Annotated in this window: 50 protein-coding genes and 1 tRNA gene (1 of these 51 running past the window's edge); 31 read left to right on the top strand and 20 right to left on the bottom strand. The window is 71.9% G+C overall.

The genetic code is table 11. The features are described from left to right. The 5 genes from WN71_RS04510 to WN71_RS04495 form a co-directional block, all read left to right on the top strand. Positions 1 to 543: the 3' portion of a nucleotidyltransferase domain-containing protein gene (locus WN71_RS04510; RefSeq protein ID WP_046584708.1), read on the top strand. Its footprint begins 213 nt before the window's first position; the window shows 543 of its 756 coding nt (coding positions 214–756); its start codon lies off the left edge, out of view; it ends in the stop codon at positions 541 to 543. 102 nt (positions 544 to 645) lie between these two features. Beyond that, a complete protein-coding gene (locus WN71_RS04505) occupies positions 646 to 1,377 on the top strand; it encodes a DUF7873 family protein (protein WP_046584665.1) in 732 nt (243 codons plus the stop codon). Positions 1,378 to 1,521: 144 nt separating this feature from the next. Then, positions 1,522 to 1,662: transfer RNA gene (locus WN71_RS41745), tRNA-Arg, on the top strand. A gap of 410 nt (positions 1,663 to 2,072) precedes the next feature. After that, positions 2,073 to 4,061: an FUSC family protein gene (locus WN71_RS04500; RefSeq protein WP_079177644.1), complete on the top strand. Its 1,989-nt coding sequence runs from the start codon at positions 2,073 to 2,075 to the stop codon at positions 4,059 to 4,061. Between the two features lie 251 nt (positions 4,062 to 4,312). Further along, a complete protein-coding gene (locus WN71_RS04495) occupies positions 4,313 to 4,504 on the top strand; it encodes a hypothetical protein (RefSeq protein WP_046584666.1) in 192 nt (63 codons plus the stop codon). Positions 4,505 to 4,560: 56 nt separating this feature from the next. Here WN71_RS04495 and WN71_RS04490 read toward each other — a convergent pair whose 3' ends face one another. From WN71_RS04490 to WN71_RS04480, 3 genes are all read right to left on the bottom strand, one after another. Beyond that, positions 4,561 to 6,498 (bottom strand): ABC transporter ATP-binding protein, encoded by a 1,938-nt coding sequence (locus tag WN71_RS04490; RefSeq protein WP_079177655.1) that lies wholly within the window; start codon positions 6,496 to 6,498, stop codon positions 4,561 to 4,563. 564 nt (positions 6,499 to 7,062) lie between these two features. After that, the gene (locus tag WN71_RS04485; RefSeq protein WP_079177643.1) at positions 7,063 to 7,512 is read right to left on the bottom strand and encodes a hypothetical protein; all 450 of its coding nucleotides are present in this window, start codon (positions 7,510 to 7,512) and stop codon (positions 7,063 to 7,065) included. Further along, positions 7,503 to 8,261: an ATP-binding protein gene (locus WN71_RS04480; protein WP_079177642.1), complete on the bottom strand. Its 759-nt coding sequence runs from the start codon at positions 8,259 to 8,261 to the stop codon at positions 7,503 to 7,505. Before WN71_RS04480 ends, WN71_RS04485 begins: the two co-directional genes overlap by 10 nt. A gap of 225 nt (positions 8,262 to 8,486) precedes the next feature. On the opposite strand from WN71_RS04480, the gene WN71_RS04475 reads away from it, so the two are divergent. Beyond that, positions 8,487 to 9,347: a helix-turn-helix domain-containing protein gene (locus WN71_RS04475; protein WP_046584668.1), complete on the top strand. Its 861-nt coding sequence runs from the start codon at positions 8,487 to 8,489 to the stop codon at positions 9,345 to 9,347. Continuing rightward, complete coding sequence (locus WN71_RS04470; RefSeq protein WP_046584669.1) at positions 9,348 to 9,602, top strand: DUF397 domain-containing protein; 255 nt, start codon at positions 9,348 to 9,350, stop codon at positions 9,600 to 9,602. A 141-nt stretch (positions 9,603 to 9,743) separates the two neighbouring features. Here the strand turns inward: WN71_RS04470 and WN71_RS04465 are convergent, their stop codons facing one another. From WN71_RS04465 to WN71_RS04455, 3 genes are all read right to left on the bottom strand, one after another. Then, complete coding sequence (locus WN71_RS04465; RefSeq protein ID WP_046584670.1) at positions 9,744 to 11,231, bottom strand: glutamate synthase subunit beta; 1,488 nt, start codon at positions 11,229 to 11,231, stop codon at positions 9,744 to 9,746. A gap of 159 nt (positions 11,232 to 11,390) precedes the next feature. Continuing rightward, complete coding sequence (locus tag WN71_RS04460; RefSeq protein WP_046584671.1) at positions 11,391 to 11,939, bottom strand: anthrone oxygenase family protein; 549 nt, start codon at positions 11,937 to 11,939, stop codon at positions 11,391 to 11,393. 2 nt (positions 11,940 to 11,941) lie between these two features. Further along, positions 11,942 to 12,757: a DUF2293 domain-containing protein gene (locus WN71_RS04455; RefSeq protein ID WP_079177641.1), complete on the bottom strand. Its 816-nt coding sequence runs from the start codon at positions 12,755 to 12,757 to the stop codon at positions 11,942 to 11,944. Positions 12,758 to 12,944: 187 nt separating this feature from the next. Here WN71_RS04455 and WN71_RS04450 point away from each other — a divergent pair, with 187 nt between their 5' ends. Further along, on the top strand, positions 12,945 to 13,592 hold the full coding sequence (locus WN71_RS04450) for a nucleoside/nucleotide kinase family protein (protein ID WP_046584672.1): 648 nt from the start codon (positions 12,945 to 12,947) through the stop codon (positions 13,590 to 13,592). Between the two features lie 97 nt (positions 13,593 to 13,689). After that, entirely contained in the window at positions 13,690 to 14,121 is a 432-nt protein-coding gene (locus WN71_RS04445; protein WP_046584673.1) for a CBS domain-containing protein, read from the top strand. A 37-nt stretch (positions 14,122 to 14,158) separates the two neighbouring features. Here the strand turns inward: WN71_RS04445 and WN71_RS04440 are convergent, their stop codons facing one another. Next, a complete protein-coding gene (locus WN71_RS04440) occupies positions 14,159 to 15,286 on the bottom strand; it encodes a magnesium and cobalt transport protein CorA (RefSeq protein ID WP_046584674.1) in 1,128 nt (375 codons plus the stop codon). Between the two features lie 197 nt (positions 15,287 to 15,483). On the opposite strand from WN71_RS04440, the gene WN71_RS04435 reads away from it, so the two are divergent. After that, positions 15,484 to 16,278 carry a methyltransferase gene (locus WN71_RS04435; protein WP_046584675.1) on the top strand — a complete coding sequence of 265 codons (795 nt, stop codon included), beginning with the start codon at positions 15,484 to 15,486 and terminating at the stop codon, positions 16,276 to 16,278. 133 nt (positions 16,279 to 16,411) lie between these two features. On the opposite strand, the gene WN71_RS04430 is transcribed toward WN71_RS04435, so the two are convergent. Further along, positions 16,412 to 17,302: a carbohydrate kinase family protein gene (locus tag WN71_RS04430; protein WP_046584676.1), complete on the bottom strand. Its 891-nt coding sequence runs from the start codon at positions 17,300 to 17,302 to the stop codon at positions 16,412 to 16,414. A 200-nt stretch (positions 17,303 to 17,502) separates the two neighbouring features. After that, positions 17,503 to 18,411, bottom strand: coding sequence for a pseudouridine-5'-phosphate glycosidase (locus WN71_RS04425; protein WP_046584677.1), 909 nt, complete (start codon positions 18,409 to 18,411; stop codon positions 17,503 to 17,505). 99 nt (positions 18,412 to 18,510) lie between these two features. Here WN71_RS04425 and WN71_RS04420 point away from each other — a divergent pair, with 99 nt between their 5' ends. Beyond that, a complete protein-coding gene (locus WN71_RS04420) occupies positions 18,511 to 18,939 on the top strand; it encodes a VOC family protein (protein WP_206300013.1) in 429 nt (142 codons plus the stop codon). A gap of 3 nt (positions 18,940 to 18,942) precedes the next feature. Here the strand turns inward: WN71_RS04420 and WN71_RS04415 are convergent, their stop codons facing one another. Further along, positions 18,943 to 19,518 carry a methylated-DNA--[protein]-cysteine S-methyltransferase gene (locus WN71_RS04415; RefSeq protein WP_046584679.1) on the bottom strand — a complete coding sequence of 192 codons (576 nt, stop codon included), beginning with the start codon at positions 19,516 to 19,518 and terminating at the stop codon, positions 18,943 to 18,945. A gap of 40 nt (positions 19,519 to 19,558) precedes the next feature. Beyond that, positions 19,559 to 20,431, bottom strand: a complete 873-nt coding sequence (locus tag WN71_RS04410) for a glycerophosphodiester phosphodiesterase (protein ID WP_046584680.1) — start codon at positions 20,429 to 20,431, stop codon at positions 19,559 to 19,561. A gap of 278 nt (positions 20,432 to 20,709) precedes the next feature. Here WN71_RS04410 and WN71_RS04405 point away from each other — a divergent pair, with 278 nt between their 5' ends. The 6 genes from WN71_RS04405 to WN71_RS04380 all read left to right on the top strand — a co-directional run bounded on the left by WN71_RS04405 (position 20,710) and on the right by WN71_RS04380 (position 29,060). After that, on the top strand, positions 20,710 to 21,576 hold the full coding sequence (locus tag WN71_RS04405) for an MHYT domain-containing protein (RefSeq protein ID WP_046584681.1): 867 nt from the start codon (positions 20,710 to 20,712) through the stop codon (positions 21,574 to 21,576). A gap of 40 nt (positions 21,577 to 21,616) precedes the next feature. Then, positions 21,617 to 23,776 (top strand): excinuclease ABC subunit UvrB, encoded by a 2,160-nt coding sequence (uvrB, locus tag WN71_RS04400; protein WP_046584682.1) that lies wholly within the window; start codon positions 21,617 to 21,619, stop codon positions 23,774 to 23,776. 151 nt (positions 23,777 to 23,927) lie between these two features. Then, the gene (locus WN71_RS04395) at positions 23,928 to 24,506 is read left to right on the top strand and encodes a TerD family protein (RefSeq protein ID WP_046584683.1); all 579 of its coding nucleotides are present in this window, start codon (positions 23,928 to 23,930) and stop codon (positions 24,504 to 24,506) included. A 144-nt stretch (positions 24,507 to 24,650) separates the two neighbouring features. Beyond that, positions 24,651 to 26,687, top strand: a complete 2,037-nt coding sequence (locus WN71_RS04390; protein WP_046584684.1) for a TerD family protein — start codon at positions 24,651 to 24,653, stop codon at positions 26,685 to 26,687. A 183-nt stretch (positions 26,688 to 26,870) separates the two neighbouring features. Next, complete coding sequence (locus WN71_RS04385; RefSeq protein WP_046584685.1) at positions 26,871 to 27,881, top strand: TerC/Alx family metal homeostasis membrane protein; 1,011 nt, start codon at positions 26,871 to 26,873, stop codon at positions 27,879 to 27,881. Between the two features lie 78 nt (positions 27,882 to 27,959). Then, positions 27,960 to 29,060, top strand: a complete 1,101-nt coding sequence (locus WN71_RS04380; protein ID WP_046584686.1) for a calcium:cation antiporter — start codon at positions 27,960 to 27,962, stop codon at positions 29,058 to 29,060. A gap of 15 nt (positions 29,061 to 29,075) precedes the next feature. Here the strand turns inward: WN71_RS04380 and WN71_RS04375 are convergent, their stop codons facing one another. Continuing rightward, on the bottom strand, positions 29,076 to 30,119 hold the full coding sequence (locus WN71_RS04375) for a S66 family peptidase (protein ID WP_046584687.1): 1,044 nt from the start codon (positions 30,117 to 30,119) through the stop codon (positions 29,076 to 29,078). A 101-nt stretch (positions 30,120 to 30,220) separates the two neighbouring features. Between WN71_RS04375 and aroQ the strand changes: the two genes are divergently transcribed. Beyond that, a complete protein-coding gene (gene aroQ / locus WN71_RS04370; protein ID WP_046584688.1) occupies positions 30,221 to 30,694 on the top strand; it encodes a type II 3-dehydroquinate dehydratase in 474 nt (157 codons plus the stop codon). Between the two features lie 22 nt (positions 30,695 to 30,716). Here aroQ and WN71_RS04365 read toward each other — a convergent pair whose 3' ends face one another. From WN71_RS04365 to WN71_RS04345, 5 genes are all read right to left on the bottom strand, one after another. Further along, complete coding sequence (locus tag WN71_RS04365) at positions 30,717 to 31,445, bottom strand: amino acid ABC transporter ATP-binding protein (RefSeq protein WP_046584713.1); 729 nt, start codon at positions 31,443 to 31,445, stop codon at positions 30,717 to 30,719. Positions 31,446 to 31,522: 77 nt separating this feature from the next. Further along, on the bottom strand, positions 31,523 to 32,386 hold the full coding sequence (locus WN71_RS04360) for an amino acid ABC transporter permease (protein WP_420856450.1): 864 nt from the start codon (positions 32,384 to 32,386) through the stop codon (positions 31,523 to 31,525). Between the two features lie 50 nt (positions 32,387 to 32,436). Further along, positions 32,437 to 33,327 (bottom strand): ABC transporter substrate-binding protein, encoded by an 891-nt coding sequence (locus WN71_RS04355; RefSeq protein WP_046584690.1) that lies wholly within the window; start codon positions 33,325 to 33,327, stop codon positions 32,437 to 32,439. 471 nt (positions 33,328 to 33,798) lie between these two features. Further along, positions 33,799 to 34,455, bottom strand: a complete 657-nt coding sequence (locus tag WN71_RS04350; RefSeq protein ID WP_046584691.1) for an MBL fold metallo-hydrolase — start codon at positions 34,453 to 34,455, stop codon at positions 33,799 to 33,801. Between the two features lie 10 nt (positions 34,456 to 34,465). Further along, positions 34,466 to 35,152, bottom strand: a complete 687-nt coding sequence (locus WN71_RS04345; protein WP_046584692.1) for a maleylpyruvate isomerase family mycothiol-dependent enzyme — start codon at positions 35,150 to 35,152, stop codon at positions 34,466 to 34,468. A 243-nt stretch (positions 35,153 to 35,395) separates the two neighbouring features. On the opposite strand from WN71_RS04345, the gene uvrA reads away from it, so the two are divergent. Continuing rightward, the gene (uvrA, locus tag WN71_RS04340) at positions 35,396 to 38,494 is read left to right on the top strand and encodes an excinuclease ABC subunit UvrA (protein ID WP_046584693.1); all 3,099 of its coding nucleotides are present in this window, start codon (positions 35,396 to 35,398) and stop codon (positions 38,492 to 38,494) included. Positions 38,495 to 38,602: 108 nt separating this feature from the next. On the opposite strand, the gene WN71_RS04335 is transcribed toward uvrA, so the two are convergent. Then, on the bottom strand, positions 38,603 to 39,514 hold the full coding sequence (locus tag WN71_RS04335; protein WP_046584694.1) for a carbohydrate kinase family protein: 912 nt from the start codon (positions 39,512 to 39,514) through the stop codon (positions 38,603 to 38,605). A 95-nt stretch (positions 39,515 to 39,609) separates the two neighbouring features. Next, entirely contained in the window at positions 39,610 to 40,776 is a 1,167-nt protein-coding gene (locus tag WN71_RS04330; RefSeq protein WP_046584695.1) for a LacI family DNA-binding transcriptional regulator, read from the bottom strand. Between the two features lie 239 nt (positions 40,777 to 41,015). Between WN71_RS04330 and WN71_RS04325 the strand changes: the two genes are divergently transcribed. Continuing rightward, positions 41,016 to 41,441, top strand: coding sequence for a Rieske (2Fe-2S) protein (locus WN71_RS04325; protein ID WP_046584696.1), 426 nt, complete (start codon positions 41,016 to 41,018; stop codon positions 41,439 to 41,441). A gap of 3 nt (positions 41,442 to 41,444) precedes the next feature. Here WN71_RS04325 and WN71_RS04320 read toward each other — a convergent pair whose 3' ends face one another. After that, positions 41,445 to 42,392 (bottom strand): hypothetical protein, encoded by a 948-nt coding sequence (locus tag WN71_RS04320; RefSeq protein ID WP_046584697.1) that lies wholly within the window; start codon positions 42,390 to 42,392, stop codon positions 41,445 to 41,447. Between the two features lie 415 nt (positions 42,393 to 42,807). Between WN71_RS04320 and uvrC the strand changes: the two genes are divergently transcribed. From uvrC to pgi, 11 genes are all read left to right on the top strand, one after another. Continuing rightward, a complete protein-coding gene (uvrC, locus tag WN71_RS04315) occupies positions 42,808 to 44,997 on the top strand; it encodes an excinuclease ABC subunit UvrC (RefSeq protein ID WP_046584698.1) in 2,190 nt (729 codons plus the stop codon). Beyond that, a complete protein-coding gene (rapZ, locus tag WN71_RS04310; protein ID WP_046584699.1) occupies positions 44,994 to 46,040 on the top strand; it encodes an RNase adapter RapZ in 1,047 nt (348 codons plus the stop codon). Before uvrC ends, rapZ begins: the two co-directional genes overlap by 4 nt. Next, positions 46,037 to 47,131, top strand: coding sequence for a gluconeogenesis factor YvcK family protein (locus WN71_RS04305; protein ID WP_046584700.1), 1,095 nt, complete (start codon positions 46,037 to 46,039; stop codon positions 47,129 to 47,131). Before rapZ ends, WN71_RS04305 begins: the two co-directional genes overlap by 4 nt. After that, on the top strand, positions 47,122 to 48,111 hold the full coding sequence (gene whiA / locus WN71_RS04300) for a DNA-binding protein WhiA (RefSeq protein WP_046584701.1): 990 nt from the start codon (positions 47,122 to 47,124) through the stop codon (positions 48,109 to 48,111). Before WN71_RS04305 ends, whiA begins: the two co-directional genes overlap by 10 nt. 530 nt (positions 48,112 to 48,641) lie before the next feature. Continuing rightward, the gene (locus WN71_RS04295; RefSeq protein ID WP_046584702.1) at positions 48,642 to 51,596 is read left to right on the top strand and encodes a M14 family metallopeptidase; all 2,955 of its coding nucleotides are present in this window, start codon (positions 48,642 to 48,644) and stop codon (positions 51,594 to 51,596) included. Positions 51,597 to 51,847: 251 nt separating this feature from the next. Next, positions 51,848 to 52,858, top strand: a complete 1,011-nt coding sequence (gene gap, locus WN71_RS04290) for a type I glyceraldehyde-3-phosphate dehydrogenase (RefSeq protein ID WP_046584703.1) — start codon at positions 51,848 to 51,850, stop codon at positions 52,856 to 52,858. Between the two features lie 127 nt (positions 52,859 to 52,985). Beyond that, complete coding sequence (locus WN71_RS04285; RefSeq protein WP_046584704.1) at positions 52,986 to 54,197, top strand: phosphoglycerate kinase; 1,212 nt, start codon at positions 52,986 to 52,988, stop codon at positions 54,195 to 54,197. Positions 54,198 to 54,202: 5 nt separating this feature from the next. Next, entirely contained in the window at positions 54,203 to 54,979 is a 777-nt protein-coding gene (gene tpiA, locus WN71_RS04280; RefSeq protein WP_046584705.1) for a triose-phosphate isomerase, read from the top strand. Between the two features lie 129 nt (positions 54,980 to 55,108). Continuing rightward, positions 55,109 to 55,339 carry a preprotein translocase subunit SecG gene (gene secG / locus WN71_RS04275; protein WP_476756011.1) on the top strand — a complete coding sequence of 77 codons (231 nt, stop codon included), beginning with the start codon at positions 55,109 to 55,111 and terminating at the stop codon, positions 55,337 to 55,339. Positions 55,340 to 55,549: 210 nt separating this feature from the next. Next, positions 55,550 to 55,885, top strand: coding sequence for an RNA polymerase-binding protein RbpA (locus WN71_RS04270; protein ID WP_003976875.1), 336 nt, complete (start codon positions 55,550 to 55,552; stop codon positions 55,883 to 55,885). 296 nt (positions 55,886 to 56,181) lie between these two features. Then, on the top strand, positions 56,182 to 57,671 hold a 1,490-nt coding region (gene pgi, locus WN71_RS04265), incomplete at its 3' end, for a glucose-6-phosphate isomerase (RefSeq protein WP_046584707.1).

The raw sequence follows: 57,671 nt of genomic DNA, 5'->3' as shown, positions 1-57,671 counted from the left end.
GGCGCCTGGCTGACGATCGACGGGCGCCGGGTCGACGTGCACTACCGCGATCTGGACGTCGTCGAGCACGAACTGGCCGAGGCGCGGCAGGGGCGGTTCCGCGTGGAGCCGCTGCTGTTCCATCTCGCGGGCATCCCCACCTACCTGGTCGTCGCCGAGCTGGCCCTCAACCGTGTCCTGCGCGGCGACATGCCCCGCCCGGCCCGCTACCCGGACGCCCTGCGCAGATCCGCCGCCGAACGCTGGTCCGGCACGGCCCACGCCACCCTCTCCTACGCCAGAGCCGCGCACGCCCCGTACGCCCGGCTCACCGAGACCGCCGGTGCCGTCGCCACGGCGGCCCTGCAGAGCGCGCACGCCGTGCTCGCGGCGCGCGGCGAGTGGGCGACGAACGACAAACGCCTCCTGGAACGGGCCGGACTGCGCGCGGTCGACGACGTCCTCGGCCGGCTGCGGGCCGACGAGGAGACGCTGACGGCGGCGGTCGACGCGGCGCGGGTCCTCTTCGAGCGGGCGATCGAACAGGCCGCGGAGGGCGAATGACCCGCGATCGACTCGCGATCCCCCCACGGTCGACCCGCGAACAGGAGCAACCCGTGAATAACCCTTCGAAACAAGGGTGTTGCCGCTGCTACGGTCCCTCTCGTGGCGAAACTCAATCAGATCATCGCAGTCGAGAAGGGCATCAAGTCCAAGGCCCATCAGGACCTGACGGCCGCGCACCACGGCCTGCAGAAGCCGGCGTTGCTGGCGGGCATCTCGCGGACGTATCAGCCCAAGGACGAGGAGGGCGAGCAGCTGCCGCCCGAGTCGACACGGGTGCAGGTCAAGGCAGAGGACGTGCTGCGGGAGACCGCGGCCACGCTGACCCGGCTCCTCGACGTGACCGCCACGAAGGACTGGGCGAACTGCGCCGCGCGCGCGGACGTGAAGGTCGACGGGCGGGTCCTCGTCGCCGACGTGCCCGTCTCCTACCTGCTCTTCCTGGAGAAGCAGCTCGTCGACCTCAACACCTTCGTACGGAAGCTGCCCGTGCTGGACGCCTCCGAGTCCTGGGCGCAGGACCCGTCCACGGACGCGTGGAAGACGGAGCCGGTACGGACGCTGCGCACCAAGAAGGTGCCCCGCAACCACGTCAAGGCCGAGGCCACCGACAAGCACCCGGCGCAGGTCGAGGTGTACTACGAGGACGTTCCCGTCGGGTACTGGACGACGGTGAAGTTCTCCGGCGCGCTGCCCGCCCGCCGGGTCAACGAAATCCTCGACCGCGTCGAGAAGCTGCAGCAGGCCGTCAAGTTCGCCCGTGAGGAGGCCAACGGCGCCGACGTCGTCGACCAGCGCGTGGGCGACGCCGTGTTCGGCTACCTTCTGGGGTAGCCCCTTCGGCTGCCTCCCGGGGCAGCCCCACAGACTCCCCGGCCCGTCGTGGCCGGGGTGCGCGAGGAGCGCAAGCTGAACCTGAAGCTTGTCGTGACGGAGCGGTTCCAGTGGAGGTTCGAATCCTCCCCGCGGCACATGCGAGCCGCGGTAGCCCAATTCGGCAGAGGCAGACCGCGATCAATCTCAGACTCTCGCTCCAGACTCAGCATCCGCCGCCGATCGCCGGATCGACCGGGCTCGGGCCCACGACGCCGAAATGCAGGTTCAAGTCCTGTCCGCGCAGCTCGATGCGTGGTGGTCCAAAGGAAGGACGCGGCGACTTCACACTGACCCGGGCTCTCAAGCGTGCCGGCGTGTGACCATGGGCGGCACTCACAGGACCCGGGGGCAGGCCAAGCCCCCGGGTCCGCTCCGTTCCCCCCGTTCCCTTCCCCGAGCCGCCGTTCCCCTCCCTCAGCCCTCGGCCGCCTCCCCGAGTCGTCGGCCGCCTCCCTGAGCCCTCGGCCGCCTCCCCGGGCCCCGCGGGCCCGCCGCCCGGCCCTCCGCCCGGGAGGCGCACGTCACACCCGCTTTCACGGGGCCGAAACACACCCGTCCCCTTGACACCGGCAACACGTCTTACCCTGGTAGTACGACCCAGCCCGGCCACCGTCGCCCGAAGGCATCCCTCGCCGTCGCACGACAGGAGCCACGTGTCCCCGCGCCCGACCCCCGCCCTTCCTCCCTGGCTCGCGCACGCCCTGCGCACCCAGCGCGGGCCCGTCCCCTGGAGCGCGGTCGTCCGCGGCGCGCTGGCCGCGGGCCCTCTGCTGCTCGTCGCGCTCTGCGCCGACCGCACCGGCCTCGGCGTGGTCGCCGCCATCGCCGCCATGCTCGCCGGGATCAACGACCGCCCCGGAAGCCGCCGCGTGTCCGTACGGCGACTCGGCGCACCCGCGCTCGCCGGAGCGCTCGGGCTGCTCGTGGGCACGTACGCGGGCGGGCACCTCGGCCCGGTGCCGCTGACCGTCCTGCTCACGGCCCTCGGACTCGTCGCCGGCAGCCTCAGCGCCATCGGCCCCGTCGCCTCCGCGGCCGGCACCCAGCTGCTCGTCGCCGCCGCCATCGGCGCCGGGATGCCCGTGCCGGAGAGCGGCTGGCAGCGGGCGCTGGCCTTCCTCGCCGGCGCCGGCTGGCTGCTCCTGCTGCGGCTCGCCCTGCCCACCCCCGGCTCGCTCGCCGGTGACCACCGCTTCGGCGACTACCGCTTCGACGGCGAGCGCGCCGCCGTCGCCGCCGTGTACGACGCCGTCGCCGATCTGCTGCACGCCGCCGGAACCCCCGCCGCCACCGACCGGCGCGCCGCCCTGACCGCCGCCCTCGACCAGGCCCAGGACGCGCTCGCCGGCCCCCGGCTGCGCCGGTACACCGGTTCCGCAGCCGAGCGCCGGCTGCACGCCCAGTACGCCGCCGCCCTGCCCCTGGCCGAGGCCGCCACCGCCCTCGGCTGGGCCGGGCGGCCCGTCGCCGCCCGCGCCGCCGAGGGACCCCGCCGCCTCGCCGCCGCCGTACGCCGGAACACGTCGACCGGGCCGCTGCCCGCGCCGTCCCGGTCCGCGCCCGCGCTGCGGGCGCTGGACGACGCCCTGCTGCAGGCCGCGGACGCTTTCGACCAGGGCGACGGCGGCGACCTGCACACCCGCCGGATCGAGGCCGCCACCCGGGTGCGCGCCGCCCTCGGCGCCGGCGGCCGGGAGTACGGCCTGCGGGTCGCCCTCTGCTTCGGCGCCAGCGCGGCCATCGCCCAGGCACTGCACCGCACCCACTGGTACGGCCAGCACACCCACTGGTACTGGCTGCCCGCCACCGCCGTCTTCCTCGTCAAGCCCGACCTCGGGCCGCTCGTGTCGCGGGTGCTGTGCCGGGCCGCCGGGACCGTCCTCGGTGCCCTCGTGTTCGCCGCGCTCGCCGCCGTACTGCCGCGTCCCGCCGGGCTCGTCGCGCTCGTGGCGCTCTGCGGGGCGCTGATCCCGGTCGCGACACGGCACTTCGCCGCGCAGACCGCCGTGGTCACCGTTCTCGTGCTGGCCCTGGTCATGTCCGGCGGGGAGCCGCAGGCCTCGGTCAGCCGGATCGGCGAGACGCTGCTGGCCTGCGCGATCGTGATCGTGGTCGGACATCTGCCGATGCCCGGGGAGCGCGGCGGCGGTGTGCGCGCCCGGCTCGCGACGGCGGGCGGTGCCGCGCAGGCCTATCTCCAGCACGTCCTCGGCGCGTCGGGCGAAGGCGCCGACGGGCTCGGCGGGGCCGACCGGGCCGACCCGGCCGACGGAGCCGTAGCGACAGACCGGGCCTTGCCGGCGGACCGGGCCGTCCTGGCGGACCGGGCCCTCAAGACAGACCGGGCCGAACGCTGGACCCTGCGCCGCGAGGCGTACCGCACGCTCGCCGAGGCCCGCGCCGCGATCGGGCTCGCGGCGGCCGAACTCCCCGCGCTGGCCCGGCACACCGAGGGGACGGACGAGATCGCCGCGCTCCTCGAACGGCTCGTGGACACGACCACCGCGTGCGCCGTGCAGCTCGACGACACCGGGCGGCTCACCCCCGAGCACACCGAACGGCTCACCGCGCTGCTCGCCGAGTGGGACGGACTGCGGCCGCGCGTCGGCGCGGGGGCGCCGCGGATGCCGGTGGCGGTCTGAGGAGGCGGGCCGGCCCGCGGCCGCGCGCGTGCCCGCCCCCCCCCGGTGGCGCGCGGGCCCCGCTGACCACTGCTGCACCAAAAGTGCCCTGGTCACTGCGTACGGTGACACATCGACGTGACTTTGTGAGAGACAGCTCACGTTTCCCGGAGAAGCAGTGTCAAGTACGTCTCAGTACCGTCACTTCCCAGGGCGTTCACCGCATCGTTGGCGTTTAACTCTATGAGTGCAGCGCTAGATGGAGGTGCAGGGTGAACGGGCGAACGGTGCTCGAACGCTTTCCTGCCGGTGGCCCGCGTGGCTCGTGGCCGGCGGAGGAGTTCGCGCAGGCGCGGCGTCTCGAGGGCCTGCCCGCGGAGGTCGTGATGGACCTCGCGACGGACATGTTCCTCGTCATCGTGCGGGGCGGCGACGCGGGCGTCGTGGCGGACGCGATCGCCTGAGGCACCCGGCGTGCGGTCGGCGTGCGCTCGGCCGTCCCCGTCGGCCGCCACGGGGCTCAGCCCTTCTTCGGAGCGGGCAGCCCTGAGGCGGGCGGCCCCGATGCCGGCAGTTCGGAGGCGGGTGATCCGGACGCGGGCAGCCCTGAGGCGGGCGGCCCGGCCGTGTACTGCGCGGCCTGGAGTCCGTACAGCTCCGCGTAGATCCCGCCGCCCGCCAGCAGTTCCTCCGGCGTTCCGGACTCCGCGATCCGCCCCTCGTCCAGCACGTACACCAGATCGGCGTGGCGCACCGACGCCAGCCGGTGCGTGATCAGCACGACGGTCTGGCCGCCCCCGGCCAGCGCCCGGATCTTCTCGAAGACCTCCAGCTCGGCCCGCGCGTCCAGGGCGGCCGTCGGCTCGTCCACGATCAGGATGTGACCCCGCCGGTAGGCGGCGCGGGCGATGCCGAGCCGCTGCCACTGGCCGCCCGACAGCTCGTGCCCACCGCTGAACTGCCGCGCCAGCAGCGTGTCCAGGCCGCGCGGCAGGTCCGCGACCACCTCCTCTGCGCCCGCCTCGCTCACCGACGCGGTCAGCCGCTCGTCGGTCAGCGGCGCCGAGGACCGGCCGACCGCGACATTGACCTTCGCCGTGAAGGGCCAGCGCTTGAAGTCCTGCGCCACCATCGCGATGCGCTCGGCCAGTTCGTGCCGGTCGGCGCCCGCCGCGTCCACGCCGTCCCACAGGATCCGGCCCCGGTCCGGCTGGTAGAGCCCAGCCAGCAGTTTGACCAGGGTCGTCTTGCCGGAGCCGTTCTCGCCGACCAGCGCGACGATCCGGCCCATCGGGAGGGTGAGCGAGACGTCGTCGAGGGCGGGCCGGGCGGTGTCGCCCGGGTAGCCGAACGTCACATGCTCGAACCTGATCTCCCGTGGATCCTCCGGCAGCGCCTCCCCGCCGACCGGGATCGCCCGTTCGGCGGCCTCGGCGTACAGCCGCTGGAGATCACCCACGAAGAGGGCCTCCTCGTGCAGCTGGTTGATCTCCAGGACCAGGCTGTCCAGGCTGGCCGAGCCGGTCCGGATCGCGATCACGGCCGTGCCGGCCACCGACAGCGCCATCGCGCCGGTCAGCAGCAGGGCGCCCAGGGTCGTGTACGTCGCCACGGTCGCGAGGCCGGTCCAGGCCGCCGCGATCAGCCCGGTGCGGGCCGCGAGCCGGGACAGCCGCGCCTGCTCGGCCTCCGCCGTCTCCGACATCGCGCGGTAGTGGCGCAGCAGGAAGGGCCCGACACCGTGCACCCGGATCTCCGGCGCGGCCTCCGGTTCGGTGAGCAGACCGCTGATCAGATGGCCGGCCCGCGCGTGCTGCACCCAGATGTGGAACGACTCGTACCGCCGTCGCGCGTTCGTCAGGGCACTCCAGGCGCTCGGCAGGGTCATCGTGATCAGCAGCGGCAGCAGGGCAGGGTGCAGCACGGTCAGCACGCTCGCCGCGGTGATCAGCGAGATCAGCGCGTTCACCACGCGGGTGCTGTACGAGATCATGCGCCGCGCGGAGCTGGCGCCGTACTGCGCGGTGTCCAGCAGCTTGTGGAAGGCGTGGTCCTCGATGGCGGACAGCTCCACCGCGGCGGCCCGCTCCAGGTACCGCTCGGTCGCGACCCGTTCCACCTTCGGCTCGAGCCGGCCCGTCGCGTAGGTCGACGCGGCCCGCAGCAGCGCGCCGACCAGCATCACCGCGGCCATCACGACCAGTGCCGGTACGGCGCCGCGCAGCCGGTCCTGCACGGTGCCGCCGGCGAACACCCGGCCGAGGACGCTGTTCACCGCGAGCAGGCTCACGGCCTGCATGACGCCGCGGCCCGCCTCGGCGGCCAGCACGGTCCGGGCGGCGCGGCGGTCGGCCTGCCAGGCGAGCCGGAAGCTCGACGACAGGAGGCCGGGCAGCCGGGTCACCATGGCGCGGAAGTTCAGCTCCAGGAACGCGTCGACGTGCTGGTTCCAGCCCATGTCGTAGCGGAGCGGACCACCGAACAGCAGCTGTTCCGACTCGGACGCCCCCGCGGCCGCCGCCGCGCGCTGTGTGCCCACCTTCGACCTCCCCCGATCGTCGCCGGACGGCCACTATGGCGGGGCGCACGGCGGGAGGGCAGGGCGCGAAGCCCCCGACAAACACACGCGGGCGCACACCACACCCCGCTCCGCGACCCGGCGGGGCCCCCTTCTTCATGTGAGGGTGTGGGCCTGCGCCGTCTTCTTGGGGGCGCGGGGAACTGCGCGGGTGACCACGGCGGGCCCGCGGGGGACTGAGCGGGTCACCACGGCGGACTCGCCGGGGGTCATGGCGCCTGAGTGCCGGTCTGCGGCCCGGTGGGGCTTTGTCGCGCAGTTCCCCGCGCCCCTGCGGGGGGTGTGGGGCGGCGCAGCTTTTTGGGGGCGCGGGGAACTGCGCGGGCGACCACGGCGGACCCGCGGGGCGTCACGGCGCTGAGCACCCGTCCGCGGCCCGGCGGGACCACCACGGACCCGCCGCGGGCCACACCGCTCAGTCCCCGCCCCCCGGCCGGCCAGGCCTCACGCGCTGATGGGACGGGACCAGCCCGGAGTAGTCCCCGTGACCCGGCACAGCGCGAGGTAGAGCGGGATCGGCGGGGTGTACGGAAGGGTGCCCTCGGGCCGGTGGATGAGGTCGGGCGGCGGCCCGTCGGGAACGACCGCCCCCGCGGCGTACTGCGTGGGCGAAGGCCACTGGAGGGCGTAGTCGGAGTCGGAGGGGACGATCCACCACCAGTGCGCGTCGTCGGCGTAGACACAGCCCACGCGCGGCAGGCGGGCCAGGACCAGCGGCCCGAACTCGGCCGGCACGGCCACCGCGTCGCACCCCAGCGGCGCGGTCATCCCGTCGGGCACCGCCAGCCGCCGGGGACGGCCCACGGGCACCGCGGGCCGCAGCTCGCGCCCCAGCCGGACGAGCCGGTCCAGGCTGAGCACCGGTCCGGAGCCGAGCCCCACGCTCACACCCATCGCGGCCCCGCTCCCGTGGCGCGCCAGGGCGCGGGTGCCTGTGCCTGTAACTCGGCCCGCGCCCCGGGCACGGTCCCGCCCGCCGGATCCGGCCGCACGTGTCCCTCGGCCTCGTCGTCGTCATCCGACCCGCCGGACGGCACCGGCTTCGGGCGGGCTCCCCAGCCCAGGTCATTGCGCGGCGCCTCGCCGAAGCCCGCCTCGCCGAAGCCCGCCTCGCGGAAGCCCGCGCCGCCGATTCCCGTGTCCTCGCCCGGAGTGCCGGCCTGGTGCGGCAGCTCGGCCCAGACCAGCAGACCCGGCCCGTGCTCCTGGGCCCCCCAGGCGGCGCACAGCGCGCCGACGAGAAGCAGTCCCCTCCCGTGCTCCTCCTCGGGCCGCTGCGGTGACGGCTGGGGTTCGCCGGGGGCACAGCCCTCGTCACGCACCGCTATGCGCACGGTGTCGTCGTGGTCGTGCAGCTCGCAGACGACCCGGCTGCTGGCGGTGTGCACTATGGCGTTGGTGACCAGTTCGGAGATCACCAGGGCCGCCGTGTCACACGTGTCCTCGCACACCGACCAGCCCGTCAACCGGGCCCGCGTCAGCCGTCTGGCCTGCGCGGGAGAGCCCGGATGTGCGGCCAGCTCGAACCGGAACCGGCGCTCGGCAGCGGCCCGGCCAGGGCCTGCTCCCGGAGTGGCGCCGAGGCCGGAGCGGCCTGCGGCGGCGTCTGTTCCTAAGGGCGCGGACGGAATCACGCTTGCCACTATCGCCCCGCCGTGAACACTTGGCAAGTGTCACTCTGAAAAATGCAGAGTGCCGTGTGACGTGGTGGGGCGTCATGGCACACTGCTCGCAACAGCACGTCGAACGGCGCCAGTTGGGATCAACGAGGATCCGGCAGATTCTCGAACAGGTCTTCGAATGGCGCCGTCGGGCTGTCAGGATGCCTTGTGCCGTCCGGCTGTTCGAATGCCTTGTGGAGGTGGAGCGTGAGCGAACCGCGGTCCGCGCCGACGGTGGGACAAGTGGTCCTCGGCCGGCGCCTGCTGGACCTGCGGGAACGCGCCGGGCTCAAGCGCGAGGAGGCCGCCCGCGTCCTGCGCGTCGCCCCCGCCACCGTCCGCCGCATGGAGATGGCCGAGGTCGCCCTCAAAATCCCGTACCTCCAGCTGCTGTTGAAGTCGTACGGCGTCTCCGACGAGGAGGCCGATGCGTTCGTCGGCCTCGCCGAGGAGGCCAACAGGCCGGGCTGGTGGCAGCGGTTCCACGACATCCTGCCGGGCTGGTTCTCCATGTACGTCAGCCTGGAGGGCGCGGCCGCCCTCATCCGGTCCTACGAGCCGCACTTCGTCCCCGGCCTGCTGCAGACCGAGGGCTACGCCCGCGCGGTCCTGCGCTCGGGCGCGGTCGGGCAGACCCGGCCGGAGGACATCGAACGCCATGTCGATCTGCGGATGCAGCGCCAGGACCTGCTCACCCGTCCTGACGCGCCGCGGTTCTGGGCGGTGATGGACGAGACCGCACTGCGCCGCCATGTCGGCGGTCCGGAGGTGATGCGGGCCCAGATCGACCGACTGATCGAAGCCACGAAGCTGCCCAATGTGACGCTCCAGGTCGCCCCGTTCGGCAACGGGCCGCACCCGGGGACGTACGGGCCCTTCGTGCTGTTCCGATTCGCCATGCCGGAACTGCCGGACATGGTCTACAGCGAGTACCTGACCGGCGCCGTCTACCTGGACGCGCGCCCCGAGGTGGCCACCCACCTCGAGGTCATGGACCGCATGGCGGCTCAGGCCGCTACGGCACATCGCACGAAGGAGATTCTCCGGGATCTCCGCAAGGAGTTGTGAATGGATCGCATGAAGCCGCGCAAGCAGGTCTACAACGGCATGCCCGCGCGGGAGTTGGGCAGCGAGGGCTGGCACAAGCCGTGGAGCGGCGGCAACGGCGGCAACTGCCTGGAGGCGATGAAGCTCGCCGACGGCCGGATCGCCGTCCGCCAGTCGACCGACCCGGACGGACCCGCGCTGATCTACACCTCCGACGAGATGACCGCCTTCATCGAGGGCGCCAAGGCGGGGGTGGCCGATTTCCTGCTCTCCTGAACCGCCTTCTTGTTAAACCCCCACATGCCATGTGTTGACCAGCCCCACGCCACGAGTTGACCCGCCTCACGTCATGAGTCGCCCACGACCACCGCCCGCACGGCGCACCTCGCGCCGGCGGGCGGTGCTCGTGCGGCTCCCTCACACCGTCATCGGTCTGTCGTACGCCGTGATCGGCGCCGGGAGCCGCGAACTGCCCGTCAGATACTCGTCCACCGCCGCGGCCACCGCCCGGCCCTCCGCGATCGCCCACACGATCAGCGACTGCCCGCGTGCCGCGTCGCCCGCGGCGAACACCCCGGGCACATTGGTGGCGAACCCGGCGTCCCGCGCGATCGTGCCGCGCGGCTCCATCGCCAGACCCAGCTGGTCGACCAGCCCGTCCGCGCGGTCGGGCCCGGAGAAGCCGAGCGCCAGCAGCACGAGATCGGCCGGCAGCGTCCGCCCGGTGTCCGCCAACGGCTGCCGCGACGCGTCCACCTCGACCAGGTGCAGCGACCGCACATGCCCGTCCGCGTCCCCGGTGAAGCGGAGCGTGGACGCCGCGAACAGCCTCGCGTCCGCGTCCGCCGCGGGCGCCGTCCGCAGGTCCCGCGCCTCCTCGTGGGCCGCCGACAGGCGGTAGACCTTCGGGTACGTCGGCCAGGGCTCCGCGTCCTCGTCCCGCTCGGCACCGGGCTGGGCGTAGATGTCCAGCTGGGTCACGGACGCGGCACCCTCCCGCACCGCCGTGCCCAGACAGTCCGCGCCGGTGTCGCCGCCGCCCACGATCACGACGTGCAGCCCCGCCGCGGACAGGGGCGAGACCTCCAGATCCCCCTCGCCCACCCGGTTGGCCAACGGCAGGTACTCCATCGCCTGCTCGACGCCCGCCAACCGGCGCCCCGGCACGTCGAGTTCGCGCCACGCCGTCGCCCCGGTGGCGATCACCACGGCGTCGTAGCGGGTGCGCAGCTCCGCGGCACGGACGTCCCGCCCGACCGCCGTCGACGTACGGAACTTGGTGCCCTCGGCCCGCATCTGCCCCAGCCGCCGCTCCAGATGGTGCTTCTCCATCTTGAACGCGGGGATTCCGTACCGCATGAGCCCGCCGAGCCGGTCGTCCTTCTCGTACACCGCCACCGTGTGCCCGGCCCGGGTCAACTGCTGTGCGGCGGCCAGCCCGGTGGGGCCGGAGCCGATCACGGCCACGGTCCGGCCGGAGAGCCGGTCCGGGGGCCGCGGGGGCACGAGCCCGTCCTCCCACGCCCGGTCGGCGATCGCACACTCGACGTTCTTGATGGTCACGGCGGGCTGGTTGATCGCGAGGACGCACCCCGCCTCGCACGGCGCGGGGCACAACCGGCCGGTGTACTCGGGGAAGTTGTTGGTCGCGTGCAACCGCTCGGCCGCCGCCCGCCAGTCCTCCCGCGACACCAGGTCGTTCCACTCGGGAATCAGATTGCCGAGCGGGCACGCGGCATGGCAGAACGGCACCCCGCAGTCCATGCAGCGGTCGGCCTGCTTGCTCACGATCGGCAACAGCGCGCCCGGGACATACACCTCGTGCCAGTCCCGTACCCGCTCCTCGACGGGCCGGCGAGGCCACTCCTGGCGAGGTGTCGTCATGAAACCCTTGGGATCGGCCATGGCCGTCTTCCTTGCTCACCTGTGTGAGGGGCCGTGCGTCATCGGGCGGCACTCTTTCGGCCACGATACGTCTCATCGGCCACGGACGCAGGCCGGTGTACAGCGCTTTCCCCCGTCCACGCGAGTCGAGCCGGCACGCCGGGTGTCCGGTTGCGGACCTCAGGCGAGCGCGAGCAGATAGGTCACCGCGGCGGCCGCCGAGGAGACCGTCCGGACGTGGTTCCACCGCGTCCACTCCCGCACGTACGCCGGCCAGTACGCCACCGCGTCCGTCTCCACTTCCCCCGCCTCCGTTCCCGCCTTCGCGGGTCGCGCCCCGCCCGGCGCGCCGGGTCTCGCCGGCCGCTCCGCCGCGAGCCGCCCGAGCCGCTCGTTGCGCGGCACGTTCGCGACGACCGTCACCCCGAACGCACCGCACAGATACAGAGCGCTGCCCAGCAGCAGCTCCACCGTCGCGCCGTCCGGCCACATCACGAACGTCACCACCGCGATCACCGCGATCAGCGTCGCCGTGCCGAGGAACAACGCCAGGAAGACCGGCGACGTGGCCACGGAGTTGATCGCGTTCATGGCGGCGACGCCCTGCGCGGGCGGCAGCGCGGCCAGCCCCCGCATCACCAGCACGGAGAAGGCGCAGAACACCCCGGCCATCACCCCGGAGCCGAGCGCCCCGAGCACCGCCAGCACGAAGAACGGCTCCTCGCCCATCGCTACGTCAACTCCCGTTCGTCGGTGCCTGTGTCGACTCCGGCCCGTCGGCCCGAGATCCTGCCCTGCGCCCACCCGTCGCCACAAGCGGTTACTCCTTCCCCACCCTGCGTCCCGGGCTCCGGAACGCGCACGCGCCAGCCCCGCAGCACCGTGTCCACCGTGCTCCGGATCCGCCGCCGCGCCTCGTGCCACGGCACCCCGCTCATCAGCAACTGGTCGTACGGCGTGTCCAGATGCCGTACCGACGCGACCACCGCCGATGTCACCGCCCGCTCCGACAGCGCCCGCCCGGCCGCGCTCCGGCCGACCCGCCCGCTGCCGCGCACCGAGGCGTGCGCGGCGATCTCCCGTGCCCGCTCGGCCGGACAGCCGGGGAACAGCCGCCGTATCTCCGTGGCGAAGGCGTCCGTGAACCGCACGTCCTCGGCCGCCCGCCGCCGCGCGTCCCGGGCCCGTCTGCGCCGTCGCGCCTCGGCGTCCGCGAGACACCGCTGTTCCGCCCTGGCGAGCGCGGCCTCCTCCACCAGGACGCCCTGCCGCTCGTAGCGGCCCCTGCGCCGGTTGAACCGGACCACGACGGCCGACAGTCCGCTCTCCTCCCGCGATCTGCGGGTCAGCGCGGTGTCCCCGCGCGGCAGGAACACCAGGTGCCCCAGGTCGGCGCAGTCCAGACACCGGGGTACGCCGGCGTCCAGCACGAGCAGCGACAGCGGCCCGCTCCCGCACTCCGCGCAGGCGCGCCTGCCGAGCGGCTGGACGACGACGGGCCCCGCGAAGGCCCACGTGGTCGTCCGCGTGGTCGTCCGCCCTGCCATGCGCCCTCCCTTCCCCTTCCTCTTTCCCGCTCCCGCACCCACGGCCCCCTGCCACGGCTCCCTGTCGCAGCCCCCTGCCACAGCTCCTTGTCACGAACCTCTGTCACGAACCCCTGTCGAGGCCCCCGCGGCTCCCTCTCCGGCCCCCTGGCGACCACCCGGCGGCCGGCGGCGCATCATGGACCGCGTGCGACTCGAAGCGATCACCTGGGACCGGCTCGGCGACCTCCTGGCCGAGCGGCTGCTCGACCTGAAGCCCGCGGACGCGAGCCCCTGGCCGAAGGTCGCTCTCGACGGCGCCCCGGCCGCCGCCCCCGGCGACCTCGCCGAACGCGTCGGTGAGGCGCTGCGGGTCCGCGGCCGCCCCTCACTCGTCGTCGGCGCCGAGGGTTTTCTGCGGCCCGCCTCGCTCCGCCTGGAGCACGGCCGGCGGGACCCGGAGTCCTACTACGACGGCTGGTACGACACCGGCGCACTGTGGCGCGAGGTCTTCGGCCCGCTCGAACCCGGCGGCGACGGCAGGATCCTGCCCGACCTGTGGGACCCGGCGGCCGACCGCGCCACGCGTAGCCCCTATGTCCAACTCCCTTGCGGCGGCGTGCTGTTGCTGCACGGCCCGTTGCTGCTGCGGCACTGGTTCCCCTTCGACCTGACCGTCCACCTCCTGCTCTCCCCGGGCGCCCTGCGCCGCCGTACCCCCGAATCCGACCTCTGGACCCTGCCCGCCTTCGAGCGCTACGAGGGCGAGACCGACCCGGCGACCCAGGCCGACGTGCTGGTCCGCGCCGACGACCCCCGCCACCCGGCCTGGAACGGGGGCGGACCCCGGGGCTGAGGGATGCGGCCGTCCCGCCCCGCGCGGAGAATGGGGCACGCCGGTACCAGCGGCGCGTTCCGTGCCGCGCCGGCCACCCGGCACCGGGAGGTACCCCATGACCACTGCCGGCGACATCATGCACCGGGGCGCCCAGTGGATCCCGGCCCACGAGACCCTGGACCGCGCCGCCCAGCTGATGCGCGAGCTGAACGTCGGCGCCCTGCCCATCAGCGACGAGGACGAACGGCTCTGCGGCATCCTCACCGACCGCGACATCGTCGTCGGCTGCGTGGCCATGGGGCACGACCCCGCCAAGGTCACCGCCGGCGAGATGGCCCAGGGCACCCCGCGCTGGATCGACGCCGACGCCGACCTCGGCGACGTGCTCCAGGAGATGCAGGGACACCAGATCCGCCGGCTACCGGTGATCGCGGACAAGAGGCTCGTCGGCATGATCAGCGAGGCCGACCTCGCCCGGCACCTGAGCGAGGACCAGATCGCCGCCTGGACGGGCAGCGTCTACGCCCGGTCCCCGGCCCGCCACTGAACCGGACCGCCGGGCCCGTCATCGGAGGAGGCGAAGCTCAGAGCCACCCGTTACGCCGGAAACCGCGGTGCAGCGCCACACAGGCCGCGAAGATGACGCCCACGACCAGCGGATAACCGAACCGCCAGTGCAGCTCCGGCATGTGATCGAAGTTCATGCCGTAGACCCCGCACACCATCGTCGGCACCGCGATCACGGCCGCCCATGCGGTGATCTTGCGCATGTCCTCGTTCTGCGCGACGGTCACCTGTGCGAGATGTGCCTGGAGGATGGAGTTCAGAAGCTCGTCGAAGGCCGCTATCTGCTCCGTGACCCGCAGCAGGTGGTCGCGGACGTCACGGAAGTAGGCCTGTATCTCCGGGCCGATCACCCGGTTGGGCAGGGTGGCGAGCTCGTCGACGGGGCGGTTCAGCGGCACCACCGCCCGCTTCAGCTCCAGCAGTTCACGCTTGAGCTGGTAGATGCGGCCCGGATCGGCCCGCGCGCCGTTCTCCGCGAAGACGTCCGTCTCCACCTGGTCGATGTCGGCCTGCACCGAGTCGGTGACGCTCAGGAAGTCGTCCACCACATGGTCCGCGATCGCGTGCAGCACCGCGGCGGGCCCCTTGGCGAGCTGCTGCGGCTGTGCCTCCAGTTCCTCCCGCAGCGGACCCAGCGAGCCGTGCCGGCCGTGCCGGACCGTGACGACGAAGTCCTCGCCGACGAACACCATGATCTCGCCGGTGTTCACCACCTCGCTCGTCGCGGTCAGCTCCTCGTGCTCGACGTAGCAGACCGTCTTGAACACCGCGAACAACGTCGTCCCGTAGCGCTCCAGTTTGGGGCGCTGATGGGCCTCGACCGCGTCCTCCACGGCGAGCGGATGCAGGTCGAACAGCTCGGCGATGCCCGCGAACTCCTGGTCCGTCGGTTCGTGCAGCCCGAGCCAGACGAAGCCGTCCCCGGACTTGCGCACCCGTTCCACGGCGTCGACCAGGTCGCTGCCGCCCTGCACCCGTACCCCGTCCCGGTACGTCACGCACTTGACCACCGAGGAACCGAGCGGAGACCTGGCCGGGTGGCTCAGGTCGACCCGATGCCGCCGCCGGGCCAGCCGCGCCACCCCGCGCAGGCCGCCGACCCTGTCGAGGCCCGTGACCTTCCGCAGATTGCCCGCCATGGACATCTGGCCCTCCTTGCGTGTACCCCTCGCCGCACTGTCGTGCCTTGGCGGTTCAGTGTGCCAGCCCTCCGCGAGAGGCGTGCAAGCCTGTGTGAACAGGGAGTTCCGCTTTGTTCCCGCCTGTGGACGAAGCCGGGACCATGTCACGGACCGGAGCGTCGGCGGCTCGTGGCGAGCGGCCCGGCTGGGATGATCGCCGCATGACGCAAACCGACGGATATCTCCTCGACAACCAGCAGGCGGAGGCGGGCCGGCGCTTCGACGCCTTCGCCACCCTCTTCGATCCCACGACCTTCCGGCACCTGGAGGAACTGGGTGTCGGCGCCGGCTGGCGCTGCTGGGAGGTCGGCGCGGGTGGCACCTCCGTCGTCGCGTGGCTCGCCAAGAAGGTCGGCCCGACGGGCAAGGTCGTCGCCACCGACATCGATACCTCGCTGGTCGCGGCGGCCGCCCGGGCCCCGGTCGAGGTGCGGGTGCACGACGTCGGCGCGGAGGAACCGCCCGGCGAGGGCTTCGACCTCGTCCACGCCCGGCTCGTCCTCGTCCATGTGCCCGACCGGGAACGGGCGTTGCGGTCGATGGTGAAGGCCCTGCGGCCCGGCGGGCGGCTGCTGATCGAGGACGCGGACCCCGCGCTGCAACCGCTCGCCTGCCCGGACGAGCACGGCCCCGAGCAGCAGCTCGCCAACCGCATCCGGCACGGCTTCCGCAAGCTCCTCGCCGACCGCGGCGCCGACCTGTCGTACGGCCGCCGGCTGCCGCGACTGCTGCGCGAGGCCGGTCTCCAACGCGTCGAGGCCGACGTCTACTTCCCGTTCACCTCACCCTCCTGCTCGGCCCTCGAGTCCGCGACGGTCCGTCAACTGCGGGCACAGCTCGTCGCGGCGAACCTCGCCACCGACGAGGAGATCGACCGGCACCTGGCGAACATCGCCTCCGGCACGATGGACCTGGCCACGGCACCGATGATCTCGGCGTGGGGCCGCAAGGGGTAGGCCCGGCCGGTCTGCGGGTTGGTGGTTCCGCCGAGCCGCTGACCTGCCGGTCACCCGATTTGCCGGTCGCCCAGTCACCCGGTCTGCCGGTCTGCCGGTCTGCCGGTCCAGAGGGCTGGCGGCGGGGGCGAGATCACTCCCGCGCCGGCGGCCGTCCCCCGACCCGCTCCACCGCTCGCGCCCCCGCCATGCATCCCTGCGTCGCGGCGCTCACGGCGTCGGCGCCCCTCAGCAGCGCGGCCAGGAATCCACCGGTGAAGGCGTCCCCCGCACCCGTGGTGTCCCGGGGGTCCGCGGGGGCGGCGGGGATCCGGGCGCAGACCTCTCCCGCGCGGGCCACCAGCGCGCCCTCGGCGCCCTGCTTGGCGACCACCAGCGGCACCCGGTGACTCAGCTCCGCCGCCGCGCGCGTCCCGTCCGACACGCCGGTGAGCAGGCACGCCTCGTCCCTGCTGGGCAGCAGGACGTCCACGCCGTCGGCGAACTCCAGGAACCGGCCCACCCCGAACTCCTTCAGGAACCCCGTCGACGCGGGGTCCAGGCTGACGGGAACACCTCGCGCCCGGGCCGCGGCCAGCGCGACCCGGGCCAGCGCCCGGCTGGGACGGGAGAACAGCAGGTAGCCCGACAGATGCAGCCGGGCCACCCCGTCGAGCAGCGTGTCCGACCAGTCGGCGGGCTCCAGCCGCAGCGACGCCCCGCTGTCCGTCAGGAACGTCCGCTCCGCCGCCGCGCCGTTGTCCACCAGGCAGACCACCGTCCCGGTCGCCTCCGACGGGTCGACGACCAGCAGCGGACGCACCCCGGCCGCGGTCAGCTCCCGCTCGTGCCAGGTCACCGCGTCCGCGCCGACCCGCCCGAGCAGCCGTACGTCGGGGCAGCCCCGGTGTGCCGCCCAGCACGCCACGTTGGCGCCCGCGCCGCCGGGCAGCGTCCGGATCACCGCGGCCGTGTCGGTGCCACCGGCGAGCGGCCCACGGTGCCGCGCCACGACGTCCGTGATCACGTCCCCGACGACCAGCAACGCCCCGCCGACGGATGTCCCCCCGGCGGGCGTCCCACCGGCCGGTGTCCCGACGGGCGCGGTTCCCGCCCCGGTCCGCCCTGCCTGCTCAGCCGTCGTGTCGACTCGCCCGGCCCCCGTCCCGTCCCGCCCGGCCGGTCCCTCCTCCTGTCCGGCCGCTGTCTCGGCGTGACCCACCGGCACCCCGTTCCGCCCCGGCGTCACCCCCTCGACCACGCCGCCGCGATCCGCGCGGCCAGCCGTACGTTGCCGCGCACCGCCGCCAGGTTCGCGCTCAGCGAGGCGCCGTCGGTGTGCCGTACCAGGTGATCGAGCAGGAAGGGCGTGACCGCCTGCCCGCTGATCCCCTCCACCTCGGACGCACGCAGCGCGTCGGCGAGCACCCGGGCGTGGAGTTCCGGATCGAGCTGCTCCGCCTGCGGCACGGGCTGCGCGACGATCAGCGCGGACTCGGGCCGCCCGAGGCCGTCCTGCGCCCGCATCACGTCCGCGACCTGCTCGGGCGTGTCCAGCCGCCAGTCGACCGGGTGCCCGGAGTCGGAGAGATAGAAGCCGGGGAAGCGGTCCGTCCCGTACCCGGCCACCGCGACGCCCAGCGTCTCCAGCCTCTGCAGCGTGGCCGGCACGTCCAGGATCGACTTCACCCCCGCGCACACCACGGTGATCCGGGTCCGCGCCAGCAGGCCCAGGTCGGCGGACTCGTCCTGGGTCACCGTCCACTCCCGGTGCACCCCGCCGAGCCCGCCCGTCGCGAACACCCGGATCCCCGCCAGCGCGGCCAGCAGCGCGGTCGCCGACACCGTCGTCGCCCCGCTCGCCCCCGCGGCCACCGCGAGCGGCAGGTCGCGATGGCCCAGCTTGCGCATCCCGTCCTCGTTCGCGACCCGCTCCAGCTGCGCCTTGTCGAGGCCGATGTGCGGACGGCCGTCCAGCACTGCGATCGTCGCGGGGACGCCGCCCTCACGCCGTACGACGTCCTCCAGCTCCAGCGCCACCTGGAGGTTGCGCGGGCGCGGCAGCCCGTGCGCGATGATCGTCGACTCCAGCGCCACCACGGGTCGACGCGCGTCGATCGCCTCCCGTACCTCTCCGGACACCACCAGCGTCACGCGCCTGCCTCCTGTCTGTCGGTACTCCCTCATCTCTGGCGGGCGCCACCCCCGGCCAAACCCTTGCGGCCTGTGCGGCGGGCCACCAGCCTGGGGTGCATGACGGACAACCGTGCACGTCTCGACCATGTCGTCCTCTGGGTCGGTGACCCGGTCGCCGCGGCCGCCTTCTACGAGCGGACGGTGGGACTGGAACCCCTGCGACTGTCCGAGTACGCCGACGGGAAGGCGCCCTTTCCGTCCGTGCGCCTGAACGAGGAGACGATCCTCGACCTCATGCCACGGTCCATCGCGCCGGGGATGCGGATGGTGCCCGGTGCCGCGGACAGCTCGGGCCACCCCGTCAACCATGTGTGCGTCGCCCTCCCGCAGGAAGGCTTCGACGCCCTGCGCTCCCGTCTGGAGACGGACTCGGTCCCCGTCTCCGCCCTCTCCTACGACTCCTACGGCGCCCGGGGCGAGGCCCGCCGCAGCTTCTACTTCCGCGACCCCGACGGGAACGTCTTCGAGGCACGGCACTACGACTGACGGTCAGAAGAGCGGCTCGGGCAGCACGCCCTCCAGAGCGAGCAACTGCCGCTTGGTCTCCAGGCCGCCGCCGAACCCGCCGATGCCCCCGCCGCTCTCGACGACGCGATGGCACGGCACCACGACCGGCAGCGGATTGGACCCCATGGCCACCCCCACCGCCTGCGCCGCCTGCGGCTGACCCACCCGCCGGGCCAGATCGCCGTACCCGACGACCGCGCCGAACGGCACGCCGGACGCCAGCTCGCGCAGCACCTGCCGGTTGAACCCGGATATCAGGGACCAGTCCAGCGGCAGGTCGAAGGAGCGCCGTTCACCGGCGAAGTACGCCTCGAGCTGACGTATCGCCTCGGACAGCAGGGGGGAGCCGGGCGCCCGTACGGGCTCGGTGCCCAGGCGGGACGCGAGGCGTGCGAGCGCCTTGTCCCGTACCGGGTCCGTGGCGTGGAACACGACATTGACCAGGCCGTCACGGGTGGCGGCCAGCAGCAGCGGGCCGATGGCGCTGTCCACGACCGCCCACACCACCTGCGGCTCGTCCCGCCCGTCCGGCGGCCCGTCCAGTCGATCGCTGTTCATGCCCCCACCGTACGGCCCCCCACTGACAACGCCGGGCGGTTCAGGGGGCGCCCAGCGCCGCCCGGACCACGTCCGGCCGGTTGCTGATCACCCCGTCGACGCCGTGCCGGGCCGCCGTACGGGCGGTGGCCGCGTCGTCCACGGTCCACGCGGCGACCTCCAGCGGTCTGCCGTGCGGTCCGGTGAAGGCGTGCACCGCGGAGACGTACCCCGCCGTGAGCGAGTTCTGCCGGGGATTGATCAGGTCCACGAAGTCCGCGTACCGGCCGAGCGCGGCGACGGACGGCTTCCCCAGGAACGCGGTGCGGACGCCCGGCTTCAGGTCGTGCACGATGCGCACGCTGTCGGCGCTGAAGCTCTGCACGATGAGCCGGTCGTCCAGGTGTTGCCGGTCCAGCCAGCCATCGTTGGCGAGCAGCTTGAGCGTCTGCCGTTCGATCCCCGGGTACAGCTCGGGGTTCTTGATCTCCAGCAGCAGCTTCTGGTGGTTGTGCTCCACCCGGCGCATGTACTGGTCGAGCGTCGGCACGCGCGTACCGGTGAAGGCGGGGCCGTACCAGCTCCCCGCGTCCAGCCGGGCGACCTCGGCGGCTGTGAAGTCCTTCACCTTCCACGGCGAGCGGCCGGGGAAGACGGTCTCGACGTTCGTCGTCCGCGCGAGACTGTCGTCGTGCAGGACGACGAGCGTGCCGTCCTTGGTGCGCTGGACGTCGTTCTCGACCCAGGAGAAGCCCAGCCGGGCGGCCTTGTCGATCGAGGCCAGCGTGTTCTCGGGGGCGTACGCGGACGCGCCCCGGTGGGCGATCACCCAGGGTTGCTCGACGCTCTCGCCGGCCCGCGCGGAGGCGGGCGCCAGCAGTGTGGTGGCGCCGAGCAGCGCGGTGGTCGTGGCGGCAACGGCGCACGCGTGCATGTGTACTCCCTCGCGTCGGCGATCACGTACAGATCGAGCCTGACAGCAGAGAGTCATCGCCGCATGAGCGGGAGGCGGACGGGAAGCGACGGGTGTCGTCCAAGTCCGTTCACGAGTGCCGCACAAGTGGGTCAACCTCGTGTTTCTTTGCCGGATAATCGTTCGACCATTCCGGTGGGAGTCATACTCTCTGCGTCAACCCTGACCGCGCGGGCGGTCCTGGGACGGGGGCATTTGTCGTACATTCCGGGACGCAAGAGGGCGAAGGATAACTGCGCATGCAGGGCACGGTCGACGGATTCAGCTACGGACTCGTCACGCCCCTGGTGGCCTATGTCATGGCCTGCCTGGGCGGCGCCCTCGGTCTGCGCTGCACCACGAGAGCGCTGCTCGCCCCGCTGTCCTGGCGCCCCGGCTGGCTGGCCCTCGGCTCGGCCGCGATCGGCTCCGGCATCTGGACCATGCACTTCATCGCGATGATCGGGTTCTCGGTCCAGGAGACACCGCTGCACTACGACAAGCCGACGACGTTCGCCAGCCTCGGCGTCGCCATCGTCATGGTCGGCATCGGCATCTTCATCGTCGGCTACAAGGGCGCCACCGGAGCGGCACTGTTCACCGGCGGCACCATCACCGGCCTGGGCATCGCCACCATGCACTACCTCGGCATGGCCGGCATCCGCCTCAACGGGCACCTGGAGTACAACACCTTCACCGTCACCGCCTCCGTGGTGATCGCCATGATCGCCGCCACCGCGGCCCTGTGGGCGGCGGGACAGGTGCGGGGGTCCCTGTGGAGCGTGGGCGCGAGCCTCGTCATGGGCGTCGCCGTCAGCGGCATGCACTACGTCGGCATGGCCGCCCTCCAGGTCCATGTCCACGGCACCGCCGAGACCACCGCGGGCGACTCGCCGGCCTCCCTGCTCGCCCCCATGCTGATCGGCCCGTGCGCCTTCCTCTGCCTCGCCGCCGCGGTCGTCGTCTTCGACCCGATGATGGTCATGGGCCGCTCCGACCGCACGCCCGCCGACCACAGGCCCGGCGTCCCCGCGGCCACCGCCCCGCACTCCGTCCGCCGCTCCCGGCAGCGGCCGGGCCGCGCCACCCCGGCCCCGCACCGCCCCCGCACCCCGCAGAACCGCTGATCCGGCCCCGTTGTCAGTGGCGGGTCGTACGGTGGATTGCATGCGGCCCGTTTCCCAGATCGAACGCTCGATGGCGCCCTTCGAGGTCGTCAGCCCCTACCGGCCCAGCGGCGACCAGCCGACGGCCATCGCCGACCTCGCCCGGCGCGTCGAGGCGGGTGAGAAGGACGTCGTCCTGCTGGGCGCGACCGGCACCGGCAAGTCGGCCACCACGGCCTGGATGATCGAGAAGCTCCAGCGCCCCACCCTGGTGATGGCCCCGAACAAGACCCTGGCCGCCCAGCTGGCGAACGAGTTCCGCGAGCTCCTGCCGAACAACGCGGTGGAGTACTTCGTCTCGTACTACGACTACTACCAGCCCGAGGCGTACGTCCCGCAGTCGGACACCTACATCGAGAAGGACTCCTCGATCAACGAGGAGGTCGAGCGGCTGCGCCACTCCGCGACGAACTCGCTGCTCACCCGCCGCGACGTCGTGGTGGTCGCCTCGGTCTCCTGCATCTACGGCCTCGGCACCCCGCAGGAGTACGTCGACCGCATGGTCCCGCTCCGCGTCGGCGACGAGATGGACCGCGACGAGCTGCTGCGCCGCTTCGTGGACATCCAGTACACGCGTAACGACCTGGCCTTCACCCGCGGCACCTTCCGTGTGCGCGGCGACACCATCGAGATCTTCCCGGTCTACGAGGAGCTCGCCGTCCGCATCGAGATGTTCGGCGACGAGATCGAGGCGCTCTCCACCCTCCACCCCCTCACCGGCGAGATCATCAGCGACGACCGCCAGCTGTACGTCTTCCCGGCCTCCCACTACGTCGCCGGCCCCGAGCGCATGGAGCGGGCCGTCAACGACATCGAGAAGGAACTCGGGGAGCGCCTCGCCCAGCTGGAGAAGCAGGGCAAGCTCCTGGAGGCCCAGCGCCTGCGCATGCGCACCACGTACGACCTGGAGATGCTCCGGCAGATCGGCAGCTGCTCCGGCGTCGAGAACTACTCGATGCACTTCGACGGCCGCTCCCCGGGCTCCCCGCCGAACACGCTCATCGACTACTTCCCGGACGACTTCCTGCTCGTCATCGACGAGTCGCATGTCACCGTCCCGCAGATCGGCGCCATGTACGAGGGCGACGCCTCCCGCAAGCGCACCCTCGTCGACCACGGCTTCCGGCTGCCCTCCGCGCTCGACAACCGCCCCCTGAAGTGGGAGGAGTTCCAGGAGCGGATCGGGCAGGCCGTGTACCTGTCGGCGACGCCCGGCACCTACGAGCTGTCCCGGTCGGACGGCGTCGTCGAGCAGATCATCCGCCCCACCGGCCTGATCGACCCCGAGGTCGTCGTCAAGCCCACCGAGGGCCAGATCGACGACCTGGTGCACGAGATCCGCAAGCGCACCGACAAGGACGAGCGCGTCCTCGTCACCACGCTCACCAAGAAGATGGCCGAGGACCTCACCGACTACTTCCTGGAACTCGGCATCCAGGTCCGCTATCTGCACAGCGACGTCGACACCCTGCGCCGCATCGAGCTGCTGCGCGAACTGCGCTCCGGAGAGTTCGACGTCCTCGTCGGCATCAACCTCCTGCGCGAGGGCCTCGACCTGCCCGAGGTGTCCCTGGTGGCGATTCTCGACGCCGACAAGGAGGGCTTCCTGCGCTCCGGCACCTCCCTGATCCAGACCATCGGCCGCGCGGCGCGCAACGTCTCCGGCGAGGTCCACATGTACGCCGACAAGATCACCCCGGCGATGGAACGGGCCATCGAGGAGACCAACCGCCGTCGGGAGAAGCAGGTCGCGTACAACAAGGCCAACGGCATCGACCCGCAGCCCCTGCGCAAGAAGATCAACGACATCGTGGCGCAGATCGCGCGCGAGGACGTCGACACCGAGCAACTGCTGGGCTCCGGCTACCGCAAGCTCAAGGACGGCAAGAACGCCAAGTCCCCGGTGCCCTCCCTCGGCCAGCACGCCGTCAAGGGCGGCGGGACCGGCAAGGCGGCCAAGGGCGGGGCGAAGGGCGCGGCCAAGGACACGGTGCCCACGGACCGCCCCGCGGCCGAACTCGCCGAGCAGATCGAGGAGATGACCGCCCGGATGCGGGCCGCCGCCGCGGACCTCCAGTTCGAGGTTGCTGCCCGGCTGCGCGACGAGGTCTCCGAGATGAAGAAGGAACTGCGCCAGATGAAGGAGGCGGGTCTGGCCTGACGGCCCGTCCGCAGCGGGCCCCGGCGCGTGGTGTGTTGCAACACCGACACAAACCGCGATCCGGGGCTCGGCAGTGTCGGTGACCCTGCGTAGGGTTCAGATCAACCGCGGACACCGCGGTAACAGGGGACGTACGAGAGGGGAAGCAGCCGTGACCGTCAACTTGGCCAAGGGTCAGGCCATCAGTCTGCAGAAGAACGACGGGGGCAGCCTGACAGCGGTCCGTATGGGTCTCGGCTGGAAGGCGGCGCCCCGGCGCGGGCTGTTCGGCTCGCGCACGCGGGAGATCGACCTCGACGCCTCCGCCGTGCTGTTCGCCGACAAGCAGTCGGTCGACGTCGTGTTCTTCCGCCACCTGGTCAGCGACGACGGCTCGGTGCGCCACACCGGCGACAACCTGGTCGGCGGCGCGGGGCAGGGCGGGGACGACGAGGCCGTCCTGGTCGACCTGGCGCGCGTCCCGGTCCACGTGGACCAGATCGTCTTCACCGTGAACTCCTTCACGGGGCAGACTTTCCAGGAGGTGCAGAACGCCTTCTGCCGTCTGGTGGACGAGACCAACGGCCAGGAGCTGGCCCGCTACACGCTGGACGGCGGCGGCAACTTCACCGCCCAGATCATGGCCAAGGTGCACCGCGTCGGCGGCGGTTGGACGATGACCGCCCTCGGCGCCCCGGCCAACGGCCGCACCTTCCAGGACCTGATGCCCACCATCCTGCCCCTGCTGTGACCCCGCGGGGACGGCAGGGACCGCAGCGGTGACCTGACGGGCGCGACCCGGCGGGTGCCGCTCGGGCGGCGGCGCTCGGCAGAGGCACACCGACAAGCCGACACGGCGATACGGCGACATGGCGACACAGGGGGACGAGGGGCGATGACGGCCGAGCTGGTGCGGGGGCAGAACCATCCGCTCTCCCAGGTCCGCCTGGAGATCCGGATCTCGGCCGGCCGGCCCGTCGTGGCCGCGGCCACGCTCAGCGACCACAACGGCAAGGCGCAGGGGACCGACGGGGTCGCCCACCCCGGCGCCCCCGTCCTGCCGGGGCTGGAAGTGCCCCGGCAGGCGGCCGCCGAGCACCGGCTCGCCGTGGACCTCGCCGCCATGCCGGAGACCGTCCACCGGGTCAACGTCCTGCTCGCCCTGCCCACCCGGGCGGGCGGCCCGACCCGGTTCGGCGCCGTGGCCGCGCCCTTCGTCGCGGTCACCGGCCTCGACGGCACCGGCATCGCCGGATACACCATCACCGGCCTGGACGCCGAGTCGGCCGTCGTGGCGATCGAGCTGTACCGCAGGCAGGACGCCTGGAAGGTGCGCGCCGTCGGCCAGGGCTACGCCGGCGGCCTGGCCGCCCTCCTCACCGACCAGGGCCTGCCGCAGGCCCAGCAACTCGCGGACGGCATCCAGGACGCGGTCGCCCAGGGCCTCGCCCGCGCCGTACCGGCCCCGCCGCCACGCCCGGCCGACGCCGACCGCGCCCGCCCCGCCACCGCATCCCTGCCGGGCGCCGACCCGGCCGGCCAGGGTGCCGGCGGCTCGGCCACCCAGGGCATCACCGGTCCAGGAGCCCAGGGCGCGACCGGCCCCGCCGGTCAGGGCACCGTCGGTCCGGTGCCCGCACCGCCGTATCCCCCGGGCGAACCGCAGGGCACCTCCGGCACGCAGTCGCCCGCCGGGACGCCCACGGGCGGCCCGATCGACTACCGCCACCCGGGTCGGGCGACCTCTGCTCCGCCGCCGCCCGCGCCCACGGCGCCGCCCGCCGCCCCCGGACAGCCGGCGCCGCCCGTCGCGGGCGACGCCACCGGCTGGTCCATGGACGAGCGGCTGTACAACCAGGTCTGGGGCATGTTCGAGGATCTGGCCCGCTCCACCGCGGCGTACCGCAGCGCCGTCGACTTCGCGGACTCCCGGATGGAGAAGGAGCTCGACCAGGCCCTGTCCGACCCGCGCAACCGGATCGGCGGCCAGGGCGACGCCGTGCGCGAGGCCGCGCAGGACAAGCACGCCCTGCTCGTGGACCAGGCGCGGGCGGCCTACGACCGCGACCTCGCGCAGCTCACCGCCGAGTCCGACGTCGTCGAGCCCGCTCTGCCGCCCGCCTATGCCCGCTGGGACAACCCCGTCTGGCACGGCTACCGGGCGCCGATGGAGATGCCCATGGCGGTCCGCCTCGGGGACCTGCACCTTCCCGAGAGCGAGCCGCTGCGCATCCCGATGCTGGTGCGGCTGCCGCTCGAACGTGGGCTGTGGATCGACAGCGGGCCCGTGCCCTCGCTCGACGACGAGTACGCCGACTCGACGGAGAGCCGTCATCTCGCGATGGTGGCGGCCGTGGCGCTCGCGAGCCGGCTGCTGGCCGTGTATCCGCCGGGCGACTTCGGTGTCCATGTGATCGACCCGGCCGGCGCGGGGGCCCGCGCGCTGGCGCCGCTGGCGGGGGCCGGTGTGCTCGCGTCCGGGCCGGCGGCGGGCGCGGCGGGCGTCGCCGAGGTGCTGTCCCGGCTGACCGAGCGGGTCGACCTGGTACAGATGGCGCTGCGTGGCGGCGCCGCCGACGCGCTGCCGCCGGGCCTGGACACGGCTCAGCAGCTGCTGGTCGTCAACGACTTCCCGCACGGCTTCGACGACCGGGCCGTGACCCAGCTGCGGTACATCGCGGACGAGGGACCCGCGGTCGGCGTCCACCTGCTGATGGTCGCGGATCGCGAGGACGCGTCCGCCTACGGTCCTCTGCTGGATCCGCTGTGGCGTTCGCTGCTGCGACTGACCCCGGTCCCGGACGACCACCTCGCCGACCCCTGGATCGGTCACGCCTGGACCTTCGAGCCGGCGCTCGTCCCCGCCGGGAGTCAGGTGCTGGAGCGCGTGCTGGCCGAGGTGGCGCGCGCCCGCCGCGAATGGAACCGCTGACCGCGATCGGCACCGACACCCTCACCAAGAGTAAGTAAAAGCCGCCTGACCTGCACTCTTGGATTTTCCTTTACCAATCCCTTTACCTTTCCTTGGTGATTGGCTACGCTTTTTCCCACGGAGGCGAGCCAGTGACCTCCGGCAGCGACGACGCTGTGTTTGCCGCTATGTGCCGGAGGCGCTGTGGATGTTTCCCTGACCCTGTGGGTCCTGACCATCGTGGGGCTTGCCGCCCTCATCGCGGTCGACTTCTTCATCGGTCGCAAACCGCATGACGTCTCGATCAAGGAAGCGGGCATCTGGACGGTCGTCTGGATCGCTCTCGCCGGGCTCTTCGGGCTCGGCCTGCTCCTCTTCGGCGGCGGACAGCCGGCCGGAGAGTTCTTCGCCGGTTTCATCACCGAGAAGTCGCTCAGCGTCGACAACCTCTTCGTCTTCGTCCTGATCATGGCGAAGTTCGCGGTGCCCTCGCAGTACCAGCAGCGGGTGCTGCTGGTCGGCGTCCTGATAGCCCTGGTGCTGCGGGCCGCCTTCATCGCGGCCGGCGCCGCCATCCTCGCCAGCTTCTCCTGGGTCTTCTTCCTCTTCGGCGCCTTCCTCATCTGGACCGCCTGGAAGCTGGTCCAGGAGGCACGGGCCGACGAGGCCGACGAGGAGTTCGAGGAGAACAAGCTGCTCAAGGCGGCCGAGCGCCGCTTCGGGGTCGCCGACCGCTACCACGGCACCAAGCTGTGGATCCGTCAGAACGGCAAGCGCGTGATGACGCCGATGCTGGTCGTGATGCTCGCGATCGGCACCACGGACGTCCTGTTCGCCCTCGACTCGATCCCCGCGATCTTCGGTCTGACGCAGGACCCGTACATCGTCTTCACGGCCAACGCCTTCGCCCTGATGGGACTGCGGCAGCTCTACTTCCTCATCGGCGGACTGCTGAAGAAGCTGGTGCACCTCTCCTACGGCCTGTCGATCATCCTCGGCTTCATCGGCGTGAAGCTGGTGCTCCACGCGCTGCACGAGGCCGGGGTGCATGCCCCCGAGATCTCCATACCGGTCTCCCTGGGCGTGATCTGCGCCGTTCTGATCGTCACCACCCTCACCAGCCTCCGGGCCTCCCGGAAGCAGGAGGCGGCCGAGCAGGCGGAGCGGGCGGCACAGGGCGGCGAGGGCGCCGCGAAGGACCGCGTCGGTGCGTGAGCGAGGCACCCGGCGACACCCCGCGGGGCCCGCGGGCGCCGGGGTGCGGCGTCCGGGAGCCTCTGCGACGATCCCAGCATGATCGCTCAGCTCAGATCGCTCACACACCGGTGGACGCATCTCGTGCCGGTACTGGCGGTCGTGCTGCTGGCCTTCACCTGGGGCCGGGATCTGCCCGGCGCGGTCGTCGCGCTGGTCTCCCTCGTCCTCGCCGGTGCGGTCCTGGCCGCGGTGCACCACGCCGAGGTCGTCGCCCACCGAGTGGGGGAACCCTTCGGCTCGCTGGTCCTCGCCGTTGCGGTGACGATCATCGAGGTCGCACTGATCGTCACGCTCATGGTGGACGGCGGCGGCAAGAGTTCCACCCTCGCCAGGGACACGGTCTTCGCGGCCGTGATGATCGCCTGCAACGGCATCGTCGGGCTCTGCCTCATCGTCGCCTCGCTCCGCCACGGCACGGCGGTGTTCAACCCGGAGGGCACCGGAGCCGCCCTCGCCACCGTGGCGACCCTGGCCACGCTCAGTCTGGTGCTGCCGACCTTCACCACGAGCGCGCCCGGACCGGAGTTCTCCGGTGTGCAGCTGACGTTCGCGGCGGTGTCGTCGCTGATCCTCTACGGACTGTTCGTGGCGACCCAGACCGTGCGGCACCGGGACTACTTCCTGCCGGTCACCCGGCAGGGCGAAGCGATCACCATGGAGGACCACGCGCAGGCACCGTCGGCGCGCACCACCTGGATCAGCCTCGGCCTGCTCGGCCTCGCCCTCATCGGCGTGGTCGGGCTCGCCAAGGGCGTCTCGCCCACCATCGAGTCGGGGGTGGAGGCCGCCGGGCTGCACCAGGCCGTCGTCGGTGTGATCATCGCGCTGCTCGTCCTGCTGCCGGAGACGATCGCCGCGCTGCGCGCCGCCCGCCGCGACCGGGTGCAGACCAGCCTCAACCTGGCGCTGGGCTCGGCGATGGCCAGCATCGGCCTGACCGTGCCCGCCGTCGCGCTCGCCTCCATCTGGCTGTCCGGACCGCTGGTCCTCGGCCTCTACCCGTCCCACATGCTGCTGCTCGCCCTGACCGTGGTGGTCAGCTCCCTGACCGTGGTGCCCGGCCGGGCCACCCTGCTCCAGGGCGGCGTCCACGTGGTGATCTTCGCCGCCTACCTGGAGCTGGCCATCAACCCCTGAACGGCGGGGGGCGGGTCAGTACGTGACGGTGATCCGCCGCGCCGGGCCGTCCACGCGGATCGTGCCGCCGTAGGGGATGACGAGCTGCGGGTCCGTGTGGCCGAGGTCCACGTCGAAGACGGCCGTCATGCCGGGGGCGTAGAGGCGCAGGGCGCGTTCGACGGCCTCGCGCTGCTCGGCGGCGTAGCGCGCGCCGTCCTCGGGGCTGTTCGGCCGTTCGAAGGACCAGGTCTTGGGGCGGCCCATCAGCAGCGCCGAGAAGCGTTGCAGCAGGCCGCGCTCGCCCATGTTCCGCAGGGTCCGGAAGACCTCCGTGGCGCTCGGCAGCTCCTCCGACGTCTCCAGGAAGAGCACGCCGCCGTCGTACACGGACAGGTCCCGCGCGATCTCGCGGTCCGCCATCAGCAGCCAACCGAGGATCTCCAGGTTCCCGCCCCAGCCACGGCCCTCGACCACGCGGTCGGCGCCCACCCAGCTCCAGCCGGTGCCGGGCCGGGTCCCGGGCTCGGCCTCGAAGGTGGCGGGGTCGGCCCAGTCGCGGTTGACGTCGTTCCAGCGCTCGGCGGGCGCGAGGTCGTAGGGCCCGGAGGTGAACAGCGCGGCCCGCAGGGAGTCCGCGGTCTGCGGGTGCAGGGCACCGGGGCGCCCCAGCTCCACCATCACGCAGGCGCCGTGGTAGCCGACGATGCCGGTGTTGTACAGGAAGGCCAGCAGGTTGGTGTTGTCGCTCATCCCGAAGAACGGCTTCGGGTTGGCCCGGATCAACTCCCGGTCCAGCAGCGGCAGCACCGTGATCTGGTCCTCGCCGCCGATGGACGCGACGATCGCCCGCACCTGCGGATCGGCGAAGGCCGCGTGGATGTCGTCGGCGCGTTCCCGGGGCGTGGCCCCCATCCTGCGGGTGGACGGGTACTCGACCGGTTCGAGCCCGAACTCCTTCCGCAGCCGCTCGAGTCCGAGCTCGTACGGGCGCGGGAAGAGGGCCGGCAGGCCCGAGGAGGGCGAGATGACCGCGATGCGGTCGCCGGGGGAGGGCTTCGGCGGGTACGAGATCGTCACACCGGGAGGGTAGGGCCGTCGGGGGCGTCGGCGCACCGTGATAAACCGGGTACGAGGAGCGGTCGCGGACGGGCCGCTGTGTCGAACGGACCGGAGGAACCGTGCCCCGCACCCTGGCCAACGCCCCGATCATGATCCTCAACGGACCCAACCTGAACCTGCTGGGCCAGCGCCAGCCGGAGATCTACGGCAAGGACACGCTCGCGGACGTGGAGGCGCTGTGCGCGAAGACGGCGGCCGCGCACGGCGGTTCGACCGACTTCCGGCAGTCCAACCACGAGGGCGAACTGGTCGACTGGATCCACGAGGCACGGCTCGGCCACTGCGGGATCGTCATCAACCCCGGCGCCTACTCGCACACCTCGGTCGCGATCCTGGACGCGCTCAACACCTGTGACGGGCTGCCCGTGCTGGAGGTCCACATCTCCAACATCCATCAGCGCGAGGCGTTCCGGCACCACTCCTACGTCTCGCTGCGCGCCGACGGCGTCATCGCGGGATGCGGCGTCCAGGGCTACGCGTTCGCCGTGGAGCGGGTGGCGGCCCTGTCGGGAGCCGGCCGGGCCGACGCCTGACCGACGGGCGCGCCACCACCCCTCAAAGGCGCCCCGCGTCCACGATCCGCCGCAGGAAGCGCCGCGTGCGCTCCTGCTGCGGGTCGCCGAAGACCTCGTCGGCGGTGCCGCGTTCCAGCACCACCCCGCCGTCCAGGAAGCACACCTGGTCGGCGACGTCCCGCGCGAAGCCCATCTCGTGCGTGGCGAGCACCATCGTCATGCCGTCGTTCTTCAGGTCACGCACCACGTTCAGCACCTCACCCACGAGTTCGGGGTCCAGCGCCGCGGTGATCTCGTCGAGGAGCAGCAGCCGGGGACGTACGGCCACGGCGCGGGCGATCGCCACGCGCTGCTGCTGACCGCCGCTCAGCCGGTCGGGATACTCGGCCGCCCTGGCGCCCAGCCCGAGCCGCTCCAGCAGGCCTCTGGCGTGCTCCTCGGCCTCCGCGCGGGGCACTCCGTGCACCCGCCGCGGCGCGAGCGTGATGTTCTCCAGCACGGTCATGTGCGGGAAGAGGTTGTACGCCTGGAAGACCACACCGATCCGGCGGCGCACGGCGTCCTGGTCGGTGCGCGGGTCGGTGATCTCCTCGCCGTCCAGCCAGATCGCGCCGTCGTCTATCTCCTCCAGCAGGTTCGCGCAGCGCAGCAGCGTGGACTTGCCGGAGCCCGACGCGCCGATCAGCGCGGTCACCGTGTGCGGGGCGACCTCCAGGTCCACGTCGCGCAGGACGACCGAGCCGCCGAAGGTCTTGCGGACCGACTCCATCCGCAGCACCGAGGTGTCGCCCGCGCTCTCCCGGGGGGTGCCGGGCTCCGGGGCGCCGGACTTCTGCAGGATCTCGCTCACAGGATCCCTCCCTGGGCCCGCTGCCGGTCCATCCGCGCCGTCACCCAGTCCGTGAAGCGCGTCATCGGGATGGTCAGCGCCACGAAGAGCAGGCCCGCGACGATGTAGGGCGTGTAGTTGAGACTGCGGCCGACGATGATGTCCGCCGCGCGTACGGCGTCGATGGCGCCGCCGATCGAGACGAGACCGGTGTCCTTCTGGAGCGACACGAGGTCGTTGAGGAGCGGCGGCACCTGGCGGCGCACCGCCTGCGGCAGCACCACGTACCGCAGCGCCTGCCGGTTGGTCAGCCCGAGCGAGCGGGCCGCGGCGCGCTGCGAGGGGTGCACGGACTCGATGCCGGCGCGGAACACCTCGGCGACGTACGCCGCGTACGTCAGCGTCAGCGCCGTGCCGCCCAGCAGCACCGGGTCCACGGTCACGCCCTGGAGGCGCAGCGCGGGCACGCCGAGGACGACGATCATCAGGTTGATGATCAGGGGCAGCCCGCGGAAGAAGTCCGTGTACGCCGCCGCCAGCACCCGGAGCGGGAAGAACACCGGGCCGCGCAGCGTGCGCGCGATCGCGATCAGCATCCCGAGCACCAGGACGGCGGCCCCGCAGACGAACAGCAGCCGGATGTTCAGCCACAGCCCGTCGAGGACCTTCGGGAACGCCTCGCGCGCGTACTGCGCGCTGAAGAACGTCTCCTTGGTGCGGGGCCAGCCGGGCGCGTCGACGACGACCAGGTACAGCACGGCGGCGGTGACGAGGGTGGAGAGCGCGGCGATCGCGGTCGCGCGCCGGGCGCGTGCGCGCTTGTGGCGCTCGCGCTCGATCCGCCGCTGCGACGGGGTGTAGGCGTCGTCCGCGCCGGCCATGCCGCCCTCGCCGTCGGCGCCCTCCCGTCCGGAGTCGGTCTGTGCGACGGTCACTTGAGCACCGGGGCGTCGACGGCGTCGGACAGCCACTGCTGCTCGATCGAGGCCAGCGTGCCGTTCTTGCGCAGGGTGTCCACGGCGTTCGTGACGCACGAGGTGAGCGCGCTGCCCTTGTCGAGCACCAGGCCGAACTGCTCCGGCGTGCCGCCCTGGTTCTCGAACTGCCCGACGATCTTGGCGTCCGTCACCTCGGCGGCGGTGATGTAGAAGGCGGTGGGCAGGTCGGTGACGATGGCGTCGACCTGACCGTTCTTCAGGGCCGACTTCGCCTGGTCGTTCTTGCCGTAGACGGCGGGCTGCTGCTGCGGCTTCACGACGTCCTGGATGTAGTCGAGGCTCGTGGTGCCGACCTGGGCGCCCAGCTTCAGCTTCTTGAGGTCGGCGATGCTGGTCGCCTTCGCCGCCTTGGTGCCCTTCAGGGCGATGACGGCCTGGCGCACGTCGTAGTAGCCGGACGAGAAGTCCACGGCCTTCTTGCGCTCGTCGCTGATGGACACCTGGTTGATGTCGAAGTCGAAGGTCTTCACGCCCGGCGCGAACGCCTTGTTGAACGGCACGCTCTGCCAGACGACGGCGCTCTTGTCGTAGCCGAGCTGCTTCGCCACGGCGTAGGCGACCGCCGACTCGAAGCCCTTGCCGTTGGCGGGCTTGTCGTCCTTGAACCAGGGCTCGTACGCCGGCTCGTCGGTGGCGATCGTCAGCTTGCCGGACGACTTGGTCGCCAGCTTGCCCTTGGCACAGGTCGCGGCGGCCGAACCGGAGGCCGAGCCGGACGCCTTCTCCTCGGGCTGCGGAGCGCAGCCCACGGCGGTGGCGGTGGCGAGCAGGGTGAGCGTGACGGCCGCTACGGCGCGGCGCAGCGTGCGAGGGGCGAGATGCATGGCGGGAGAGTGACAGCGAAAGCCGCGTTTGTCCAGGTCAAGCGGGAGATTGTCCGCATGGTGGGAACGGGTGTTGCGGTGGTGTGAACGCGGGCGTGCGTCGGCTCGCCCGAGCCACCGGTGTGAGCGGAGCAATGACACCGGGTGTGTCGTCGGAACGCGCGGGCGTGCGGGTGGTGGCGCACGCCGGGGCGTGGGGGGCGCGTGCGCGGGGCGCATCACATGAGGGCGTGCGCCCGGCGCGCAAGTCCGCCGATGCGCCGGGCGTGCACGCAAAGCCACACGCCGAGCGTGCGACCTCGCGTGTACGCCCGGCGCTCGACTGCGAGTGCGCGCCGGGCGTGCGGCAGTGGCTACGCGCCCGGCGCGCGACCGGCGTCGTACAACCGGCGGGAGATCCAAGGCGCACGCCCCGTCCCCGTGCCCCCGCTTGCGGCGCCCTGCTCGCGGCGCCCGCTCACCGCCCCGCTCTCACCACCCGCGCGCGTGCCACTCCGGCAGGTGCGGGCGCTCGGCGCCCAGCGTGGTGTCGTTGCCGTGCCCGGGGTAGACCCAGGTCTCGTCCGGGAGCGTGCCGAAGATCTTCGTCTCCACGTCGTGGATGAGGCTGGCGAACGCCTCGGGGTCCTTGAAGGTGTTGCCGACGCCGCCAGGGAAGAGGCAGTCCCCGGTGAAGACGTGGGGGTGCCCGTGCGGGTCGTCGTAGACGAGCGCGACGGAGCCCGGCGTGTGCCCGACCAGGTGGCGGGCGGTCAGTTCGACCCGGCCCACGCGCACGACGTCGCCGTCCGCCAGCGGGACGTCGGTCGGCACCGGGATGCCCTCGGCGTCGTCCCGCCCGGCGTACGTACGGGCGCCGGTCGCGGCGACGACCTCGGCGAGCGCCTGCCAGTGGTCGCCGTGCCGGTGCGTGGTGACGACCGAGGCGATGCCGTCGTCCCCGATGGTGCCGAGCAGCGTCTCCGCCTCGTTGGCCGCGTCGATCAGCAACTGCTCGTCCGTGGCGCGGCAGCGCAGCAGATACGCGTTGTTGTCCATCGGGCCGACCGCGATCTTGGTGATGATCAGGTCCTTGAGCTCGTGCACGTCCGCGGGGCCGCCGACCCGCACCTCTCCGGTGTACGTCATGGCCGTCAGCCTATAGCGGGGGGAGTGCCGGGAGCGTGCCGCCGGCTGCGGCCAGGGCGGCCCCGTCGCGGCGTCCGGCGAGCCAGCCGAGCAGGTCCGCGGGGCTTCCGGTGACGGTGACGTCGGGCTCCGCCGCCGCCCGTCCGGTGCTCCACGCGCGCGTGCCGTCCGTGACCCGGGTCGGCGGCACGTCGGCATGTCCGAGGAAGCGGGCGGTGAGGAAGTCGATCTCGCGCTCGGTGAACTCCGCCGGAAGGTCTTCCAGCTCGTATCCGACGCCGAGGTCCACGTGGTGCAGCTCGACCTCGATCCAGCGCCGGAAGGGCACGCGGGCCGCGGCGTCGGTGACGCCGTTGCGCAGCTCCACCGTGCGCGACCAGTCCGCGGGCGCCGCGCCCGCCTCCTGGAAGCGCTCGGCGCTCTCGCGCAGGTCGGCGAGGTGCGCGTCCAGGGGGCGCGGGGCGTCCCGGCCGATGTCGGCGTCACGGGCGTCGCCGGACACGTACATGGGCCGGCCCTCGAGAACGTTCACGAGGGCGTCGGCGTTGCGGGAGAGGTGCGCGAGGACGTGGCCGCGCGTCCAGCCGGGCAGCCGTGACGGCTCCGCCACCGACGCGTTGTCCAGGGCGGCGGCCGCGGACAGCAGCCGGTCGGTCGCTTCGCGTACGGATGCCAGGTCATGGCCGTGATCCATCATGGCGCCGACCCTAGCCCCGCCACCCCTTTGGGTGAAGGTGGTGAAGTGATGCCCGAAATCGAAAGTGCGTGCTATAGGCTCGGCGGCGGCGTCGGGCATGTTGGACGGCCCGGGATTGTTATGTCCCTCGGGAATCCGACCGGCGTTGTCAGTGGCTCCCCCTAGTCTGAAACGCACAGGGCCTGGCCCCTGTCCACGGGGGTTCCGCCCCCGTCACTTCACTCAAGAAAGGTGCGGACCGGCGTGGCCGACCGTCTCATCGTCCGTGGCGCGCGCGAGCACAACCTGAAGAACGTCTCGCTCGACCTGCCTCGGGACTCGCTCATCGTCTTCACGGGCCTGTCCGGGTCGGGCAAGTCCTCCCTGGCCTTCGACACGATCTTCGCCGAGGGCCAGCGGCGCTATGTGGAATCGCTGTCCTCGTACGCCCGCCAGTTCCTCGGGCAGATGGACAAGCCGGACGTCGACTTCATCGAGGGCCTGTCCCCGGCGGTCTCCATCGACCAGAAGTCGACCTCGCGCAACCCGCGCTCGACGGTCGGCACGATCACCGAGGTCTACGACTACCTCCGGCTGCTGTTCGCGCGCATCGGCAAGCCGCACTGTCCCGAGTGCGGCCGGCCCATCTCGCGCCAGTCGCCGCAGGCCATCGTCGACCGGGTGCTGGAGCTGCCGGAGGGCAGCCGCTTCCAGGTCCTGTCGCCGCTGGTGCGCGAGCGCAAGGGCGAGTTCGTCGACCTGTTCGCCGACCTCCAGACCAAGGGCTACAGCCGCGCGCGCGTGGACGGGCAGACCGTCCAGCTCTCCGAGCCGCCCACGCTGAAGAAGCAGGAGAAGCACACCATCGAGGTGGTCGTCGACCGCCTCACGGTGAAGGACTCCGCCAAGCGCCGCCTCACCGACTCCGTGGAGACCGCCCTCGGCCTGTCCGGCGGCATGGTCGTGCTCGACTTCGTCGACCTCCCCGAGGACGACCCCGAGCGCGAGCGCATGTACTCCGAGCACCTGTACTGCCCGTACGACGATCTGTCCTTCGAGGAGCTCGAGCCCCGCTCCTTCTCCTTCAACTCGCCCTTCGGCGCCTGCCCCGAGTGCACGGGTATCGGCACGCGCATGGAGGTCGACCCGGAGCTGATCGTCCCCGACGAGGACAAGTCGCTCGACGAGGGCGCCATCCACCCCTGGTCGCACGGGCACACCAAGGACTACTTCGGAAGGCTGATCGGCGCCCTCGCGGACGCCCTCGGCTTCCGCACCGACATCCCCTTCGCCGGTCTGCCGCAGCGCGCCCGCAAGGCCCTGCTGTACGGCCACAAGACGCAGATCGAGGTCCGCTACCGCAACCGGTACGGCCGCGAGCGGGTGTACACCACGCCGTTCGAGGGCGCGGTCCCGTTCGTCAAGCGCCGGCACGGCGAGGCCGAGAGCGACGCGAGCCGCGAGCGCTTCGAGGGCTACATGCGCGAGGTGCCCTGCCCGACCTGCCAGGGCACGCGACTGAAGCCGATCGTCCTCGCCGTCACGATCATGGAGAAGTCCATCGCGGAGGTCTCCGCGATGTCGATCAGCGACTGCGCGGACTTCCTGGGCGAGCTCAGGCTCAGCGCCCGCGACAAGAAGATCGCCGAACGGGTGCTGAAGGAGGTCAACGAGCGGCTGCGCTTCCTGGTCGACGTCGGCCTCGACTACCTCTCGCTCAACCGCGCGGCGGGCACGCTGTCCGGTGGCGAGGCGCAGCGCATCCGCCTGGCCACCCAGATCGGCTCCGGCCTCGTCGGCGTGCTGTACGTCCTGGACGAGCCGTCCATCGGCCTGCACCAGCGCGACAACCACCGGCTGATCGAGACCCTGGTCCGGCTGCGGGACATGGGCAACACGCTCATCGTCGTCGAGCACGACGAGGACACCATCAAGGTGGCCGACTGGGTCGTCGACATCGGCCCCGGCGCGGGCGAGCACGGCGGCAAGGTCGTGCACAGCGGCTCCCTGAAGGAACTGCTCGCCAACACCGAGTCCCAGACCGGGCAGTACCTGTCCGGCAGCAAGGCCATCCCGCTGCCGGACATCCGGCGCCCGATCGACCCCTCGCGCCGGCTCACCGTGCGCGGGGCCCGGGAGAACAACCTCCAGGACATCGACGTGTCCTTCCCGCTCGGCGTGTTCACCGCGGTCACGGGCGTGTCCGGCTCCGGCAAGTCGACGCTGGTCAACGACATCCTCTACACCCACCTGGCGCGCGAGCTGAACGGCGCGCGGAACGTGCCGGGCCGGCACACCCGCGTCGACGGCGACGACCTCGTCGACAAGGTCGTGCACGTCGACCAGTCACCCATCGGGCGCACCCCGCGCTCCAACCCGGCGACGTACACCGGAGTCTTCGACCACGTCCGCAAGCTGTTCGCCGAGACCACCGAGGCGAAGGTCCGCGGCTACATGCCCGGCCGCTTCTCCTTCAACGTCAAGGGCGGCCGCTGCGAGAACTGCGCGGGCGACGGCACGATCAAGATCGAGATGAACTTCCTCCCGGACGTCTACGTCCCGTGCGAGGTCTGCCACGGGGCCCGCTACAACCGGGAGACCCTGGAGGTCCACTACAAGGGCAAGTCCATCGCCGACGTGCTGAACATGCCGATCGAGGAGGCCACGGAGTTCTTCGAGGCCGTCCCCGCGATCGCCCGGCACCTCAACACCCTCAAGGACGTCGGCCTCGGCTATGTCCGTCTCGGCCAGTCCGCCACCACGCTCTCCGGCGGCGAGGCGCAGCGCGTCAAGCTGGCCAGCGAGCTCCAGCGCCGCTCCACCGGCCGTACGGTCTACGTGCTGGACGAGCCGACCACCGGCCTGCACTTCGAGGACATCAGCAAGCTGCTGAAGGTGCTCTCCGGCCTGGTCGAGAAGGGCAACTCGGTCATCGTCATCGAGCACAACCTCGATGTCATCAAGACCGCGGACTGGGTCGTCGACATGGGCCCCGAGGGCGGCGCCGGCGGCGGTCTGGTGATCGCCGAGGGCACGCCCGAGGAGGTCGCCGGGGTCCCGGCCAGCCACACCGGCAAGTTCCTGCGCGAGATCCTCGGCGCCGACCGGATCAGCGACGCGGAGCCGGTGAAGGCACCGCGCGGTGCCGCGGCGAAGAAGAAGACGGTCGCGGCCGCGTCGGCGGCGAAGCGGACGGCGACGGCCAGGACGTCCGACACCACGGCCGCCAAGAAGACGGCTGCCGAGAAGACGGCCACGAAGAAGACGGCCGCCACCAAGAAGACGGCGGCCGCCAAGAAGACCGCCGCGACCGCCAAGAAGGCGGCTCCCGCCAAGCGGACGACGCGGAGCCGTACCGCCTGACGGCAGGAGGTACGGCAGGACGGCGGCAGTGAGAAGGCGGTGTCCGGCGGGGAAAACCCCGCCGGACACCGCTTTCGTCATCTCGTACGTCGCTCTATCGCTACGTCGCTACAGCGCGCCCAGCTCCGAGGCGTACGGCGGCTCGGCGCCCGCCCGGGAGCAGGTGACGGCCGCCGCGCGGGCCGCGAACCGCAGCAGCCGTGTCCAGCCGTCCGCGCCCAGGGCGGCGAGCGCGGCGGGGGAGAGGGCGTCCTGGACGCGCAGGCCGTGCAGCAGGGCGGCGTTCACCGTGTCACCGGCCCCGATCGTGTCGATCACGTCGGTCTTCTCGCCCGGCACCGAGTGTTCGGCGCCGTCCCGCGTGAACACGCTCAGGCCGTCGCCGCCCCGGGTGACGACGACGGCCGCGGGACCGGCGGCCAGCCACTCGCGCGGGCTGCCGCCCAGCCACTCGGCGTCCTCCGCGGACAGCTTCAGCAGGGACACCGACGGCAGCCAGCCGAGGAATCGCGCGCGGTAGGCGTCGGCGTCCGGGATCAGCCCGGCCCGGACGTTGGGGTCGAGCGTCGTGAACACTCCCTGGGCGGCGGCGCGGCGCAGCAGCTCCTCGTACGCGCCGGCGCCGGGTTCCAGGACGAGGGAGCAGGTGCCGAAGGACACCGCGCGGGTCCCGGCCGGGAGCGCGGCGGGCGCCGCGAAGAGCCGGTCGGCGGTGCCGTCGACGTAGAAGGAGTACGAGGCGGACCCGTGCCCGTCGAGGGTGGCGACGGCGAGTGTGGTCGGCTCGGGACCGCGCTGCACGGCGGAGACGTCCACCCCCGCGTGCCGCAGCCCGTCGATCAGGGCCTCGCCGAACGCGTCGGAGGAGACGCGGGAGCAGAAGGCGGTGGGGGAGCCGAGGCGGCCGAGGGCCACGGCCGTGTTGTACGGGCCGCCGCCGCGCGCCGGCCGCAGGGTCGCGAGGGCGCCCGTGCCCTGCGGGACGAGATCGATCAGGGCCTCACCGGCGACGACGATCACGGGACGGTTCCTTTCTCGGGGAGTTTCGGGGAGGGCGGGCTCTTGGGGAGGTCGGGCTCCCGGGGGCTTCGACGAAGGTCCGACTCTCGGGGGCGTCAGGTGAGGACCGGCCCGGACTGCTCGGGGGACGGCTCGTCCGGGCAGCCGCAGGAGTCGCGGTGCACGAAGGCGCACGGCAGCCGGACCGTGCGGGCGGGCCGGTCCGGCGAGGCGAGCCGGTCCAGCAGCACACGCACCGCCTCGGCGCCGATCTCCCGGCTGGGCTGGGCGATCGCGGTGAGCCGGGGCGCGAACAGATCCGCCCAGGCGAAGTCGTCGAAGCAGCACAGGGCGAGGTCGCCCGGCACGGACAGGCCGCGCCGGCGCAGGGCGCGCAGGGCGCCGATGGTCATGGCGTTGTTGGCGGTGACGAGCGCCGTAGGCGGGGCGGCGAGGTCGAGCAGGGCCTCGGCGGCCCGTTCGCCGCCGTCCACGGCCGAGTCGCCGCAGACCACGAGCCGCTCGTCGTGGGGGAGTCCGGCGGCCGCGAGGCCGTGCCGGTGGCCGGCGACGCGCTCGGTGGTGGTGCTGAGGCCGGGCAGGCCCGCGACCAGCCCGATCCGGCGGTGCCCGAGGTCTGCCAGATGGGTGACGAGCCGGGCCATGGGGGCGACGTTCTCGGCGGCCACCTGATCGAAGGGCGCACCACCCGCGTCCCCGGCGCCGCCCGAGCCCCTCCCGTCGCCGTGCCGGTCCTCGCCGCCGTGCCGGTACTGGCCGTCTCGCCGGTCCTCGCTCTCGTACCGTTCTTCGCCGTCTCGCCGGTCCTCGTCCTCGTCCACCACCCGGTCGAGGAGCACGGTCGGCACCCGGTGCCGCCGCAGGTAGGCGAGCAGGGCGTCGGGCCGGGCCGACGGGGCGACGATGAGGCCGTCCACGCGGCGCTCGTGCAACAGGTGGACGACCTTGCGCTCGTGCTCGGGATCGTCGTGCGGATCGGCGATGAGCAGGCTGTAGCCGTGCTCCAGGGCGCAGGCCTCCACGCCCTGGAGGATCTCCGTGAAGTACGGGTTGCTGATCGCCGACACGGCCAGGCCGATGGAGCGGGTCCTCGCGGTCACCAGGGAGCGGGCGAGGGTGTTGGGCGTGTAGCCCAGGGTCTCCACGGCGTCGAGTACCGCCTGCCGGGTGTGCGGGAGCACCGGGCGGGTGCCGTTCAGCACGTGCGAGACGGTCGCCACGGACACACCGGCGGCCCGCGCGACGTCGGCCATGGTGGGCATCGCGCTCCCTTCCCGGCGCCACGGCGACCGGGACCCCGGCCGCCACGCCCGGGACCGTACCGCATCCGACAGGGGGCGTAAACGCTTGCGCAAGCGTTTACGTCCGGGCAACCCGGTCCAACCCGCCTCGCTCGCAGCGGCTATCGTCGGCGTGCACCGATCACATCCGGCGCGCGTCGTCTCGGGGCCCGCGCGTCACGGCCCGGCCGCGCGCCGGGCGGAACCACTGGAGAACGCTCATGCCCGGCCGACCCCCCACGAGCCGTCGTACCGTCCTGGGCGCGGCGGCGCTCACCCCCGTCGCCGGGCTCGGCCTGGCCGCCTGTTCGACGGGCGGCGGGAGCGACGCGGCGGCCACGCCGACGGCGCCCGTGGACCTCGGCCCGGAGAGCGCGGTCGCGAAGGGCGGCGCCAAGCTGTACCGGGACGAGAACGTGGTGGTCGGCCGGGCCGCGGACGGCAGCCTCACGGCGCACAGCTCGATCTGCACGCACGCCGGGTGCGCGATCAACAAACTGGAGGGGACCACCCTGATCTGCCCCTGCCACGGCAGCGAGTTCGACGCGCGGACCGGCAAGGTGCTGCGGGCCCCGGCCACCGAGCCGCTGACCGAGCTGTCCGTGCAGGCGAAGAACGGCAGGATCGTGGCCGGCCCGCGGAAGTGACGCTCACTCCCAGTCCCAGCCGATGCCCACGATCCCCGAGCGGACCCGGGGCTCGACCAGATGCACCGAGCGGTTCAGGCCGCTGAGGGCCAGGTCCTGCCGGCCGCTGCGCGGCGCGGCCGCCGAGGGCTGGGTGAAGCGGTGGCAGCGCACCGGCAGTGTGCCGCCGTCGAATCGCACCTGGAGCGCGTACTGGCCGCCCGGCAGACCGAAGTCGCGGGCGTACTCGCGGGAGACACCCGCGGTGCCGTCCTCGACGCCGTAGCGGAAGAGGAAGGTGTCGCCGGAGCGCAGCCGCGTGTCGAAGAGCAGCTCGGCCACGAGCACGCCGGTCTCGCGGTGCCACAGCACCCGGCCGGTGCGGCAGTTGTCCAGGGCGCGCACGGCCATCCGGTCCGGGGCGCAGCCGGGGTCGCCGTGGTGGACGGCGACGAAGCGGTCGACGCCGTCGCGGTGGGCCCGCACGATGTGGTGCGACTCGCGCGCCGCCAGCTCGCGCCGGGCGCCGATCCGGACCCGCTCGTGGTGGGCGAGGGTGTGCAGGCCGCCGTCCGGTGCGGACTCCAGTTCGGCCAGCAGCCGGCCGAGCACGTCGGACGCCTCCAGCAGGGCGCGGTAGGAGCGGGCCGCGGGGCGCTGGGCGGCCGCCCGCTCGTCGGCCTCGGCGAGCAGCCGGATCAGCGACTCCTCCGGCAGCTGGAGTATCTCCTCCAGAGCCCGTACCGCCCGCAGCGACTCGGGGCGCTGCGGGCGTCGTGCGCCCTGCTGCCAGTAGCTCAGGCTGGTCACGCCCACCTTCACCCCGCGGCGGGACAGATGGTGCTGCACGCGCTGGAGGGGCAGTCCGCGGGCGGCGATGGCGGCGCGCAGCGCGACGTGGAAGGGGCCGCCTTGCAGAGCCGAGTCCAGGTCCGCGGCGGCGGGGTCCGCGTGCTCCATGGCATGCCGCATGCAGGCGCCTCTCTGTGAATGCTCGCGACGGCTGGTCGGACCGTCGCGTGGTGGCCGGGGCCGTCCCCCGCGGATCCGGGGCACGGGCCGAACCGCACGCAGGCCGTGCGCGACGCGGCCCCCGGTTTCCCCCGCGTCGGCGCGTGGCCCCGAGTTCCCCCGCATTGAAGCGTGTTGACCCTGCCCCGACAACACCTTGGTCCCGGCCGCGCGGGCGCACCTGGCCGAGCAGCGCCCCCCGTACGGCCCCGCCCGCCCCCGGCGCACTCCGGCGCGTGCCGGCCCCACGCGTCCCACCCCTTGCCCGGTCGGGCGGGAGGCGCACGGACACCGTCGCCGGCCCCTCCCCGCACCGACGCCGGAGGTTGTCCACAGCCCCGCCGGAGTGTCACCCCTCGCCAGTAGGGTGTGAGACATGGCCGACCCCTCCAGCTACCGCCCCAGGCCGGGTGAGATCCCGGACTCCCCCGGGGTCTACAGGTTCCGCGACGAGCACCGCCGGGTGATCTACGTCGGAAAGGCGAAGAGCCTGCGCCAGCGCCTGGCGAACTACTTCCAGGACCTGGCGGGCCTGCACCCGCGCACCCGGACGATGGTCACCACCGCCGCGTCCGTCGAGTGGACCGTCGTGTCCACCGAGGTGGAGGCGCTCCAGCTGGAGTACTCCTGGATCAAGGAGTACGACCCCCGGTTCAACGTCAAGTACCGCGACGACAAGAGCTACCCGTACCTCGCGGTGACGATGAACGAGGAGTATCCGCGGGTCCAGGTCATGCGCGGCCACAAGAAGAAGGGTGTGCGCTACTTCGGGCCGTACGGGCACGCGTGGGCGATCCGCGACACCGTCGACCTGCTGCTGCGCGTCTTCCCCGTGCGGACCTGCTCGGCAGGCGTGTTCAAGAACGCCTCCCGCACCGGCCGCCCCTGCCTGCTCGGCTACATCGGCAAGTGCTCGGCGCCCTGCGTGGACCGCGTCTCCGCCGACGAGCACCGCGACCTGGCCGAGGACTTCTGCGACTTCATGGCGGGGCGCACCGGCACCTATCTGCGCCGCCTGGAGACGCAGATGATGGAGGCGGCCGAGGAGATGGAGTACGAGCGGGCGGCCCGTCTGCGTGACGACATCGAGGCCCTGAAGAAGGCCATGGAGAAGAGCGCCGTCGTGCTCGCGGACGCGACCGACGCCGACCTGATCGCCGTCGCGGAGGACGAGCTGGAGGCGGCGGTCCAGATCTTCCATGTGCGCGGCGGGCGCGTGCGCGGCCAGCGCGGCTGGGTCACCGACAAGGTGGAGGCGGTCACCACCGGTGACCTGGTCGAACACGCCCTCCAGCAGCTCTACGGCGAGGAGACCGGGGACGCGGTGCCCAAGGAGGTCCTCGTCCCCGCCCTGCCCGAGCCGGTGGACCCGGTGCAGGAGTGGCTGAGCGGCCGCCGCGGTTCCCACGTCTCCCTGCGCATACCGCAGCGCGGCGACAAGCGCGCCCTCATGGAGACCGTCGAGCGCAACGCGCAGCAGGCGCTCGTGCTGCACAAGACCAAGCGCGCCTCCGACCTCACCACGCGCTCGCGCGCCCTGGAGGAGATCGCCGACGCCCTCGACCTGGACAGCGCCCCGCTCAGGATCGAGTGCTACGACATCTCGCACCTCCAGGGCGACGACGTGGTCGCGTCCATGGTCGTGTTCGAGGACGGCCTCGCCCGCAAGAGCGAGTACCGCCGCTTCCAGATCAAGGGCTTCGCGGGCCAGGACGACGTGCGCTCCATGCACGAGGTGATCACCCGCCGCTTCCGCCGGTATCTGGCCGAGAAGGAGCGCACGGGCGAGTGGACGGACGGCGAGGACGCCGAGGCCGTCACGGACGGGGCGACCGTCGGTAGCGCTGCGCCGGACGGCGCGACCGTCGGCGTGGACACCACGGACGGCATGGCCGTCGGCGGGGACACCACGGCCCCGGCGCCGGACGGCACGACGACGCCCGCGCGGGACGGTCTCGGTGCCCTGAAGGACGAGGACGGTCGGCCCAGGCGGTTCGCCTACCCGCCGCAGCTCGTCGTCGTCGACGGCGGCCGGCCCCAGGTCGCCGCGGCGCGCCGGGCGCTGGACGAGCTGGGGATCGACGACATCGCGGTCTGCGGCCTCGCCAAGCGTCTGGAGGAGGTCTGGCTGCCCGGCGACGACGACCCGGTGGTGCTGCCCCGCACCAGCGAGGGCCTCTACATGCTCCAGCGCGTCCGTGACGAGGCCCACCGCTTCGCGATCACCTACCAGCGGGCCAAGCGCGCCAAACGCTTCCGTTCGAGCCCCCTCGACGACGTGCCGGGCCTGGGGGAGACCCGTAAACAGGCATTGATCAAGCACTTCGGTTCGGTGAAGAAGCTGCGATCCGCGACAATCGACCAGATCTGCGAGGTCCCCGGCGTCGGCCGCAAGACGGCCGAGACCATTGCCGTGGCGTTCGCCCAGGCGGCTCCGGCCGCACCCGCCGTGAACACGGCGACTGGCGAGATCATGGAAGAGGAGGAGCCCGGCCGGCCGGCGGGCCCCTCCGGGGAGCCCGTGACCGCGGGCGCCCCTGACGACCGACGGGGGCAGGAGACATGACCGAGCACGAGCAGCGGCCCGCAGCGGAGCCGGAACGGGCGCACAGCGAGACGGGCGAGGAACAGCCGCGCCAGGCCGAGCAGGATGGCGCCGGGAACGCGCGCCAGGCCGAGCAGGACGGCGCCGAGAACGACGGAGCACAGGTGAGTACGGACGTCACACCGGCGGGGACGCACGACGCGGGCATCCCCGAGCTGGTGATCATCTCCGGCATGTCCGGGGCGGGCCGGTCCACGGCCGCGAAATGCCTGGAGGACCTCGGCTGGTTCGTGGTCGACAACCTCCCGCCCGCGCTGATCCCCACCATGGTGGAGCTCGGCGCCCGCTCCCAGGGCAACGTGGCGCGGATCGCGGTCGTCGTCGACGTCCGCGGCCGGCGCTTCTTCGACAACCTCCGCGAGTCCCTCGCCGACCTCGACGGCCGCGGCGTCACCCGCCGGATCGTCTTCCTGGAGTCCTCCGACGACGCCCTGGTGCGCCGCTTCGAGTCCGTCCGCCGCCCGCACCCGCTCCAGGGCGACGGCCGCATCGTCGACGGCATCTCCGCCGAGCGCGAGCTGCTGCGCGAGCTGCGCGGCGACGCCGACCTGGTGATCGACACCTCCAGCCTGAACGTGCACGAGCTGCGCGCCAAGATGGACGCGCAGTTCGCCGGCGAGGAGGAGCCCGAGCTCCGCGCCACCGTGATGTCCTTCGGCTTCAAGTACGGCCTGCCGGTCGACGCCGACCTGGTCGCGGACATGCGCTTCCTGCCGAACCCGCACTGGGTCCCGGAGCTCCGCCCGTTCACCGGCGTCAACGAGGAGGTCGCGTCGTACGTCTTCAACCAGCCCGGCGCGAAGGAGTTCCTCGACCGCTACGCCGAGCTGCTGCGCCTGATCGCGGCCGGGTACCGCCGCGAGGGCAAGCGGTACGTGACGATCGCGATCGGCTGTACCGGGGGCAAGCACCGCTCCGTCGCCATGTCGGAGAAGCTCGCCGCGCGCCTGGCCGCAGAGGGTGTGGAGACGGTGGTCGTCCACCGGGACATGGGACGGGAATGACGGAACGCTCTTCCCGGCTGAGCAGGCTGCGCCGGGTGGTGCCGGAGGGCCGCGCCGCACGCGCGCTGTCCGAGACGCGCACCGCCCGCCCGCTCCAGGCCCGCGGCGGCCGCCCGCGCCGCCGCGGCGCCCAGCCCAAGGTGGTGGCGCTCGGCGGCGGCCGGGGCCTGTCCGCCTCGCTCGCCGCGCTGCGCCGGATCACCGGCGATCTCACGGCCGTGGTCACGGTCGCCGACGACGGCGGGTCCAGCGGCCGGCTGCGCGACGAGCTCGGCGTGCTGCCGCCCGGCGACCTGCGCAAGGCGCTGGCCGCGCTGTGCGGCGACGACGACTGGGGCCAGACCTGGGCCCGGGTCATCCAGCACCGGTTCCACTCGCAGGGCGACCTGCACGACCACGCGGTCGGCAATCTGCTGATCGTGGCCCTGTGGGAGCAGCTCGGCGACCATGTCCAGGCGCTGGACCTGGTGGGCAAGCTGCTCGGCGCGCACGGGCGGGTGCTGCCGATGTCGGCGGTGCCGTTGGAGCTGGAGGCGATGGTCAAGGGGCACGACCCCGAGCGGCCGGACGAGGTCGGGTCGGTGCGCGGCCAGGTCACGGTGGCGCTGACGCCGGGCGAGGTGCAGTCCGTGCACGTGGTGCCGCACGACCCGCCGGCCGTGCCGGAGGCGGTCGCCGCGGTGCTCGACGCGGACTGGGTGGTGCTGGGGCCCGGCAGCTGGTTCTCGTCGGTCATCCCGCATCTGCTGGTGCCCGAACTGCTGGACGCGCTGACGGAGACGCGGGCGCGCCGGGTACTCTCGCTGAACCTCGCTCCGCAGCCAGGAGAAACCGACGGCTTCTCCCCGCAGCGTCATTTGGAGGTTTTGGGCCGACACGCCCCTAAACTCGCCCTGGACGTGGTGCTGGCCGACGAGGCCGCCGTGCCCGACCGCGCCGAGCTCACCGAGGCCGCCAAGCGGTTCGGAGCGGCGGTCGAGCTGGCTCCGGTGGCCCGGAGGGACGGTACTCCGCGGCACGACACCGAGCTGCTGGCCGCCGCGTACGACCGTATTTTTCGGATGCATGGAAGGATCGGCCCATGGCGATGACGGCAGCGGTGAAGGATGAGATCTCCCGGCTCCCCGTCACCCGGACCTGCTGCAGGAAGGCGGAGGTATCCGCCATTCTGCGGTTCGCCGGCGGCCTCCACCTGGTCAGCGGGCGCATCGTGATCGAGGCGGAGCTGGACACCGCGATGGCGGCGCGCCGGCTCAAGCGGGACATCCTGGAGATCTTCGGTCACAGTTCCGAGCTGATCGTGATGGCACCGGGTGGCCTGCGGCGCGGCTCGCGGTACGTCGTGCGGGTGGTCGCGGGCGGCGACCAGCTGGCCCGCCAGACGGGCCTCGTGGACGGCCGTGGGCGTCCCATCCGCGGTCTGCCGCCGCAGGTGGTCTCCGGGGCGACCTGCGACGCGGAGGCGGCTTGGCGCGGGGCCTTCCTCGCGCACGGTTCGCTGACCGAGCCGGGCCGCTCGTCCTCCCTGGAGGTGACCTGCCCCGGGCCGGAGGCCGCGCTGGCGCTGGTCGGCGCCGCTCGTCGGCTGGCCATCGCGGCGAAGGCGCGCGAGGTGCGCGGGGTCGACCGGGTCGTGGTCCGGGACGGTGACGCGATCGGCGCGCTGCTGACGCGGCTCGGCGCGCACGAGTCGGTGCTGGCGTGGGAGGAGCGCCGGATGCGCCGGGAGGTGCGGGCGACCGCGAACCGGCTCGCCAACTTCGACGACGCGAACCTGCGCCGGTCGGCGCGTGCGGCGGTGGCCGCCGGGGCGCGGGTCCAGCGTGCCCTGGAGATCCTCGCGGAGGAGGTCCCCGAGCACCTCGCGGCCGCGGGCCGGCTGCGCATGGAGCACAAGCAGGCGTCGCTGGAGGAGCTGGGCGCCCTCGCCGACCCGCCGCTGACGAAGGACGCGGTCGCGGGCCGTATCCGCAGACTCCTGGCGATGGCCGACAAGCGCGCCGCGGATCTGGGCATCCCCGGCACGGAGTCCAGCATCACGGAGGAGATGGCCGACAACCTGGTCGGCTGACCACCCCGGCCGGGCTCGCCCCCCCCAGGGCGAGCCCCCGGGCCGCACCCACTCCGCCCCGCCCTGCCGGCCTGCTGTGGGCTGTGCCTACTCCGCCGCGCCCTGCCTGCCTGCTGTGGGCTGCACCCACTCTGCCGCGCCCTGCCTGCCTGCTGTGGGCTGCGCCTACTCCGCTGTGCCCTGCCGGCCTGCTCTGGGCTGCACCCACTCCGCTGCGCCCCCAGGGCGAGCCCCCGGGCCGCACCCACTCCGCCGCGCCCTGCCGGCCTGTTCCGGGATGCGTCTGCTCCGCCGCGCCCGGAGCCGGCCTGCTCCTGGATCTGGATCCACTTCGCTCAGGTGTGCGGCCCTGCTCCGGGCCGCTCCCGCCTCGCTCCGTGTACCCCGCTCCCCTGACCCCACGTCACCCCTCAACCCCCCAAACCTCGTTGAGCCGCGCGCAGCGCATTTGGCGCTCTTGACTCGATCTTGGTCTGACATGAGCCTGGCAACCTGTTCGCCGCTGTGGCGAATCACTGCTAGGGGGGTTCATGAGACACAGAGCGAGATCGATCCTCGCTGTCGGCGCGCTCCTGCTCGGCGGAGCGAGCCTCGCACCCATCGCCCAGGCACAGACCGGGAGTTCCGCCAAGTCCGACCCCGACGAGGTCAAGGTCTTCCGCGCCCAGGTGACCCAGAAGCAGTTGCCCCTGCTGCTGAAGGCCGGTCAGGACGGCCAGGAACTCGGGGAGCAGCTCAAGGGGAACAGCAAGACCGACGTCGAGCTGTACCTCACCGACAAGCAGGCGACGAAGCTGGAGAAGCAGGGCGTCGACCTGTCCGAGCACACCCTTTCGGCCAAGGCCGAGGCGCGCGTCGACGACGCCGCCGAGGGCGTGTTCCGGCCGTACAGCGGCACCGGCGGCCTGGAGGAGGAGATCTTAAGGACGGCCCAGGAGAACCCGGGCCTCACCAAGGTCGAGTCCATCGGCAAGACCGTGAACGGGCAGGACATCCTCGCGCTCAAGCTGACCAAGAACGCGAAGAAGTCGAAGGACGGCGCCAAGCCGTCGGTGCTGTACGTGTCCAACCAGCACGCGCGCGAGTGGATCACGCCGGAGATGACCCGCCGGCTGATGCACTACTACCTCGACAACTACACCACCGACCAGCGCGTCAAGAAGATCGTCGACAACACCGAGCTGTGGTTCGTGCTCTCGGCCAACCCCGACGGCTACGACTACACCTTCAAGAGCGACGACAACCGCCTCTGGCGCAAGAACCTGCGTGACGTCAACGGCGACGGCACCATCTCCACCGGCGACGGCGTCGACCTCAACCGCAACTTCGCCTACAAGTGGGGCTACGACGACGAGGGTTCGTCCCCCAACCCCACCAGCGAGACCTACCGCGGCGCCGCCCCCGAGTCCGAGCCGGAGACCAAGGCGCTCGACGACTTCGAGAAGCGCGTCGGCTTCACGTACGGCATCAACTACCACTCCGCCGCCGAACTCCTGCTCTACGGCGTCGGCTGGCAGGTCGCCACCCCGACCCCCGACGACGTGCTCTACAAGGCGCTCGCCGGCACGCCCGACAACCCGGCGATCCCCGGCTACCGTTCGCAGGTCTCCTCTGAGCTCTACACGACGAACGGCGAGGCGGACGGCCACGCGTCGAACGTCAACGGCATGGCGATGTTCACGCCTGAGATGTCGACCTGCCAGACCGCGTCCGACAGCGACCCGAACGACGCCTGGAACGCCGCGGACTGCGAGTCGGTCTTCAACTTCCCGGACGACGAGAGCCTGATCGAGAAGGAGTTCGAGAAGAACATCCCCTTCGCGCTCTCCGTCGCCGAGACCGCCGCCCACCCCGACACGCCCACGTCGTCGGTGGGCCTGAGCGCTGCCGACTTCACCCCGGCCACGTTCTCGACGTCGTACTCCCGCGGCGCGGACCAGGAGGTCTCCGTCGTCGCCCGCAAGGCCGTACGCGACAAGGAGCTCAAGTACCGCGTCAACGGCGGCCGTACGTGGGACCAGACGCTGAAGGCGTGGAAGGGCGGTGAGACCTACGGCGGCGCGGACAACCTCTACTTCGACGAGTACCGCGCCAAGGTGCAGGACGGCGTGCCCGGCGACAAGGTCGAGGTCTGGTACACCGGCGAGACGAAGGACGGCAAGAAGGTCTCCAGCCCGCACTTCACCTACACCGTGGCCGAGCGGCCCAAGGCGGACACCCTGGTGGTCGCCGAGGAGGGCGCGGCCGCCACGCAGGCGCAGGGCTACGTCGACGCGCTGAAGGCCGCGGGCCACAAGGCGATCGTCTGGGACGTCGCCACGCAGGGCGCGCCCGACGCGCTCGGTGTGCTGAAGCACTTCGGGACGGTCGTCCACTACTCCGGTACGGCGGGCCCCGGCAACGCGACCCAGCTCCAGTTGCGCGCCTACCTGAACGAGGGCGGCAAGCTGATCGAGGCGGGCGAGAGGGCGGGCGGCAGCGTCGACCTCGGTGACGGCACGCTGTCCGACGACTTCAGCCAGTACTACCTGGGCGCCTACTCCCGTACGTCGACCCCCGGCGCCACCGGCTTCACCGGCTCCGGAGCGCTCGACGGCTACAGCGGCACGCTGGGCGACGCGCCCGGGAATCCGCTGGACCGGGCGGGGACGTACACCGTGACGTCCGAGCAGCTGTCCACGGCGACGTATCCCCAGTTCACGAGCGCCGGGGCGGGCACGTTCACCGGCACGGTGAATCCGTACGCGCCGTACGCGGGCTCCTCCATGGCCGCGGCCGTGCACACCGACGACGCCTACAAGCGCCTCACCCGCACCATCGACCTCAGCGGTGTCACCGCGGCGGACACGCCGACGCTCCAGGCCCAGTTGCTCTGGGACACCGAGCCCGGCTACGACCACGCGGTCGTCGAGATCCACACCGTCGGCGCCGACGACTGGACGACCCTGCCCGAGGCCAACGGCAGGACCAGCACCACCGTGCCCAGCGAGTGCGAGGCCGGCTTCCTGGCCGCCGAACACCCCTGGATCAAGCACTATCTGACCGTCGGCTCCACCGGCTGCACCGCGAGCGGCTCCACCGGCACGTGGAACAGCCTCACCGGCTCCTCGAACGGCTGGGAGAAGGTGGACTACGACCTCAGCGCCTACGCGGGCAAGCAGGTCGAGGTGTCCTTCACCTACATCACCGACCCCGGCACTGGCGGTCACGGCGTGCTCCTCGACGACGCCTCGCTGGTCGTCGGCGGTACGGCGACGCAGACCGAGGGTTTCGAGACCTCGCTCGGCGCCTGGAGCGCGAGCGGGCCGCCCGCGGGCAGCCCGGCGGTGCTGAAGGACTGGGCGCGCACCGGAACGCTGTTCAACACCTACGGCGCCGTCAGCACCGACCGGACCGTGCTGCTGGGCTTCGGCCTGGAGCAGGTGCCGTCGGCGGCCGAACGGACGGCCCTGCTGAAGCGGGCGTTCACGGCGCTCGACAAGTGAGCCGACCCCTTCACGAACGAGTGACGTGGCGTCCAAAACCCCTGGACAATACGTGACATAGAAACATGATCCGACGTCGGATCGGAGGCGGTCCGTACCCCTACTGGCGGGTACGGATCGCCTCGCCGTGTATGAGGCATCTGGATGTCACCACGAGGGCCTCAGGGAGGTAGGGTCGGGGGTGGTCGGGGACATCCCAAACAGAGCTCGCCGGCTCCGCATGGCCGGCGTACCAACGAGGAGATCGGTTCGTGACGATCCGCGTAGGCATCAACGGCTTCGGCCGCATCGGGCGCAACTACTTCCGCGCGCTGCTGGAGCAGGGTGCAGACATCGAGATCGTGGCTGTCAACGACCTGGGTGACACCGCGACCACCGCCCACCTGCTGAAGTACGACACCATCCTGGGCCGCCTCAAGCAGGAGGTCTCCCACACCGCCGACACGATCACCGTCGACGGCCACACCATCAAGGTGCTCTCCGAGCGCAACCCCGCCGACATTCCGTGGGGCGAGCTGGGCGTCGACATCGTCATCGAGTCGACCGGCATCTTCACGAAGAAGGCCGACGCCGAGAAGCACATCGCCGGCGGCGCCAAGAAGGTCCTCATCTCGGCTCCGGCCAAGGACGAGGACATCACCATCGTCATGGGCGTCAACCAGGACCAGTACGACCCGGCGAACCACAACATCATCTCCAACGCCTCCTGCACCACCAACTGTGTGGCGCCGATGGCCAAGGTTCTCGACGAGAACTTCGGCATCGTCAAGGGCCTGATGACGACGGTCCACGCGTACACGAACGACCAGCGCATCCTGGACTTCCCGCACTCGGACCTGCGTCGCGCCCGCGCCGCCGCCGAGAACATCATCCCGACCACGACCGGTGCCGCGAAGGCCACCGCTCTGGTCCTCCCGCAGCTCAAGGGCAAGCTGGACGGCATCGCCATGCGCGTCCCGGTCCCGACCGGCTCGGCCACCGACCTGGTCGTGACGCTCCAGCGCGAGGTCACCAAGGACGAGGTCAACGCCGCGTTCAAGAAGGCCTCCGAGGACGGTGACCTCAAGGGCTTCCTGGCCTACACCGAGGACCCGATCGTCTCCTCGGACATCGTCAGCGACCCGGCCTCCTGCACCTTCGACTCCTCCCTGACCATGGTCCAGGAGGGCAACACGGTGAAGATCCTCGGCTGGTACGACAACGAGTGGGGCTACTCCAACCGCCTCGTCGACCTCACGGTCTTCGTCGGCGGCCAGCTCTGATCACCAGAGCCGGCACTTTGCTGTGAGCGCAGGGCTCGGACGGCGCAACGACGCGCCGCCCGAGCCCTGACTCGCGTACAGATCAGCCCTCGTACGATCAGAGCAGTCTCACCAGGAGTTCCCTCTCATGAAGACGATCGACGAACTTCTCGCCGAAGGCGTGGACGGCAAGCGGGTCTTCGTCCGCGCCGACCTCAACGTGCCGCTCGCCGACGGCCTCATCACCGACGACGGCCGCATCCGCGCCGTACTGCCCACCGTCAAGGCCCTCACGGCCGCGGGCGCCAAGGTGGTCGTCGCCTCCCACCTGGGCCGCCCCAAGGGCGCCCCGGACCCCGCCTTCTCGCTGCTGCCCGCCGCCGAGCGGCTCGGTGAACTCCTCGGCGCGCCCGTGGCGTTCGCCCAGGACACCGTCGGCCCCGCCGCCCACGACGCGGTGAACGGCCTCGAGCCCGGCCAGGTCGCGGTCATCGAGAACCTGCGCTTCAACGCCGGCGAGACGTCCAAGGACGACGCCGAGCGCGGCGACTTCGCCGAGCGGCTCGCCGCCCTCGCGGACGTGTACGTCGGCGACGGTTTCGGTGCCGTGCACCGCAAGCACGCCTCCGTCTTCGACCTGCCGGCCCGGCTGCCGCACTACGCGGGCTACCTGATCGCGGGCGAGGTCGGCGTCCTCAAGCAGCTCACCGAGGACGTCAAGCGGCCCTACGTCGTCGCGCTCGGCGGCGCCAAGGTCTCCGACAAGCTCGCCGTGATCGACCAGCTGCTCGGCAAGGCCGACCGCCTGCTGATCGGCGGCGGCATGGCCTACACCTTCCTCAAGGCCAAGGGGTACGAGGTCGGCATCTCGCTCCTCCAGGAGGACCAGGTCCCGGCCGTCAAGGAGTACATCGAGCGCGCCGAGAAGACCGGCGTCGAGCTGGTGCTCCCCGTCGACGTGCTCGTCTCGACCGAGTTCCCGGACCTGAAGGCCAAGGCCCCGACGAACCCGGAGACCGTCGCCGCGGACGCGATCCCCGCCGACCAGGAGGGCCTGGACATCGGTCCGGAGACCCGCAAGCTCTACGCCTCGAAGCTCGCCGACGCCGCCACCGTCTTCTGGAACGGTCCCATGGGCGTCTTCGAGCACCCCGACTACGCCGAGGGCACCAAGGCGGTCGCCCAGGCCCTCATCGACTCCCCGGCCTTCACGGTCGTCGGCGGCGGCGACTCCGCCGCGGCCGTGCGCCTCCTGGGCTTCGACGAGAACGCATTCGGCCACATCTCGACCGGCGGCGGCGCCTCCCTCGAATACCTCGAGGGCAAGACGCTCCCCGGCCTCGCCGCACTGGAGGACTGAACCGCATGAGTACGCGCACGCCGCTGATGGCGGGCAACTGGAAGATGAACCTCAACCACCTCGAGGCCATCGCGCACGTCCAGAAGCTCGCCTTCGCCCTGGCCGACAAGGACTACGACGCCTGTGAGGTCGCCGTCCTGCCGCCCTTCACCGACCTGCGCTCGGTGCAGACCCTGGTCGACGGCGACAAGCTGAAGATCAAGTACGGCGCCCAGGACATCTCGCAGCACGACTCCGGCGCCTACACCGGAGAGATCTCCGGGGCCATGCTGGCCAAGCTGAAGTGCACGTTCGTGGCGATCGGGCACTCCGAGCGGCGGCAGTACCACGACGAGACCGACGAGCTCGTGAACGCCAAGGTCAAGGCGGCCTACAAGAACGGCCTGACCCCGATCCTGTGCGTGGGCGAGGAGCTGGACGTCCGCGAGGCGGGCAACCACGTCTCCCACACCCTCGCCCAGGTCGAGGGCGGTCTGAAGGACCTCCCGGCCGAGCAGGCCGAGACCGTCGTGATCGCCTACGAGCCCGTCTGGGCCATCGGCACCGGCAAGGTCTGCGGCGCCGACGACGCCCAGGAGGTCTGCGCGGCCATCCGAGGCAAGCTCGCCGAGCTCTACGACCAGGAGCTGGCCGACAAGGTCCGCATCCAGTACGGCGGCTCCGTGAAGTCCGGGAACGTCGCCGAGATCATGGCGAAGCCCGACATCGACGGCGCCCTGGTGGGCGGCGCGTCCCTGGACGCGGACGAGTTCGTCAAGATCGTGCGCTTCCGCGACCAGTGACGAGAGCTGCGAGTATGCGGTAACGACGATTCGTCGTACCCTTGCGGGGTCCAGTGCTCGTCACTGGGCCCCGTCGTCTCAAACCGAGACCGTCCATCCGATGCCGAGGAAGTTGGTCCAGCCGTGATTCTGGGGTTCTCGATCGCCCTGATCGTCTTCAGCCTGCTGCTGATGCTGCTGGTGCTGATGCACAAGGGGAAGGGCGGCGGCCTGTCCGACATGTTCGGTGGCGGTATGCAGTCCTCTGTCGGCGGCTCCTCCGTCGCCGAGCGGAACCTCGACCGCATCACTGTCGTGCTCGGTGTGCTCTGGTTCGCCACCATCATCGTGCTCGGCCTTCTGATGAAGACGAACAGCTGAGCAGCATCTCACAGGCATACACATTCCGCACGTAAGGCCCCATGTTCGGTACGCGCACCTGAGCGCGGCCTATCATGGGGCTTGCGTCTAGGTGTGGGGCCTGTAACTCCCATCACTGGACGCGCGTTGGGCCTTACGTAGACTGAGGCGCTCGCAACGAGGCGAAACGCCGACTCGCTTCGCGGCACCATCACGCAGGGAGTTACGACCGTGGCAAGTGGCAACGCGATCCGAGGTAGCCGGGTCGGGGCGGGGCCGATGGGCGAGGCCGAGCGCGGCGAGTCCGCGCCGCGCCTGCGCATCTCCTTCTGGTGCTCCAACGGGCACGAGACACAGCCGAGCTTCGCCAGCGACGCGCAGGTGCCCGAGACCTGGGACTGCCCCCGCTGCGGCTTCCCGGCCGGTCAGGACCGGGACAACCCGCCGGACCCGCCGCGTACGGAGCCGTACAAGACGCATCTCGCCTATGTGCGCGAGCGGCGCAGCGACGCGGACGGCGAGGCGATCCTCGCCGAGGCGCTCGCCAAACTGCGGGGCGAGATCTAGTAGTTACGGCCGGCCGGGCACGTCAGGTGTCTGGCCGGAGCCGTCCGGACGGTGAGGTTGCCGCGCCCTTCTTTCCCGCGCCCTCGCCGTGGTTCTGTCCTGCGCGCCACGTCCCCGCGTCGACTCCGGTGCGCCCTGTCGCGCCGTTGATACCTGAACGTCGGCCGGACGTATGTGTTGTTGCGCCGTACGACGGCGGCGCGGTGCTCACGCCGATCGCTGATCAACTAGGTTGGTCGGGCAGCGGGGCAAGGCACGCCGCAGGGCAGAAGTAGGAAAGAAGGCTGAAGTCCGACATGAACGCAGACGGCCGTACCAGGCTCGACCAGAGGCCCGAGTGGACCGCGCTGACCGAACACCGTGAGGCACTCGGCGACGTGCAGCTGCGTGAGCTGTTCGACGCCGACCCCGAGCGCGGCGAACGCTGCACGCTCCAGGTCGGGGATCTGCACATCGACTACTCCAAGCACCTCGTCACCGACGACACGCTGCGACTCCTGCGTGAACTCGCCGCCGCCACCGATGTCTTCGGGCTGCGCGACGCGATGTTCCGCGGCGAGAAGATCAACACCACCGAGGACCGGGCCGTCCTGCACACCGCGCTGCGCGCGCCGCGGGACGCGGTGGTCGAGGTCGACGGGCAGAACGTCGTCCCGGGCGTGCACGCCGTGCTCGACAAGATGGCGCACTTCGCCGAGCGCGTCCGCTCCGGCGCGTGGACCGGCCACACCGGCAAGCGCATCAAGAACGTCGTGAACATCGGCATCGGCGGCTCCGACCTCGGCCCCGCGATGGCCTACGAGGTGCTGCGCAGCTACACCGACCGCGGTCTGACCGTCCGCTTCGTCTCCAACGTCGACGGGGCCGACCTGCACGAGGCCGTACGGGACCTGGACGCGGCGGAGACACTGTTCATCGTCGCGTCGAAGACCTTCACCACCATCGAGACGATCACTAACGCGACGTCCGCGCGCGAGTGGCTGCTCGGCGAGCTGAAGGCCGGTCAGGAGGCCGTCGCACAGCACTTCGTGGCGCTGTCGACGAACGAGGACAAGGTCACCGGGTTCGGCATCGACCCGGCCAACATGTTCGAGTTCTGGGACTGGGTCGGCGGGCGCTACTCCTACGACTCCGCCATCGGCCTCTCGCTGATGATCGCCATCGGTCCCGAGCGGTTCCGGGAGATGCTCGACGGCTTCCACCTCGTCGACGAGCACTTCCGTACGGCGCCGGCCGAGGCGAACGTGCCGCTGCTGATGGGGCTGCTGGGGATCTGGTACGGCAACTTCCACGACGCGCAGTCGCACGCGGTGCTGCCGTACTCGCACTATCTGTCGAAGTTCACCGCCTACCTCCAGCAGTTGGACATGGAGTCCAACGGCAAGTACGTCGGGCGGGACGGGCGCGAGGTCGACTGGCAGACCGGGCCGGTGGTGTGGGGCACGCCGGGCACCAACGGGCAGCACGCGTACTACCAGTTGATCCACCAGGGCACGAAGCTCATCCCGGCGGACTTCATCGGGTTCGCGCGGCCGGTCGACGATCTGCTGCCGGGGTTCGTCGCGCAGCACGACCTGCTGATGGCCAACTTCTTCGCGCAGACGCAGGCGCTGGCGTTCGGCAAGACGCCGGAGGAGGTGCGGGCGGAGGGGGTGCCGGAGGAGCTGGTGCCGCACAAGACGTTCAAGGGCAACCACCCGACGACGACCGTGCTGGCGGAGGCCCTCACGCCGTCCGTGCTGGGGCAGTTGATCGCGCTGTACGAGCACAAGGTGTTCGTGCAGGG

The sequence above is a fragment of the Streptomyces mangrovisoli genome (assembly GCF_000974985.2).
Taxonomy (GTDB): Bacteria; Actinomycetota; Actinomycetes; order Streptomycetales; family Streptomycetaceae; genus Streptomyces; species Streptomyces mangrovisoli.
This window is presented reverse-complemented; position numbering and strand designations above follow the sequence as displayed.

Coding starts and splice junctions, on each gene's coding strand:
- uvrC (WP_046584698.1), top strand. CDS start 42,808: ATGGCCGACCCCTCCAGCTACCGCCCCAGGCCGGGTGAGATCCCGGAC.
- WN71_RS04405 (WP_046584681.1), top strand. CDS start 20,710: ATGCAGGGCACGGTCGACGGATTCAGCTACGGACTCGTCACGCCCCTG.
- WN71_RS04350 (WP_046584691.1), bottom strand. CDS start 34,455: ATGACGTACACCGGAGAGGTGCGGGTCGGCGGCCCCGCGGACGTGCAC.
- WN71_RS04455 (WP_079177641.1), bottom strand. CDS start 12,757: ATGGCAGGGCGGACGACCACGCGGACGACCACGTGGGCCTTCGCGGGG.
- WN71_RS04460 (WP_046584671.1), bottom strand. CDS start 11,939: ATGGGCGAGGAGCCGTTCTTCGTGCTGGCGGTGCTCGGGGCGCTCGGC.
- WN71_RS04410 (WP_046584680.1), bottom strand. CDS start 20,431: ATGCACGCGTGCGCCGTTGCCGCCACGACCACCGCGCTGCTCGGCGCC.
- tpiA (WP_046584705.1), top strand. CDS start 54,203: ATGAGTACGCGCACGCCGCTGATGGCGGGCAACTGGAAGATGAACCTC.
- WN71_RS04440 (WP_046584674.1), bottom strand. CDS start 15,286: ATGTCCATGGCGGGCAATCTGCGGAAGGTCACGGGCCTCGACAGGGTC.
- WN71_RS04330 (WP_046584695.1), bottom strand. CDS start 40,776: ATGCCCACCATGGCCGACGTCGCGCGGGCCGCCGGTGTGTCCGTGGCG.
- WN71_RS04320 (WP_046584697.1), bottom strand. CDS start 42,392: ATGCGGCATGCCATGGAGCACGCGGACCCCGCCGCCGCGGACCTGGAC.
- WN71_RS04355 (WP_046584690.1), bottom strand. CDS start 33,327: ATGCATCTCGCCCCTCGCACGCTGCGCCGCGCCGTAGCGGCCGTCACG.
- WN71_RS04365 (WP_046584713.1), bottom strand. CDS start 31,445: ATGGAGTCGGTCCGCAAGACCTTCGGCGGCTCGGTCGTCCTGCGCGAC.
- rapZ (WP_046584699.1), top strand. CDS start 44,994: ATGACCGAGCACGAGCAGCGGCCCGCAGCGGAGCCGGAACGGGCGCAC.
- WN71_RS04415 (WP_046584679.1), bottom strand. CDS start 19,518: ATGAACAGCGATCGACTGGACGGGCCGCCGGACGGGCGGGACGAGCCG.
- WN71_RS04435 (WP_046584675.1), top strand. CDS start 15,484: ATGACGCAAACCGACGGATATCTCCTCGACAACCAGCAGGCGGAGGCG.
- whiA (WP_046584701.1), top strand. CDS start 47,122: ATGGCGATGACGGCAGCGGTGAAGGATGAGATCTCCCGGCTCCCCGTC.
- WN71_RS04390 (WP_046584684.1), top strand. CDS start 24,651: ATGACGGCCGAGCTGGTGCGGGGGCAGAACCATCCGCTCTCCCAGGTC.
- WN71_RS04420 (WP_206300013.1), top strand. CDS start 18,511: ATGACGGACAACCGTGCACGTCTCGACCATGTCGTCCTCTGGGTCGGT.
- WN71_RS04360 (WP_420856450.1), bottom strand. CDS start 32,386: ATGGCCGGCGCGGACGACGCCTACACCCCGTCGCAGCGGCGGATCGAG.
- WN71_RS04485 (WP_079177643.1), bottom strand. CDS start 7,512: ATGGGTGTGAGCGTGGGGCTCGGCTCCGGACCGGTGCTCAGCCTGGAC.
- WN71_RS04305 (WP_046584700.1), top strand. CDS start 46,037: ATGACGGAACGCTCTTCCCGGCTGAGCAGGCTGCGCCGGGTGGTGCCG.
- WN71_RS04285 (WP_046584704.1), top strand. CDS start 52,986: ATGAAGACGATCGACGAACTTCTCGCCGAAGGCGTGGACGGCAAGCGG.
- WN71_RS04465 (WP_046584670.1), bottom strand. CDS start 11,231: ATGGCCGATCCCAAGGGTTTCATGACGACACCTCGCCAGGAGTGGCCT.
- WN71_RS04380 (WP_046584686.1), top strand. CDS start 27,960: ATGATCGCTCAGCTCAGATCGCTCACACACCGGTGGACGCATCTCGTG.
- WN71_RS04295 (WP_046584702.1), top strand. CDS start 48,642: ATGAGACACAGAGCGAGATCGATCCTCGCTGTCGGCGCGCTCCTGCTC.
- WN71_RS04470 (WP_046584669.1), top strand. CDS start 9,348: ATGGATCGCATGAAGCCGCGCAAGCAGGTCTACAACGGCATGCCCGCG.
- uvrB (WP_046584682.1), top strand. CDS start 21,617: ATGCGGCCCGTTTCCCAGATCGAACGCTCGATGGCGCCCTTCGAGGTC.
- WN71_RS04445 (WP_046584673.1), top strand. CDS start 13,690: ATGACCACTGCCGGCGACATCATGCACCGGGGCGCCCAGTGGATCCCG.
- WN71_RS04345 (WP_046584692.1), bottom strand. CDS start 35,152: ATGATGGATCACGGCCATGACCTGGCATCCGTACGCGAAGCGACCGAC.
- WN71_RS04325 (WP_046584696.1), top strand. CDS start 41,016: ATGCCCGGCCGACCCCCCACGAGCCGTCGTACCGTCCTGGGCGCGGCG.
- WN71_RS04490 (WP_079177655.1), bottom strand. CDS start 6,498: ATGGGCTGGAACCAGCACGTCGACGCGTTCCTGGAGCTGAACTTCCGC.